General features: G+C 72.6%; 53 protein-coding genes, 1 pseudogene and 1 riboswitch (1 of these 55 running past the window's edge). Of the genes and pseudogenes, 28 read left to right on the forward strand and 26 right to left on the reverse strand.

What is annotated here, in order from left to right; translation table 11 throughout:
- Window positions 1-212: 212 nt before the first annotated feature.
- A complete protein-coding gene (locus tag IEZ07_RS01270) occupies window positions 213-800 on the forward strand; it encodes a hypothetical protein (protein WP_191893093.1) in 588 nt (195 codons plus the stop codon).
- A gap of 442 nt (window positions 801-1,242) precedes the next feature.
- Window positions 1,243-1,422 (forward strand): annotated as a pseudogene (locus IEZ07_RS01275) (tyrosine-type recombinase/integrase); the annotation flags it as partial.
- 95 nt (window positions 1,423-1,517) lie between these two features.
- Here the strand turns inward: IEZ07_RS01275 and glnA are convergent.
- Together glnA and IEZ07_RS01285 are read right to left on the reverse strand one after the other, a co-directional pair.
- A complete protein-coding gene (glnA, locus tag IEZ07_RS01280) occupies window positions 1,518-2,942 on the reverse strand; it encodes a type I glutamate--ammonia ligase (protein WP_189234784.1) in 1,425 nt (474 codons plus the stop codon).
- Window positions 2,943-3,102: 160 nt separating this feature from the next.
- On the reverse strand, window positions 3,103-4,131 hold the full coding sequence (locus tag IEZ07_RS01285; RefSeq protein ID WP_191893094.1) for a hypothetical protein: 1,029 nt from the start codon (window positions 4,129-4,131) through the stop codon (window positions 3,103-3,105).
- Window positions 4,132-4,267: 136 nt separating this feature from the next.
- Here IEZ07_RS01285 and IEZ07_RS01290 point away from each other — a divergent pair, with 136 nt between their 5' ends.
- Window positions 4,268-4,732 (forward strand): RDD family protein, encoded by a 465-nt coding sequence (locus tag IEZ07_RS01290; protein WP_068894289.1) that lies wholly within the window; start codon window positions 4,268-4,270, stop codon window positions 4,730-4,732.
- Window positions 4,733-4,883: 151 nt separating this feature from the next.
- Here the strand turns inward: IEZ07_RS01290 and IEZ07_RS01295 are convergent, their stop codons facing one another.
- From IEZ07_RS01295 to IEZ07_RS01335, 9 genes are all read right to left on the reverse strand, one after another.
- The gene (locus IEZ07_RS01295; protein ID WP_191893095.1) at window positions 4,884-5,753 is read right to left on the reverse strand and encodes a class I SAM-dependent methyltransferase; all 870 of its coding nucleotides are present in this window, start codon (window positions 5,751-5,753) and stop codon (window positions 4,884-4,886) included.
- Complete coding sequence (locus IEZ07_RS01300) at window positions 5,753-6,430, reverse strand: DUF4191 domain-containing protein (protein ID WP_068894287.1); 678 nt, start codon at window positions 6,428-6,430, stop codon at window positions 5,753-5,755. The genes IEZ07_RS01295 and IEZ07_RS01300 overlap by 1 nt, the downstream gene beginning before the upstream one ends.
- A 252-nt stretch (window positions 6,431-6,682) precedes the next feature.
- The gene (gene lipA, locus IEZ07_RS01305) at window positions 6,683-7,612 is read right to left on the reverse strand and encodes a lipoyl synthase (RefSeq protein WP_068894286.1); all 930 of its coding nucleotides are present in this window, start codon (window positions 7,610-7,612) and stop codon (window positions 6,683-6,685) included.
- Between the two features lie 180 nt (window positions 7,613-7,792).
- Window positions 7,793-8,470 carry a lipoyl(octanoyl) transferase LipB gene (gene lipB, locus IEZ07_RS01310; protein ID WP_191893096.1) on the reverse strand — a complete coding sequence of 226 codons (678 nt, stop codon included), beginning with the start codon at window positions 8,468-8,470 and terminating at the stop codon, window positions 7,793-7,795.
- A gap of 28 nt (window positions 8,471-8,498) precedes the next feature.
- Entirely contained in the window at window positions 8,499-9,236 is a 738-nt protein-coding gene (locus IEZ07_RS01315) for a Type 1 glutamine amidotransferase-like domain-containing protein (RefSeq protein ID WP_191893097.1), read from the reverse strand.
- Between the two features lie 40 nt (window positions 9,237-9,276).
- Window positions 9,277-10,170, reverse strand: coding sequence for a TIGR01777 family oxidoreductase (locus IEZ07_RS01320; RefSeq protein WP_191893098.1), 894 nt, complete (start codon window positions 10,168-10,170; stop codon window positions 9,277-9,279).
- 215 nt (window positions 10,171-10,385) lie between these two features.
- Window positions 10,386-11,873 (reverse strand): 2-oxoglutarate dehydrogenase, E2 component, dihydrolipoamide succinyltransferase, encoded by a 1,488-nt coding sequence (gene sucB / locus IEZ07_RS01325; RefSeq protein ID WP_191893099.1) that lies wholly within the window; start codon window positions 11,871-11,873, stop codon window positions 10,386-10,388.
- Window positions 11,874-11,908: 35 nt separating this feature from the next.
- Entirely contained in the window at window positions 11,909-13,288 is a 1,380-nt protein-coding gene (gene lpdA, locus IEZ07_RS01330; protein ID WP_068894281.1) for a dihydrolipoyl dehydrogenase, read from the reverse strand.
- A gap of 117 nt (window positions 13,289-13,405) precedes the next feature.
- Entirely contained in the window at window positions 13,406-14,929 is a 1,524-nt protein-coding gene (locus tag IEZ07_RS01335) for a leucyl aminopeptidase (protein ID WP_068894280.1), read from the reverse strand.
- 91 nt (window positions 14,930-15,020) lie between these two features.
- Here IEZ07_RS01335 and IEZ07_RS01340 point away from each other — a divergent pair, with 91 nt between their 5' ends.
- From IEZ07_RS01340 to IEZ07_RS01350, 3 genes are all read left to right on the forward strand, one after another.
- On the forward strand, window positions 15,021-15,368 hold the full coding sequence (locus IEZ07_RS01340; RefSeq protein WP_191893100.1) for a GntR family transcriptional regulator: 348 nt from the start codon (window positions 15,021-15,023) through the stop codon (window positions 15,366-15,368).
- Window positions 15,365-16,411, forward strand: a complete 1,047-nt coding sequence (locus IEZ07_RS01345; protein ID WP_191893101.1) for a DUF1648 domain-containing protein — start codon at window positions 15,365-15,367, stop codon at window positions 16,409-16,411. The genes IEZ07_RS01340 and IEZ07_RS01345 overlap by 4 nt, the downstream gene beginning before the upstream one ends.
- Before the next feature lie 130 nt (window positions 16,412-16,541).
- On the forward strand, window positions 16,542-17,477 hold the full coding sequence (locus IEZ07_RS01350) for a CPBP family intramembrane glutamic endopeptidase (protein ID WP_191893102.1): 936 nt from the start codon (window positions 16,542-16,544) through the stop codon (window positions 17,475-17,477).
- Between the two features lie 140 nt (window positions 17,478-17,617).
- On the opposite strand, the gene IEZ07_RS01355 is transcribed toward IEZ07_RS01350, so the two are convergent.
- Both IEZ07_RS01355 and IEZ07_RS01360 read right to left on the reverse strand, forming a co-directional pair.
- Window positions 17,618-18,601 carry an adenosylcobinamide-GDP ribazoletransferase gene (locus tag IEZ07_RS01355; RefSeq protein ID WP_239319300.1) on the reverse strand — a complete coding sequence of 328 codons (984 nt, stop codon included), beginning with the start codon at window positions 18,599-18,601 and terminating at the stop codon, window positions 17,618-17,620.
- Window positions 18,602-18,859: 258 nt separating this feature from the next.
- On the reverse strand, window positions 18,860-19,834 hold the full coding sequence (locus tag IEZ07_RS01360) for a bifunctional adenosylcobinamide kinase/adenosylcobinamide-phosphate guanylyltransferase (protein WP_191893103.1): 975 nt from the start codon (window positions 19,832-19,834) through the stop codon (window positions 18,860-18,862).
- A 124-nt stretch (window positions 19,835-19,958) separates the two neighbouring features.
- On the opposite strand from IEZ07_RS01360, the gene IEZ07_RS01365 reads away from it, so the two are divergent.
- Window positions 19,959-20,165, forward strand: a complete 207-nt coding sequence (locus IEZ07_RS01365; RefSeq protein ID WP_191893104.1) for a hypothetical protein — start codon at window positions 19,959-19,961, stop codon at window positions 20,163-20,165.
- 49 nt (window positions 20,166-20,214) lie between these two features.
- On the opposite strand, the gene IEZ07_RS01370 is transcribed toward IEZ07_RS01365, so the two are convergent.
- A complete protein-coding gene (locus IEZ07_RS01370) occupies window positions 20,215-21,213 on the reverse strand; it encodes an aldo/keto reductase family protein (protein WP_191893105.1) in 999 nt (332 codons plus the stop codon).
- A gap of 56 nt (window positions 21,214-21,269) precedes the next feature.
- Between IEZ07_RS01370 and IEZ07_RS01375 the strand changes: the two genes are divergently transcribed.
- Window positions 21,270-22,625 carry an SMI1/KNR4 family protein gene (locus IEZ07_RS01375; RefSeq protein ID WP_191893106.1) on the forward strand — a complete coding sequence of 452 codons (1,356 nt, stop codon included), beginning with the start codon at window positions 21,270-21,272 and terminating at the stop codon, window positions 22,623-22,625.
- Between the two features lie 174 nt (window positions 22,626-22,799).
- Here IEZ07_RS01375 and IEZ07_RS01380 read toward each other — a convergent pair whose 3' ends face one another.
- Complete coding sequence (locus IEZ07_RS01380; RefSeq protein WP_191893107.1) at window positions 22,800-23,405, reverse strand: DUF3043 domain-containing protein; 606 nt, start codon at window positions 23,403-23,405, stop codon at window positions 22,800-22,802.
- A gap of 146 nt (window positions 23,406-23,551) precedes the next feature.
- Here IEZ07_RS01380 and IEZ07_RS01385 point away from each other — a divergent pair, with 146 nt between their 5' ends.
- The 3 genes from IEZ07_RS01385 (at window position 23,552) to IEZ07_RS01395 (ending at window position 27,323) form a co-directional block, all read left to right on the forward strand.
- Window positions 23,552-24,406, forward strand: coding sequence for a PspA/IM30 family protein (locus IEZ07_RS01385; protein ID WP_189234804.1), 855 nt, complete (start codon window positions 23,552-23,554; stop codon window positions 24,404-24,406).
- Window positions 24,403-24,681: a PspA-associated protein PspAA gene (gene pspAA / locus IEZ07_RS01390; RefSeq protein ID WP_068894272.1), complete on the forward strand. Its 279-nt coding sequence runs from the start codon at window positions 24,403-24,405 to the stop codon at window positions 24,679-24,681. Before IEZ07_RS01385 ends, pspAA begins: the two co-directional genes overlap by 4 nt.
- Window positions 24,682-24,848: 167 nt before the next feature.
- Window positions 24,849-27,323, forward strand: coding sequence for a protein kinase domain-containing protein (locus IEZ07_RS01395; RefSeq protein WP_191893108.1), 2,475 nt, complete (start codon window positions 24,849-24,851; stop codon window positions 27,321-27,323).
- A 170-nt stretch (window positions 27,324-27,493) separates the two neighbouring features.
- On the opposite strand, the gene nadA is transcribed toward IEZ07_RS01395, so the two are convergent.
- Window positions 27,494-28,648: a quinolinate synthase NadA gene (nadA, locus tag IEZ07_RS01400; RefSeq protein WP_068894479.1), complete on the reverse strand. Its 1,155-nt coding sequence runs from the start codon at window positions 28,646-28,648 to the stop codon at window positions 27,494-27,496.
- Window positions 28,649-28,829: 181 nt separating this feature from the next.
- Between nadA and erpA the strand changes: the two genes are divergently transcribed.
- Window positions 28,830-29,183 carry an iron-sulfur cluster insertion protein ErpA gene (gene erpA, locus IEZ07_RS01405; protein WP_068894270.1) on the forward strand — a complete coding sequence of 118 codons (354 nt, stop codon included), beginning with the start codon at window positions 28,830-28,832 and terminating at the stop codon, window positions 29,181-29,183.
- 140 nt (window positions 29,184-29,323) lie between these two features.
- The gene (locus IEZ07_RS01410; protein WP_191893109.1) at window positions 29,324-30,310 is read left to right on the forward strand and encodes a carbohydrate kinase family protein; all 987 of its coding nucleotides are present in this window, start codon (window positions 29,324-29,326) and stop codon (window positions 30,308-30,310) included.
- Window positions 30,311-30,366: 56 nt separating this feature from the next.
- Here IEZ07_RS01410 and IEZ07_RS01415 read toward each other — a convergent pair whose 3' ends face one another.
- The 3 genes from IEZ07_RS01415 to IEZ07_RS01425 all read right to left on the reverse strand — a co-directional run bounded on the left by IEZ07_RS01415 (window position 30,367) and on the right by IEZ07_RS01425 (window position 32,286).
- On the reverse strand, window positions 30,367-30,789 hold the full coding sequence (locus IEZ07_RS01415) for a CBS domain-containing protein (protein ID WP_068894268.1): 423 nt from the start codon (window positions 30,787-30,789) through the stop codon (window positions 30,367-30,369).
- A gap of 64 nt (window positions 30,790-30,853) precedes the next feature.
- Complete coding sequence (locus IEZ07_RS01420; protein WP_068894267.1) at window positions 30,854-31,123, reverse strand: sulfurtransferase TusA family protein; 270 nt, start codon at window positions 31,121-31,123, stop codon at window positions 30,854-30,856.
- A gap of 26 nt (window positions 31,124-31,149) precedes the next feature.
- On the reverse strand, window positions 31,150-32,286 hold the full coding sequence (locus IEZ07_RS01425; protein ID WP_191893110.1) for a cysteine desulfurase family protein: 1,137 nt from the start codon (window positions 32,284-32,286) through the stop codon (window positions 31,150-31,152).
- A 215-nt stretch (window positions 32,287-32,501) separates the two neighbouring features.
- On the opposite strand from IEZ07_RS01425, the gene ctaC reads away from it, so the two are divergent.
- The 4 genes from ctaC (at window position 32,502) to IEZ07_RS01445 (ending at window position 36,839) form a co-directional block, all read left to right on the forward strand.
- On the forward strand, window positions 32,502-33,254 hold the full coding sequence (gene ctaC, locus IEZ07_RS01430) for an aa3-type cytochrome oxidase subunit II (RefSeq protein WP_307729001.1): 753 nt from the start codon (window positions 32,502-32,504) through the stop codon (window positions 33,252-33,254).
- Window positions 33,251-34,912 (forward strand): aa3-type cytochrome oxidase subunit I, encoded by a 1,662-nt coding sequence (gene ctaD / locus IEZ07_RS01435; RefSeq protein ID WP_068894264.1) that lies wholly within the window; start codon window positions 33,251-33,253, stop codon window positions 34,910-34,912. Before ctaC ends, ctaD begins: the two co-directional genes overlap by 4 nt.
- Entirely contained in the window at window positions 34,909-35,304 is a 396-nt protein-coding gene (locus IEZ07_RS01440) for a cytochrome c oxidase subunit 4 (RefSeq protein WP_191893112.1), read from the forward strand. The genes ctaD and IEZ07_RS01440 overlap by 4 nt, the downstream gene beginning before the upstream one ends.
- 257 nt (window positions 35,305-35,561) lie before the next feature.
- A complete protein-coding gene (locus tag IEZ07_RS01445) occupies window positions 35,562-36,839 on the forward strand; it encodes a L,D-transpeptidase (RefSeq protein ID WP_191893113.1) in 1,278 nt (425 codons plus the stop codon).
- A gap of 173 nt (window positions 36,840-37,012) precedes the next feature.
- On the opposite strand, the gene qcrB is transcribed toward IEZ07_RS01445, so the two are convergent.
- From qcrB to ctaE, 4 genes are read right to left on the reverse strand one after another with little or no spacing between them, the layout of a single operon-like run.
- Window positions 37,013-38,668, reverse strand: coding sequence for a cytochrome bc1 complex cytochrome b subunit (gene qcrB, locus IEZ07_RS01450; protein ID WP_191893114.1), 1,656 nt, complete (start codon window positions 38,666-38,668; stop codon window positions 37,013-37,015).
- On the reverse strand, window positions 38,665-39,777 hold the full coding sequence (gene qcrA / locus IEZ07_RS01455) for a cytochrome bc1 complex Rieske iron-sulfur subunit (protein WP_191893115.1): 1,113 nt from the start codon (window positions 39,775-39,777) through the stop codon (window positions 38,665-38,667). Before qcrA ends, qcrB begins: the two co-directional genes overlap by 4 nt.
- A complete protein-coding gene (qcrC, locus tag IEZ07_RS01460) occupies window positions 39,774-40,616 on the reverse strand; it encodes a cytochrome bc1 complex diheme cytochrome c subunit (RefSeq protein WP_444980667.1) in 843 nt (280 codons plus the stop codon). The genes qcrA and qcrC overlap by 4 nt, the downstream gene beginning before the upstream one ends.
- The gene (gene ctaE, locus IEZ07_RS01465) at window positions 40,603-41,220 is read right to left on the reverse strand and encodes an aa3-type cytochrome oxidase subunit III (protein WP_191893117.1); all 618 of its coding nucleotides are present in this window, start codon (window positions 41,218-41,220) and stop codon (window positions 40,603-40,605) included. The genes qcrC and ctaE overlap by 14 nt, the downstream gene beginning before the upstream one ends.
- Window positions 41,221-41,415: 195 nt before the next feature.
- Between ctaE and IEZ07_RS01470 the strand changes: the two genes are divergently transcribed.
- From IEZ07_RS01470 to IEZ07_RS01480, 3 genes are all read left to right on the forward strand, one after another.
- Window positions 41,416-41,814 (forward strand): DNA-binding transcriptional response regulator, encoded by a 399-nt coding sequence (locus IEZ07_RS01470; RefSeq protein WP_068894476.1) that lies wholly within the window; start codon window positions 41,416-41,418, stop codon window positions 41,812-41,814.
- A 157-nt stretch (window positions 41,815-41,971) separates the two neighbouring features.
- Entirely contained in the window at window positions 41,972-43,021 is a 1,050-nt protein-coding gene (trpD, locus tag IEZ07_RS01475) for an anthranilate phosphoribosyltransferase (RefSeq protein ID WP_191893118.1), read from the forward strand.
- A gap of 186 nt (window positions 43,022-43,207) precedes the next feature.
- Window positions 43,208-44,041 (forward strand): sensor histidine kinase, encoded by an 834-nt coding sequence (locus IEZ07_RS01480; RefSeq protein WP_191893119.1) that lies wholly within the window; start codon window positions 43,208-43,210, stop codon window positions 44,039-44,041.
- On the opposite strand, the gene IEZ07_RS01485 is transcribed toward IEZ07_RS01480, so the two are convergent.
- Window positions 44,025-44,312, reverse strand: a complete 288-nt coding sequence (locus tag IEZ07_RS01485; protein ID WP_068894257.1) for an Lrp/AsnC family transcriptional regulator — start codon at window positions 44,310-44,312, stop codon at window positions 44,025-44,027. The genes IEZ07_RS01480 and IEZ07_RS01485 overlap by 17 nt on opposite strands.
- A 44-nt stretch (window positions 44,313-44,356) precedes the next feature.
- Complete coding sequence (locus tag IEZ07_RS01490; protein WP_373868838.1) at window positions 44,357-46,288, reverse strand: DEDD exonuclease domain-containing protein; 1,932 nt, start codon at window positions 46,286-46,288, stop codon at window positions 44,357-44,359.
- 163 nt (window positions 46,289-46,451) lie between these two features.
- Here IEZ07_RS01490 and IEZ07_RS01495 point away from each other — a divergent pair, with 163 nt between their 5' ends.
- The 8 genes from IEZ07_RS01495 to IEZ07_RS01530 all read left to right on the forward strand — a co-directional run bounded on the left by IEZ07_RS01495 (window position 46,452) and on the right by IEZ07_RS01530 (window position 55,780).
- Window positions 46,452-47,711, forward strand: a complete 1,260-nt coding sequence (locus tag IEZ07_RS01495; RefSeq protein WP_239319270.1) for a sensor histidine kinase — start codon at window positions 46,452-46,454, stop codon at window positions 47,709-47,711.
- A gap of 258 nt (window positions 47,712-47,969) precedes the next feature.
- A complete protein-coding gene (locus tag IEZ07_RS01500) occupies window positions 47,970-48,623 on the forward strand; it encodes a response regulator transcription factor (RefSeq protein ID WP_068894474.1) in 654 nt (217 codons plus the stop codon).
- A gap of 131 nt (window positions 48,624-48,754) precedes the next feature.
- Complete coding sequence (locus IEZ07_RS01505) at window positions 48,755-50,077, forward strand: NYN domain-containing protein (protein ID WP_191893120.1); 1,323 nt, start codon at window positions 48,755-48,757, stop codon at window positions 50,075-50,077.
- 156 nt (window positions 50,078-50,233) lie between these two features.
- A complete protein-coding gene (locus IEZ07_RS01510) occupies window positions 50,234-51,220 on the forward strand; it encodes a C40 family peptidase (protein ID WP_239319272.1) in 987 nt (328 codons plus the stop codon).
- A 428-nt stretch (window positions 51,221-51,648) separates the two neighbouring features.
- Window positions 51,649-51,807, forward strand: a riboswitch (cyclic di-AMP (ydaO/yuaA leader).
- Window positions 51,808-51,916: 109 nt separating this feature from the next.
- The gene (locus tag IEZ07_RS01515; protein WP_191893122.1) at window positions 51,917-52,423 is read left to right on the forward strand and encodes a C40 family peptidase; all 507 of its coding nucleotides are present in this window, start codon (window positions 51,917-51,919) and stop codon (window positions 52,421-52,423) included.
- 161 nt (window positions 52,424-52,584) lie between these two features.
- Complete coding sequence (locus IEZ07_RS01520) at window positions 52,585-53,364, forward strand: hypothetical protein (protein WP_191893123.1); 780 nt, start codon at window positions 52,585-52,587, stop codon at window positions 53,362-53,364.
- Window positions 53,361-54,653: a M48 family metallopeptidase gene (locus IEZ07_RS01525; protein WP_191893124.1), complete on the forward strand. Its 1,293-nt coding sequence runs from the start codon at window positions 53,361-53,363 to the stop codon at window positions 54,651-54,653. The genes IEZ07_RS01520 and IEZ07_RS01525 overlap by 4 nt, the downstream gene beginning before the upstream one ends.
- A complete protein-coding gene (locus IEZ07_RS01530; protein WP_191893125.1) occupies window positions 54,650-55,780 on the forward strand; it encodes a glycosyltransferase family 4 protein in 1,131 nt (376 codons plus the stop codon). The genes IEZ07_RS01525 and IEZ07_RS01530 overlap by 4 nt, the downstream gene beginning before the upstream one ends.
- Before the next feature lie 113 nt (window positions 55,781-55,893).
- Here IEZ07_RS01530 and IEZ07_RS01535 read toward each other — a convergent pair whose 3' ends face one another.
- A protein-coding gene (locus IEZ07_RS01535; RefSeq protein WP_191893126.1) for an AMP-dependent synthetase/ligase crosses the window boundary here: on the reverse strand, window positions 55,894-55,964 show its end. Its footprint extends 1,735 nt past the window's final position; only the last 71 of its 1,806 coding nucleotides appear in the window; its start codon lies beyond the right edge, outside the window; the stop codon is at window positions 55,894-55,896.

Consider the following 55,964-nt stretch of genomic DNA (forward strand, 5'->3'; position numbering starts at 1 on the left):
ATCGGCGCGCGGAGGCGTCCCACTCCCGTGCGGCCCATGGATCGTTACCGACTCGGAGCCACTTCCACCCGGGCCGCGCGGCCGAGGTCCCATGCTCCCGAACCTACGACGGGCGAAACAGGACGCCGGCGGGGAACCGGTCATTGCCGGGCCATCATAGTCTCGTCGACCATGACGATCTCCACAACGATCACGCCGACGATGGGAACGACATGATCCGAGACGATCTGTTGACCGGTCCACCCGGCGAGACCGCCGGTGCCGCCCTCGCCCGGCTGAATGAGTTCAATAACGCGCTGCACGGTTCGGACTGGATTTACCAGGTCGAGTACCGGCCGGTGGGGGCCCACGCCCTCGTCGAGGCGGAGCACTACCTCAAGACGACCCTGCCTCCGAGCTACGTCCGCTTGCTGTCGGCCTATGGTCTGCCCCTGCTGCGGTATGGCAAGGACGGTAGGCCCGGTCCTCTGTTGCTGGAGCCCGGCGAGCTGCGCCGGGGAGACTTCTATCTGTGGGAGGAGGACTACCTCGACCACGTGCCGGTGGAGGAGCGCGACGCGGTCATGGACCGGCTCCGGAACTCGGTGTCGTTTCGCCGCCCGGACGAGGGTGCCGATAACTACGACATGTTCCGTACGGACATGGTCAACGCCGACGGCGAAATGCCGGTCACCAGCTATCAGCACGACATGGTTTACGTCGATCCCGAGAGATTCGCCACGTTCGACCGGTACATCGCCGCACTCGTCGATAAGTACAACCGGAAACAGGCGGCGGCCGGACCCGACTACTTCCAATGACCGAGGCTTTGGGCGGCACCGTTGTCGGGTTCTGACCCATTTTTGATGACGGGGTAACTCTGTGCGAGGTGGTCGGCCTGCGCAACACCACAAAGCCGGCTCCGGCTCTCAAGGAGTCGCGCCCCCTGAGCCACCGCCACTGAGCGTTTTTCATCCTGTCGGTGCTGCCACCTGATCGGTAGGGTCTGGCACGCCACCTGCTCGCCTGATTAACTGGCGCTGTGCTGACCTCCCGGAACTCAACCCGGTCCTCTGGGCGAGCCTTAGTGAAACTGATCGTAGTAACGCCGCTGATGGGCGTCGTGCTCGCCCTGGGCATGTGGTGGTTGCTGGCAGGGGGGTGGGACGCCCTGCTGGATGCTCTGCCGATATGGCTGCCGCATACCCGTCAGTAGCCACGGACCCCGATGCATGAGGCGCTTTTCATCTTGAGTGGCGGGCCCGTGGCAAGGTGCGGGACCTTCCCACGGGCTTCCGTTTCCACGGCCTGCGGCACTGCCTCGCGTCGCCGCTGATCGCCTCGGGCGCGGACGTCGAGGTCGTCCAGGCCCGCCTGCGGCACGCGAGCGCCAAGACGACGCCCGGCACCTACGGCCGCGTGCGCCGGACTCCGACGGGCTGACACGGGCCGCGATCGACGCCGCGTTCGCCGCCCGGACGGAGCCGAAGCAGACGGGAGCCGCGCGATGAACGTGCAGCTCACCGCGCGGTGACCGGTCAGACGTCGTAGTAGAGCTCGAACTCGTGCGGGTGCGGGCGCAGGCGGATCGGGTCGACCTCGTTCTCACGCTTGTAGGAGATCCAGGTCTCGATCAGGTCCTGGGTGAAGACGCCGCCCTCCAGGAGGTACTCGTGGTCGGCCTCCAGTGCGGCCAGCACCTCCGGCAGCGAACCGGGCACCTGCGGGATGTTGCGGGCCTCCTCCGGCGGGAGCTCGTAGAGGTCCTTGTCGACCGGCTCGACCGGCTCGATCTTGTTGCGGATGCCGTCGATGCCGGCCATCAACTGGGCGGCGAAGGCGAAGTACGGGTTGCAGGAGGGGTCCGGCACGCGGAACTCGATGCGCTTGGCCTTCGGGTTGGAGCCCGTGATCGGGATGCGGATGCACGCCGAGCGGTTGCGCTGGGAGTAGACCAGGTTGACCGGGGCCTCGTAGCCGGGGACCAGGCGGTGGTAGGAGTTCACCGTCGGGTTGGTGAAGGCCAGCAGCGAGGGGGCGTGCTTGAGCAGGCCGCCGATGTAGTAGCGGGCGGTGTCGGACAGGCCCGCGTAGCCGACCTCGTCGTAGAAGAGCGGCTCGCCGTCCTTCCAGAGCGACTGGTGGCAGTGCATGCCCGAGCCGTTGTCACCGAAGATCGGCTTGGGCATGAAGGTGACGGTGTGGCCGTGCTCCAGGGCCGTGCTCTTGACGATGTACTTGTACAGCATCAGGGTGTCGGCGGCCTTGAGCAGCGTGTTGAACCGGAAGTCGATCTCGGCCTGGCCGGCGGTGCCCACCTCGTGGTGCTGCATCTCCACGTCGATGCCCGCGTCGATGAGGCGGCGGACCATCTCCGAGCGCAGGTCGGTGAAGTGGTCCATCGGCGGCACCGGGAAGTATCCGCCCTTGTAGCGCGGCTTGTAGCCGAGGTTGCCGCCCTCCTGGGCCTTGCCGGTGTTCCAGGCGCCCTCGATGGAGTCGATGTGGTAGTAGCTGGCGTGCGCGCTGGTCTCGAAGCGCACGTCGTCGAAGATGTAGAACTCCGCCTCGGGACCGAAGTAGACCGTGTCGGCGATGCCGGTGCCGCGGAGGTACTCCTCGGCCTTGCGGGCCACGTTGCGCGGGTCGCGGCTGTAGGCCTCGCCCGTCAGCGGGTCGTGCACGAAGAAGTTGAGGTTCAGGGTCTTGTGCTGCCGGAACGGGTCCAGCACCGCCGTCGACGGGTCGGGCAGCAGCAGCATGTCCGACTCGTGGATCGCCTGGAAGCCGCGGATCGACGATCCGTCGAACATCAGGCCGTCGGTGAAGACGCTGGAGCCGAAGTTCTCCGTGGGGAAGGTGAAGTGGTGCGTCGTCCCGGGCAGGTCGGTGAACCTGACATCGACGAACTGCACTCCTTCGTCCTTGATGAACTTCAGGACGTCGTCGGCGGAGTTGAACACGCGAACCTCCCAAGGGGCACGGGCTATCGGACCGAAAGTAGGCCTGTGCCGTTACCGCCCCGTGTCTCGTTTGTTTCACCCGTGTTAAGCGGAGCCCCCTCCACGGTAGCCTGGAGGGCGGGTGTCATCGAGTGGGAGCAACGCCTCCTTTGCCCGGTTTTCAGGTTCTGGACGCGAGCCAGCAGTCCCCGTCGGAGCGGTCCGCCAGGTCGTACGGATCCACCGGGGCGCCGGTGGCCCTGGTGGCCTCCTCGTCCTCGGGGGAGTCCTCGTAGGACGGATGCACGAAGGCGTCGTCGACGTCGCACCGGACGCCCGTGACGCCGCCGGAGCGCCAGTCGCGGATCCAGATCACCGGTTCGCCGTCCTCCCGGTACATCCCGACCTCGCCCAGCCTGCGGGCGATGACCCGCCTGGTGGTGTACGGCAGGCCCGGGCGGTGCACGGCGTAGACGAACAGGTAGTCCACCTTGACCAGGGCGCCGGAGGCCCCGTCCTCCCGGAAGGAGGAGAGCTTCGCCGTCCCGTGGACCTTGATCACATCGGTGGCGAGGCTGGCGCTCCCCGGGGCGAAGCTGGTCAGCCAGTACCGGGTGTCGACGTGCTCGCCCCGCCGCTTCTTCTTCCCGTCGACGTTCTGCAGGAACCACGCGCGGTCCCTGGCGGGCAGCAGCCTGGCGAAGGGCACGGGATCGCCCTCGAGCAGGGTGCGGTGGTCCAGGTTGGAGGCCTCGAGCAGGGCGCGGGTCCGGCCGAGCAGCCTGGCGACGTCCTTCTTTCCCAGCCCGCCGACCGCCCTGGCGGGCGGCATCACCAGGCCCTCGGCCCCGTCGGCGTAGTCGGCGGCCGGAGAGCCGTCGAAGGGGGAGGGCACCATCGGTTCCGCCCCCGGTGCCGCCGTCTCCTCCGGGGCCGGGACGGGACTCTCCTCGAAGACGGGAAGCCGCTCGGCCAGGACGGTGCGTGCGGAGTCCAGGAGCTCCGGCCGGTAGGTGACGAGCACCCCCGCCGCGGCCACCAGGACCGCGGTGACCGCGGCCGCGGACGCCGCGATGATCCGCCGCCGGCGGCGGCGCCTGAACCGGGGCAGGTGCGCCCATTCCCGCTCGACGGCCCGGCTCCGCTTCCGGCGCTCCTCATCGTCGATCTGGGCGGTGAGCTCCTGGAAGCGCCGGTCGATGTCGTCCATGTCTGACACTGGGGGGTGCTCCGGCGGCAAGTGGTGAGTGAGAAGACTGGCGACCATAATGGACGCTTTTGTCCCGTCTGGGAAATCGGCCCCGCCGGGTTCGGGGGCGGACCCGGCGGCGGATACCGTTGAGGGCATGAGCAGCAGGCAGCAGCCCCGGTGGACCCAGACGTGGCTCGGCGGGGTCAGATCCGCCGGAATCGACCTGGGCTATCCCGGGGAGCGGCTCGGGCTGCCCGAGGAGGGCAGCGGCGCGGTAGCCGGATTCGGCCGCCGGCTCGGTGCCATCGTGATCGACTGGCTCATCTGCACCTGGGCCATCGCCCAGGGCTTCCTCGGCGTCGACCCCGTCGAGCGGGGATGGGTCCCGCTCGCGATCTTCGCGGGCACGACCCTGCTCCTGGTGGGCACCATGGGGATGACCTTCGGCATGCGCCTGCTCGGCATCCGCGTGGCCGCGCTCGACGGCGGCCGTCCCGGTCCGGTGGCCGTCGCGGTCCGCACGCTGCTGCTCTGCCTGGCCGTACCCGCGCTGATCTGGGACCGCGACCAGCGGGGCCTGCACGACCGCGCGGCGAACACGGTGGTCGTGCGGATGTGACCCGTACGGCGGGCGGCCGGCGGATGTGACGGCCGCCCGCAGGCGACCGGTCGGTGCGCGACCGGCCCGCGCGGTCCATCGGCGAGACCGACGCCGAAGGGAACAGCACCGGCGGGAGCAGCGCCGGACCGGGCGGAAACCGGGCCGCCTCTCAGCGCGGCCGGACGCAGGTGAAGATCGCGGTGCCGGGCAGGTGGCGGCCGCGCAGCGGACTCCACCCGCCCCAGACCCGGTCGTGGCCCGGCGGCCACTCCGGCTCCGTCAGCGCCGCCAGTACCAGCCCCGCCGCCGTGACGCAGCCGACCCAGTCGGCCATCGTCCGGTGGTGCTCCACGTAGCTCGGCTCCCCGTCGGGGCCGACCTCCACGTACGGCGAGCGGTCGAAGTAGGAGCGGTCGGCGGTCAGCCCGCGGGGCCCGGGATCGTCGGGGAAGGCCCAGCGGACCGGGTGGCTGACCGAGAAGACGAAACGGCCGCCGGGCCGCAGCACCCGCCGGGTCTCGGCGAGCACGGCCGTCGCGTCCGCCACGAACGGCAGCGCCCCGTACGCCGAGCAGGCCAGGTCGAACGACTCGTCGGCGAAGGGCAGCGCCCCGGCGTCGGCCTGCACCACCGGCAGGGCCCGGCCGCCGGGACCGCCACTGCGACCACCGCGGTGACCATGACCGTGACCACCGCCGGGACCGTCCTCGGCCGCGTGGTCGAGGTCGATCCGGCGGGAGTGCTGGAGCTGGCGGAACGACAGGTCGAAGGCGGCCACCCGGGCGCCCTGCCCGGCCAGCCACCTCCCGCACTGGCCCGCGCCGCAGCCGATCTCCAGGACGTCCCTGCCCGCCACGTCGCCCAGCAGGCGGGCGTCGGCCTCGTCGAGGCCCTCGGGGCACCAGACGAAACCGGCGTCCCGCAGGAAGGGGCCGTGCTCCGCCTGGTAGTCGTCCGCGGCGCCGTCCCACCAGCCGCGGTTGGCCCGCGAGGTGGCGACGGCGTCCACCGGACGGCGCTCGACCCCTTCCGGGGACATCAGCGCATCTTCGGGCGGGGCATCTTCGCGCCGCGCGGCAGCGGGCCCTTGGGCATCGGCAGCGTCTGGGGCAGCGCCTTGAGCCGGTTGTTGATCTCGTAGACCGCGGGCTTCTTGAGGTTGCGGGGCAGCTTCATCAGGTGCCGCTGGAGCTTGCCGATCGGGATCTGGCCCTCGCCGTCACCGGACTGGACGTCGTAGACCGGCACGTCGAGCGCGACCCGCTGGACCCGCTTCTTCTCGGCGACGAGCATCTTCTGCACGCGGCTGCCCGGCCCCTCGGAGACCAGGATGATGCCCGGGTAGCCGACGACGCGGTGCACGATGTCCTGGTCGCGGTTGACCGCGACGGCCGGGGTGACCTCCCAGTTGCCGCGCATGCCCTGCAGGATCGCCGCGGCGGCGCCGGGCTGGCCGTGGAGCATGGAGTACTGCGCCTTCTGGGCGAGCTGGCCGAACACGACCAGGCCGACGGTGAGGGCCAGCATCACGCCGATGACGTAGAGCGGCCACCAGCCCGTGACCAGGCCGATCACCACGCACAGGACGAGCGTGCCGAGCGCCGACGCGTAGACGATCGGCATGCCCTTCGGGTCGGCCTGCTTGATGATCTTGGCGATCATGCGGAGCTGCTTGACGCGCCCCGGGGTCTCTGGGACTTCGGGCTTCTTGGCCATGCTCAGAAGGATACAAATCCCGGGGTCAAGAAATGAAAATGTGACCTTCCCGCGCCGCTCCGCGGAGGGTGTCCGGAAAGGGCCGCGGCAGGCGGGCAGGCAGGCGGTGGAGAATCCGCGGTGGACCGGAGCGGTACGGCGGGCGGCGGGCCCCGCGCCGGCCGGAGCGGGGCGGGGAGAGCGGAAAGGCCCCGCGCCGGGCGCGGAGCCTTTCGGAGACGGAGAAGGCCGGAGCCCCGGGAAGCGGAGCCGTCAGGCGTTCTGACGGGCTTCGACGGCCTGCTTGTAGAGGCGCCCGGCCCGGTAGGAGGAGCGGACCAGCGGTCCGGACATGACCCCGGCGAAGCCGATGGCCTCGGCGTCCTTCTGGAACTGCACGAACTCCTCGGGCTTGACCCAGCGCTCCACCGGGTGGTGGCGCGGGGTGGGCCGGAGGTACTGGGTGACGGTGAGCAGGTCGCACCCGGCCTCGTGCAGGTCGCGCATGGCCTCCAGCACCTCCTCCGGCTCCTCGCCCATGCCCAGGATCAGGTTGGACTTGGTCACCAGCCCGGCCCGGCGGGCCTTGGTGATCACTTCCAGGGAGCGCTCGTAGCGGAAGCCGGGGCGGATGCGCTTGAAGATCCGCGGCACGGTCTCGATGTTGTGCGCGAACACCTCGGGACGGGCGGAGAAGACCTCCTCCAGCTGGCCCTGGTCGCCGTTGAAGTCGGGGACCAGCAGCTCGACGCCGCAGCCGGGGAGCAGCGCGTGGATCTGCCGGGCGGTCTCGGCGTACAGCCAGGCGCCGCCGTCGGGCAGGTCGTCGCGGGCGACGCCGGTCACGGTCGCGTAGTTGAGGCCCATCTGGCGGACCGACTCGGCGACGCGGCGCGGCTCGTCGGTGTCGTACTCCTTGGGCTTGCCGGTGTCGATCTGGCAGAAGTCGCACCGCCGGGTGCACTGGTCGCCGCCGATGAGGAAGGTCGCCTCGCGGTCCTCCCAGCACTCCGAGATGTTGGGACATCCGGCTTCCTGGCAGACGGTGTGCAGACCCTCGCGTGCGACCAGCGCCCGCAGCTCGGTGTGGTTGGGCCCGGTCCGGAACCGGGTCTTGATCCACTCGGGCTTCTTCTCGATGGGGGTCTCGGCGTTGCGAACCTCCAGGCGGAGGAGCTTTCGGCCTTCTGGAGCTACGGTCACGCCTCTCACCTTACGTCCCCCCGCGCCGGGAAGCGGACCCGGGGCGGCGGGGCGGCGGGCGGGGCGGTCGAGGACCGCCGCGGGAACGGCAGGGGAACGCCGGGGGAGCGGCAGGGGGCCGCCGCGGGAACGCCGTGGGCGCCGCAGAGACCGGGTCCCCGCGCCGGAGAGCGCCCACCCCTACCGCCTGAAGAGGTCCTCCTCGGGCAGGTCGCGGCTCTCCGCGCCGAGGGCCTCGGCCAGGTGCTTCTCGGCGTACGGCATGACGTCGTCGACCACGATCCGGCGCCCGGTCTCGGCCGACAGCGAGGAAACGCCGGCGTCGGCGAACCCGCAGGGGACGATGCGGTTGTACCAGCTCGGGTCGTTGGAGCAGTTGAGCGCGTAGCCGTGCATCGTGACGCCGCCGGCCACCCGGATGCCGACCGCGCCGACCTGCCGGTCCGGCAGGCCGTGGGAGGGGTCGCCGGGGACCCAGACGCCGCTGCGCCCGGCCACCCGGCCGGCCTGCACCCCGAAGTCGGCGCAGACCTTGATGAGCGACTCCTCCAGCAGGCCGATGTAGGTGACCACGTCCAGGCGCTCGTGCAGCCGGACGATCGGGTAGCAGACGAGCTGGCCCGGACCGTGCCAGGTGATCCGGCCTCCGCGGTCGACGTCGATGACGGGCGTGCCGTCACCGGGCCGCTCGTGCGGGGCGGTGCGCCGCCCGGCGGTGTAGACCGGGGCGTGCTCGAGCATCAGGCAGGTGTCGGGCGCCTCCCCGGCCACCCGCCGGGCGTGGATCCGCCGCTGGAGATCCCAGGCCTGCTCGTAGGGGACATCGACGCCGAGACGGACGACTGCCAGCTCACTCACGGTTCAAGAGTAGTTGACCGGTCCGACATCAGGACGTGAGGAGGCGGGGCTCGATGCGGAACTCCTTGACCCCGTCCGCGCCGTCGTGCTCGACCCGGTAGGCGCAGGCGCCCTGCCGTACGCTGACGGCCTGGATGAACTCGGTGCCGACGTAGTGGAGCCCGACGCCCTCGTCGGCGGCGTAGCCGTCGGGCAGCTCGCCGGAGGCCACCGACGCGTGCAGCAGCTCGTGCCGCTGCGGGTCGGAGTCGTAGTGCACGCCGCACGAGTAGGGCAGCAGCGCCAGACCGTCGGACCACGGCCGCAGGGCGGGGCCGAAGGAGTCGGTGTTGCCGCCGACGTGCCAGCAGAGCGCGCCCGCGCTCTGCCCGGACAGCACCACGCCCGCGTGCCAGGCCTCCTCGAAGGCCTCGTCCAGGCCGTGCAGCCGCCACAGCGCCGCCAGGTTGGCCACGCTGCCGCCGCTGACGTAGATCATGTCCTGGCTCAGGATCCACTCGCGAGGGTCCTCGACGTTGGGCATCGGGAAGACCGTCAGGTGGCTGAGCTCGACGTCCCACTCGCGGAACGCCCCGTACATCTTCAGCAGCCACTCCGCGTCGTCGCCCGTCGCGGTGGCCAGCAGGCCCAGCCTGGGCCGGTCCTGGCCGGTCAGGTCGAGGCCGTAGCGCAGGAGCCCGCTCGCCTCGACGAAGCCGTAGCGGGCGGAGGGGCGGAACGAGCCGCCGCCGATGGCGAGGATGTGCGACTGGCCGGATCTGCTCATGATGTCGATCTCCCCGGTGACTCCAGTGGGAACAGGGACCCTAGAGTACGGCGGAGAGTGCCTCGTTGAGGTGGATATGCCGGAACGCGTAGCCCGAGTCGAGCAGCCGCCGGGGGAGCACCCGCTGCCCGGTCAGCACGCCCTCCTGCGCGAACCCGCCGAGCGCGGCGCGCAGCACGGGGGCGGGCACGGGCAGCGGCATCGCCGGTCGGCGCACCGCCCGCGCCAGCGCCGCGGTGAACGCGGCGTTGGTCACCGGCTCCGGCGCGGTCAGGTTCACCGGCCCCTGGACGGCCCGCTCGCCCATGACGTGCCGTACGGCGCGCACCCAGTCGTCCACGGAGATCCACGACCAGTACTGGCGCCCGGAGCCGAGCGGCGCGCCCAGGCCCAGCTTGAAGATCGGCAGGACGCGGCGGAGCATGCCGCCCTCGCCGCTGAGCACCAGCCCGGTCCGGAGCGTCGCCGTCCTGATCCCCGCGGCGGCGGCCGGCTCGGCCTCGGCCTCCCAGGCCCGGACCACCTCCGCGAGGAAGCCCTCACCGGAGGGGGCGGACTCGTCCACCTCGCGGTCGCCGGTGTCCCCGTAGTAGCCGACCGCGGACCCCGACAGCAGCACCGCGGGCGGGGCCGAGAGCCGGGTCAGCGCCGTCACCAGCGTGCGGGTGCCCTCCACCCGGCTGCGCAGGACCTCGCGCCTGTGCTCCTCGGTCCAGCGGCGGTCGCCGATCCCCGCGCCGGCGAGGTGGACCACCGCCTCGGCCCCCTCCAGGGCCGCCGGGTCGATGAGGCCCTTGCCCGGGTTCCAGAACGACTCGTCGGCGCTCTGCGGCGCCCGCCGCACCAGCCGGACCACCCGGACGCCGTCGGCCCGCAGGGATCTGATCAGCGCCGAGCCGAGCAACCCGGAGGAACCCGTCACGATGGTCGTCATGCGGCCAATCTAACCGGCCGTTCCCGGGATCCCCCGGAGGCGGGTCCCGGGAGAGGGTGCGGAGCACGCCCCCCGGGCGGCGGGACCCGGGCGGCGGGACATGGACGCGGGGACACCGCCTCGCCGGGATCCACCGGGAGAACCGGGATCCGCCGGCAGAAAAGGACCGGGCCGGTCCGCGCGAGGCGGACCGGCCCGGCCGGGGAGAACGGGGACTAGGCGTTGAGGCCCAGCTGGTTCTCGAAGCGGCCCTCCTCGAGACGGCGCTTGACCGTCGTCAGGAAGCGGGCCGCGTCGGCGCCGTCGACCAGGCGGTGGTCGTAGCTGAGCGCGAGGTAGACCATGGAGCGGACGGCGATGACCTCGCCGTCGGGGGTGTCCACCACGACCGGGCGCTTGACGACCGAGCCGGTGCCCAGCATGCCGACCTGCGGCTGGTTGAGGATCGGCGTGTCGAACAGCGCGCCGCGGCTGCCGGTGTTGGTCAGCGTGAACGTGCCGCCGGTGATCTCGTCCGGGCTCACCTTGTTGGTGCGGGTGCGCTCGGCCAGGTCGGCGATCTTGCGGGCCAGCCCGGCGATGTTGAGGTCGCCGGCGTTCTTGATCACCGGGACGAGCAGACCGCGCTCGGTGTCCGTCGCGAAGCCGAGGTGCTCGACGTCGAAGTAGGTCACCTCGTTGGTCTCGCTGTTGATCGTGGCGTTCAGCTTGGGGTGCTGCTTGAGCGCCTCGATCGTCGCCAGGGCGAAGAACGGCATGAAGGAGAGCTTGACGCCCTCACGCCGCTGGAACTCGCCCTTGGCCTGGTCGCGCAGGCGCGCGATCCTGGTGACGTCGACCTCGACCACCGTGGTGAGCTGCGCCGAGACCTGCAGCGACTCGACCATGCGCTTGGCGATGGTCTGACGCAGGCGCGACATCTTCTCGGTGCGGCCGCGCAGGGTCGTGTCCACCGAGACCGGCTCGGGAGCCGGGGCGGCGGCCTGCGGGGCGGCCTGCGCCGGGGCGGCGGCCTGCGGGGCGGGCGCGGCGGCCGGCGCCTGGGCGGGGGTCCGCTCGCGCTGGGCGCGCGCGGCCTCCAGCACGTCCTGCTTGCGGATGCGGCCGCCGACGCCGGTGCCGTTCAGGCTGTCGAGGTCCACGTTGTGCTCGCCGGCGAGCTTGCGGACCAGCGGCGTGACGTAGGGGCTCTCGGCGGACGGCTGGGGAGCCGCGGCCGGGGCCTGCGGCGCCGGGGCGGGGGCCTGCGGCGCGGGCGGGGCCTGGGGAGCCGGAGCCGGAGCGGCGGCCTGCGGGGCCGGCGCGGGCGCCGGGGGAGCGGGCGGGGCCGCCTGGGGGGCGGGGGCCTGCGGGGCGGGCTGCGGGATCGAGGAGATCGGCGCCTGCGGGGCGGGCTCCGGCTCGGGGGCCGGCTCCGGCTCCGGGGCCGCCGGGGCCTCGGCGGGGGCGGCGGCGCCCTCGGTGGCGTTCTCGTCGATGAGGGCGAGCTCGGTGCCGACCTCGACGGTCTCGTCCTCAGCGACGATGATCTTGGTGAGGATTCCGGCCGCGGGCGACGGGATCTCGGTGTCCACCTTGTCGGTGGACACCTCGAGGAGCGGCTCGTCGGCCTCGACGCGCTCGCCCTCCTTCTTCAGCCAGCGGGTGACGGTGCCCTCGGTGACGCTCTCGCCGAGCTGGGGCATCTGTACGGACTTCGGCATGGTGTCTTCTCTCGCGTTCCGAGTGAGGGCTTCGACTAGTTGTGGACGTGCAGCGGCTTGCCGGCCAGGGCGAGCATCGCCTCGCCGACGGCCTCCGACTGGGTCGGGTGGGCGTGGATGAGCTGGGCGACCTCGGAGGGCAGGGCCTCCCAGTTGTAGATCAGCTGGCCCTCGGTGACGAGCTCGCCGATGCGGCGGCCCACCATGTGGATGCCGAGCACCGGGCCGTCCTTCTGCGCGATGACCTTCACCGCGCCCTGGGTGCCCAGGATCTGGCTCTTGGGGTTGCCCGCGAGGTCGTAGGTCATCTCCACGATCTCGTGGCCCTTCTCCCGGGCCTGGGCCGAGGTGATGCCGATCGAGGCGACCTCGGGGTCGGAGTAGGTGATGCGGGGCACGCCGTCGTAGTCGATCGCGGGCGGGTTGAGCCCGGCGATGTGCTCGGCGACCATGATCCCCTCGGCGAAGCCGGCGTGGGCGAGCTGCAGGGTCGGGATCAGGTCGCCGACCGCGTAGACGCCCGGCACGCTGGTCTGGCAGTGCTCGTCGACGACGACGGTGCCGCGCTCGATGGCGATGCCGTTCTCCTCGAAGCCCATGCCGGCGGTGACGGCGCCGCGGCCGACGGCCACCAGCAGCAGCTCGGCCTCCAGGGTCTTGCCGTTGGCCAGGCTGACGACCACGCCGGTGTCGGTGGTCTTGACGCCCTCGAAGAAGACGCCCAGCTCCTGCTTGATGCCGCGGCGGCGGAAGGCGCGCTCCAGCAGCTTGGAGCTGGACTCCTCCTCCAGCGGGAGCAGGTGCGGCAGGCCCTCGACGATCGTCACCTCGGCGCCGAAGGAGCGCCAGACGCTGGCGAACTCCACGCCGATGACGCCGCCGCCGAGGACGACCACCGAGGCCGGCACGCGGTCGAGCTTGAGCGCGTGCTCGCTGGTGATGATCCGCTCGCCGTCGATCTCCAGGCCGGGCAGCGACCTGGGCGCCGAGCCCGTGGCCAGCACGATGTTGCGGCCCTCGTAGACGTCGTCGCCCACGGCGATGCGGTTGGGGCCGACCAGGCGGCCCTCGCCCTCGACGATCGTGATGCCCTTGCTCTTCAGCAGGCCCTGCACGCCCTTCCAGGCGCGGGTGACGATCTTGTCCTTGAACGCGTGGACCGCGGGGACGTCGATGCCCTCGAAACGGGCCTTGACGCCGTAGCTCTCACTCTCGCGCGTCTCGTCGGCCACCTCCGCGGAGTGGAGGAGGGCCTTGGTGGGGATGCATCCCCGGTGCAGGCACGTGCCGCCGATCTTGTCCTTCTCGATCAGCACGACCGTCTTGCCCAGCTCGGCCGCCCGCAGAGCGCAGGCATACCCACCGCTACCGCCACCCAGGACGACGATGTCGTAGGGGCCGCTGCCATCAGCCACAGGAATGCTCCTTGTCGGATCGTTATGCCGCCGGGGGCCGGCTTCTGACCGGGCCCCGGCAAGCGCATCTTTTCACTTGTCCACGCCGCGTGTTCCCTGCTCGCGCAGGGTTTGACCTCAGCGCGAGTACTGTTCGGCGAGGCCGACGAGGGTCCGGGTGATCGCCCCGGTCCCGCCCTTCGGCGTGTAGCCGTGCGGTTCGCCCTTGTTGAAGGCGGGACCGGCCATGTCGATGTGCGCCCACCGCACGCCCTCCGGCACGAACTCCCGCAGGAAGATGGCCGCGGTCAGCATGCCCCCGAAGCGCTCGGGGTGCAGGTTGGCGATGTCGGCGACGGGGGAGTCGAGCCCCTTGCGGAGCTCGTCGGGCAGGGGCATGCCCCAGGTGCTCTCGCCCTGCTCGGCGGCGATCCGGACGACCTCCTCGCGGAGCTCGTCGTCGTTGGCCATGACGCCGGCCGTACGCCAGCCGAGCGCGACGATCTGCGCGCCGGTGAGCGTGGCGACGTCCACGATCAGGTCGGGGGAGTCCTCGCCCGCGCGGGCGATGCCGTCGATCAGGACCAGGCGGCCCTCGGCGTCGGTGTCGAGCACCTCCACGGTCTTGCCCGCGTAGCTGGTGAACACGTCCGACGGGCGCTGGGCGGTGCCGCTGGGCATGTTCTCGGCCAGGCACAGGTAGCCGACCGCGTTGACCTTCAGGCCGAGCCGGGCGATCGCGACGAGCGCGCCGAAGACCGCGCCCGCGCCGCCCATGTCGGACTTCATCCAGTCCATCGAGGCGGTCGGCTTGAGCGACAGGCCGCCGGAGTCGAAGGTGATGCCCTTGCCGACGAACGCGACCGTCTTGGCGGCCTCCGGGTGACTGTAGGCGAGCCGGACCAGGCGGGGCGGGTTGACCGAGCCCTGGCCGACGGCGACGATGCCGCCGTAGCCGCCCTCCTTGAGGGCCTTCTCGTCCAGGACCTCCACCGACAGGCCGGCCTCGGCGCCGGTCTGCTCGGCGATCTCGGCGAAGCGGGCCGGCCACAGGTCCGAGGGCGGGGTGTTGACCAGGTCGCGGACCAGGGAGACGGAGGCGGCGACGGTGGCGGCGCGCCCGACGGCGGCCTCGGCCCCCTCGGCGCGGCTGAGCACGGTGATCTCGTCGACCGGGGCGGTCTGCTCCCCGCCGGTGCGGTATCTGGTGAAGGAGTAGGCGCCGAGCAGCCCGCCCAGGGCCAGCGCGGCGGTCCGCTCCGCGTCCGCGGCGGGCAGGGCGAGGGCGACGCGGCCGGTCCCGGCCAGGGCGCGGGTCGCGGTGCCCGCAGCGCGGCGCAGGACCTCGGGGTCGTAGTCCCCCTCGGGGGCGTCGCCGAGGCCGACGGCGACGAGGAGCGGGGCGGTCAGCGCGCCGAAGGTCGGAACCTTGGCGATCTCACCCGGCTTGCCCTTGACGCCCATGGCGCCGAGGGTGGCGGCGAGCCTGCCGCCGAGCGCCTCGTCGAGCCCTTCGGCCCCGGGGGCGGCGCGCAGGCCGTCCGGACCGGTGTGGACTCCGACGACCAGCGCTTCGGTATCGAAAGAGACGACGTTGTCACTTGAGTTCAGCCGCACAGTGGTCACGTAGGCCGATGCTAGTCCTGCCGGGGCCGTACGCATAAACGAGGGGTCGTCCTACCAATCGGTAAACCTTGAATGGTGCTATTAGGAGTAGCTTAATCGCATATCTGGTGCTACTGTCGATAGCACCATGTTGCTCACTCTGGATCTGAACGACCCCCGGCCGCTGCACGAACAGGTCGCCGGGACGATCCGCCGCGCCATCGCCGACGGGTCCTACACCCCCGGTGACCGGCTGCCGCCCGCCCGCGACCTGGCGGACGCGCTCGGCATCAACGCCAACACCGTCCTGCGCGCGCTGCGCGAGCTGCGGGACGAGGGCCTGCTGGAGTTCCGCCGCGGCCGGGGCGTCAGCGTGCTGAACCGCCCGGACGCCCGCGGGGCGCTGGCGGAGGCCGTGCGCGAACTGCTCGCCGAGGCCGACCGGTACGGCTACGGCCCCGAAGAAGTCATCCACATCATCAGGGAGCTCTCATGACCGACTCCGCCCGCCGGCCGTCCACGTCCGCCCCGCCGGGCGGCCGCGCCTCCTCCCGGGGGTTCGCCGTCGCCGTCGCCGCCGTCTGGGGCGCGCTCGTCACCGCGGCCCTGGTCGCCGTGACGCTCGCGCTCCGCGACCGCCTGCCCGAGCCGATGGCGGTCCACTGGAGCGGCGGCTCCGTCCCGGACCGGAGCATGCCCTTCGCCGGCGACCTGGCCACCGGTCTGGCCCTGTGGGGCGTGGCCTGGCTGTTCCTGCTCGGTGCCGCGCTGCACGGCGCGGCCCTGCGCGGGCGGCCGACGCGCGTGCAGTGGTGGGGCTTCCTGTTCGGCTGGGCGGTGTTCGCGCTGGGTGTCCAGGGCGCCACGCTCCTGGCCAACCTCGACGCGGGCGACTGGCGGCGGGCCCTGCTGCCCGGCTGGACGGTCCTCGCCGTCCTGGGCGCCGCCGTCGCGGTGGGCGTGCTCGCGGGATGGCTCGCCAGGGGCGGGCCGGACCGGGCCCCGGACCCCGAGGCGAAGGCGCCGAGCCTGCGGCTCCGCCCCGGCCGGCGCGCGGTCTGGGTGAGCCGCACCTCCAACCCGTGGCTGCTCGCCCTCTCGGGGGTGGCGCTGACCGGCTCGGCCGGAGCGGTCGTGCTGGCCGTCATGGGGGTCCTGGACGGCCCCGCCGCCTGGACCACCGCCGCGGCCACCGCTCTCACCGCGCTGCTCGGGCTCGCCACCGCCACGATCCAGGTCAGGGTCGACGCGGGCGGGCTGCGGATCGGCTTCGGGCCGCTGGCCCGGCCCGCCTACCGGGTGCCCGCCGGTGCCATCGAGTCGGCCCGGGCGGAGCGGGCGACCCCCGGTCAGGTCGGGGGATGGGGACTGCGGGGCGTGCCCGGCACCGGCCGGACGACCCTCATGCTCCGCGGCGGCGAGCACCTGGTGGTCCGCCGCACCACGGGCGGTGAGTTCGCCGTCTCCGCCGACGACGCCGAGCGCGGCGCCGCCCTCCTCAACGCCTACGCCGCCGAGAGCGACGCACTCCGCCCATGACCGGACCCCGCCGCCACGAGCCCTACCGCCCGGCCGATCCGCACGCCGGAGCAGAGCCCTCACCACGTTCCCCTCCGGCCCGCCCCCTCCGTCCGCGGGCGGGCCGGTCCCGCCTGTGAAAGGTGACGCCATGCCCCGCCGACCCACCGACCTGTGGGTGTTCCTGTCCGTCGCGTTCGGCCTGTCCTGGCTGATCGCCTCCCCCCTCTGGCTCGGGGGCGTCGCACTCGGCTCCCCGGCCGCCCTGGCGATCAGCCTGGCGATGATGTCCACCCCCGCCCTCGGCGTCCTGGCCGTCCGGCTGCACGGCGGCCGCAGCGGAGCGCCCGGGGCATCCCGGCGCGAGTGGGCCGCGGGCACCGGCCTGACCCTCGGGGAGCGCCGGGGCCGCACGGTGGCGTTCGTCGTGCTGGCCTGGCTCGGCACCCCGCTGCTGGTCGCCGCGGCGACCGCGGCCAGCGCCGCCCTCGGCCTGCTCAGCCTCGACCTCGACGGCCTCAGCCTGTTCCGGCGCAGCCTCGCCGGGGCCGCTCCCGGCCAGACCCCCGTCGCCGACCCGCATGTCCTGCTCGCCGCCCAGCTCGCGGTGGCGGTGCTGGTCGGGCCGCTGGCCAACACGGTCGCGGCGCTCGGCGAGGAGTGGGGCTGGCGCGGCTGGCTGCTGCCCCGGCTGATGCCGCTGGGCACCGCGCGGGCGCTGCTGCTGTCCGGGGTCATCTGGGGGGCCTGGCACGCCCCGCTCACCCTGCTCGGCTACAACTACCCGGCGCTCGGCGCCTGGGCGGCGCCCTTCTTCGTCGTCTTCTGCGTGCCGTACGGAGCCCTGCTCGGCTGGCTCCGGCTGTACTCCGGCAGCGTCTGGCCCGCGGCCGTCGGCCACGGCGCGCTCAACGCCACGGCGGGCGTCCCGCTGCTCCTGGGCGACGCCGCCGCCCCGCCGGACCTCGTCGTCGCCGGGATCACCGGCCTGGTCGGCTCGGCGCTGCTGGCGGCGGTCTCCGCCGTGCTGTTCAGGCGCTGGCCGGTACGGCGGCCCGCCGTGTCACGGTCCGAAGCCGCCGTCTGAGCACGCCCTCCGAAAGCGTCGCCCGCAGGCCACCGCCCACCGCCCACCGGCCGAGGTCGTGGTCCGGGTCCTCGGCGGGGGGCGTCTTCCGCCCCGTCGCGCCCGGATGGTCCGGCAGGGCTGACCACAGGGCTCAGGGCTCACCACAGGGCCACGCAGGCCAGCAGTGCGGCGGCCGCGGCGGTCTCGGCGAGCGCGCCGAGCACGTCCCCGGTGATCCCGCCCAGCCGCCGCACCGCCCGGCGCCGCAGCACCGACGCGGCGAGCAGCCCGGCCGCCACCGCCGGAAGGCCGAGGAACAGGACGAGCGGCGACCAGCTCGCGGGCAGATCGGCAGCTGGGGCGAGGGACACGCCCACCACGTCCGAGCGGACCGGATCCGCCTCCGTCCCCTCGAGCTGCGCGTAGGAACCGATGCCCGTGCCCTCCACGGAGGTGTACTCCTCGTAGCGGCGGCCGAAGGCGTCGTCCGGGGGGAGCAGGCGAAGGGCCCCCAGGCAGTAAGCGGACGTCAGCACCGCCAGGCCGGCGAGGGACAGGGCGGTCGCGGCCAGGGCGGGGCCGCGCCGTACGGTGCCCGCGACCGTCGCGCCGAGCCCGCCCGGCCGGGCCGCCGGGACGCCCTCCCGGCAGGCCCAGGTGATCGCCAGCCGCCCCGTGACGCAGGCGGCGACCAGCGCGACGGGCCCGTACCCGGCGGCGGAGGCCTCCGCCAGCGCCGCGACCTGGACGCCCAGCACCAGGACCAGCGTCACCACGCCGAAGGGGCCGATGTCGGAGCGCTTCATGATGTCCAGGGCCTGCTCGGCGGGCCTGCCGCTGCCCAGCCCGTCGGCGAGGTCGGCCAGCCCGTCCAGGTGCAGGGCCCGGGTGAGCAGCGCGAGCGTGCCGACCGCCAGGACCGAGGCGAGCAGCGGCGAGACCCCCAGCCAGAGCGCGGCCGAGAGCACGACCGCGGCGACCCCGCCGAGCAGCGCGCCGACCAGCGGGGCGAGCGCCATCGCCCGTCCGCCCGCCCGGCGGTCCACGGTCCCCGGCCGCACCGGGAACACGCTCAGCGTGCCGACCGCCAGCCGGAGCCCGTCACCGAACGCGGACGGGCGCCCGGAGCGGCCCGGGCTCAGGGAGCCGTCCGGATCCCCGGCCTCCGCCGAGCCCCCGGAGTCCTGTGAGTCTTCGCGAGGGTCAGGTCCGCCGGAATCTCCGGCGCCCTCGGAATCTCCGGGGACCCCGGGACCGCCGGAAGCCCCGGGCCCGCCGGGCCCGCCGGTGTTCTCGGGGGTGCCGGTGCCCTCCGGGGGCGGTTCTCCAGACATGACCGACGATCGTAGTGCCGGGTCGTCCCCCCGCCGGGACGGGACGGTCCGGCCGGGAGCGGACCGTCAGACGGGCAGCGGGAGCAGGCGCCCGGCGACGACGAGGGCCACCTCCTCCGACTCGGCGGCCAGGCGCTGGTTGAGGCGGCCCAGCACGTCGCGGAAGAGCCGCCCGCCGGAGGTGGCGGGGACCACACCGAGGCCGACCTCGTCGGAGACGGCGACGACGCGCGCCCGCGTCCGCCGCCACGCCGCCACCAGTTCGTCGCAGCGCGCCTCCACCCGGGCGAGCGCCTCCGGGGCCCGGTCCCAGGCGCCGCACCCGTCGAGGACGGCGGTGACCCAGGTGCCCAGCCCGTCGACCAGCAGGGGGGACCGCGCCTCCGCCAGCAGCCCGGCCAGGTCCGTGGTCTCGGCCGTGCTCCAGTGGGCGGGACGCCGCTCCCGGTGGGCCCGGATCCGGCCGAGCCACTCCGGGTCGCCGTCCCCGGACGGCCCCGTCGCCGCGTAGACGACCTCGGGCTCGGCCAGCAGCCGCAGCTCGGCCTCGGCCGACTTGCCCGACCGCGACCCGCCCAGCAGCAGGGTCCGGCGCGGCGGCTCCGGCCGGGCGGGCGCGGGTCCGCGGGCGTCGAGGAGCGTCCCGTCGGGTACGGCCCGCACCCCCCACAGCGCGAGCCGCCGCTCCAGCTCGGCCTCGCTCGGCACCCGGTGGTCGATCCCGACGGCGACGACGTGGGTGCGGCCGGTCACCAGGCCCAGGCGCCGCAGCAGGCCCAGCCGCTCCGGCCGGTCCAGCACGTCGAGGAGCACGACGTCGTAGGGACCGTCCGCGGGGCCCGGGACGAAGCCGGGGGCCGCGTGCAGCAGGCGGCCGCCGTCCGCGGCGACCACGGTGAAACCGTCCTGCGGCAGCGGGCGGCCGTCGACGAGGACCCGGGTGGGGCGGCGGGGGGCGGGCAGGCGGCCGCAGGAGGCGCAGGGGCAGCCGGGAACGGGCCGGCCGAGCGGCCCCGCCGTACCCTCGAACAGGACTTCCACTCGGAAAGGGTCGCACGGCGCGGCGGATGTCCGGTGCGCCGGACTTCGAGATCACGTAGGCTCGCGGAGCCGCCGGGAGACCAGTCGGGGCCGGCGGCGGCACCGGCGAGAGGGAGCGTGTGGCATGGCGTGGCGCTGGCGTTACGAGGACGCGAACGGCGGAGAGGTGACCGAGGGCGTCATGCCGGTCGACGAGTTCACCAGTCAGGCCGACGCGGAGTCCTGGCTCGGCGAGAACTGGCGCGAGCTGCTCGCCGCCAGCGTGGAGAAGGTCACCCTCCTGGAGGACGACCGGGTCGAGTACGCCGGGATGTCACTGCGCGAGGAGTAGGAGCGGCCCCCGCTCCCCGCACCGGGGAACGGGGGCGTCGCCGTCGCGGCTACGGGCGCTTGGGCGGGCTGACGGTCTTGGCCGGGTCCCGCTCGACGATCGGGTCCAGCACGTCGTCGATCTTCTTCAGCACCTCGGCGTCCAGCTTCACCCCGGCGGCCTTGACGTTGTCCCGGACCTGCTCGGGCCTGGTCGCGCCGACGATGGCGGAGGAGACGTTCGGGTTCTGCAGCACCCACGCCACCGCGAGCTGGGCCATGCTCAGGCCGAGGTCGGCGGCGATCGGCTTCAGCTCCTGGACGCGGGTGAGCACGTCGTCGGAGAGCATCCGGGAGATGAAGTTGCCCCCGGTCGGGTCGGTGGCCCGCGAGCCGGCGGGCGGCGGCTGTCCCGGGAGATACTTGCCGGTGAGCACGCCCTGGGCGATCGGGGACCAGACGACCTGGCCGAGGCCCTCCTTCTGGCACAGCGGCACGACCTCGGCCTCGATGACCCGCCACAGCATGGAGTACTGCGGCTGGTTGGAGACCAGGCGGTCGAAGCCCATCTCGTCGGCGATCTTCAGCGCCGCGGCGATCTGCTCGGCGTTCCACTCGCTGACGCCGACGTAGAGGACCTTGCCCTGGCGGACCAGGTCGTCGAAGGTCTTGAGGGTCTCCTCGAGGGGCGTCTCGTGGTCGAACCGGTGCGCCTGGTACAGGTCGACGTAGTCGGTCTGCAGGCGGCGCAGCGAGCCGTGGATCGACTCGGTGATGTGCTTGCGGGACAGCCCGCGGTCGTTGGGGCCGGGGCCCGTCGGCCAGTAGACCTTGGTGAAGATCTCCAGAGACTCCCGGCGCACGCCCTTGAGCGCGCGGCCGAGCACTTCCTCCGCCTTGGTCCCGGCGTAGACGTCGGCGGTGTCGAAGGTGGTGATCCCCTCGTCGAGCGCCGCCTTCACACATTCCTTGGCGGCGTCCTCCTCGACCTGGGAGCCGTGCGTGATCCAATTGCCGTAGCTGATCTCACTGACCATGAGACCGCTGCGGCCGAGGTGACGGAATTCCATGTCTTCGACCCTAGTAGGCGCCGGCTGAAGATCTGATCCGGGATACTCTGCCCGGCGTGCGGCATTCGGTCACTTATCGATGGGTACGGCTTGCGCTCGCGACGGCGGTGGTCGTCGCGGCGGTCGCCGCGGCCGTGCGTCTGCGCCGCCGCCCGGCTCCCTCCGGCGCGCAGCCGGCGCCGGGGGAGGGGGCAGTCCGCGGGATGCGGGTTCCCGGCGGGCGGGAGGACCCGCCGCGGGGGTCCGCGCCGGACTCCCCGCCGGACTCCGCACCCGGCTCCCCGGCATGGCCGCCTGTCCCGGTCCTCGGTGCTCCGACGGCCGCCGACCTGGCGCGTCTCGCCCGCGAGCCGTACGAGCCGAAGCCTCTGCCGCCGCCGAGGCCGCCGCTGGACGAGGCGACCCGCAGGAGGGTGGTGCGCTGGGGCTCCGCGGTGATCGCCCTGTGCGTGCTGGTCTTCGCCGCCCAGGCGCTGGAGACGGCGGTCTTCTCCGAGGAACCCGCCACCGAGGTCACGGCCGAGGCCGTCGTGACGATGTGCGATCCGCCGGAGGCGGCCGGAGGCCGCGAGGGCATGGAGCCGGGCCTCATCGACTGTGGGAAGGACGGTCTCGGGGACGGCTGGACCGGGGACGGGGCGTGGATCGCCGGTGCGGGCGGGGGCACCGGCTTCACGGAGCCGGCCCCGACCCCCGCCCCGGCCTCCTCCGGAGGCCCGGAGAGCACCGGCGGCACCGGCGGCACCGGTGCCGCCGAGGCGGAGCCGACCGGGACCGTCCCCGACCGGGACTGCTCCCCGGCCGTGCGCGCGCCGGTGGTGCGCGCCGCGGACCCGAGGGTGGTCCGGGCGGTGAACCGGCAGTGGCGGCGGATCGAGCGGTGGCTGAAGGCCAACGCGCCGGAGACCCACCGGAGGCTCCCCGGCCCCGCCCGCGCGCGGACGATCGCGGTCGCCGAGGCGCAGATGGGCCTGCGCTTCCCCGACGACCTGAAGGCCTCCCTGCTCCGGCACGGCGGCTCCGCCGGCGGCGACCCGGAGAGCTGGGGGTTCCCCTTCTTCCTGCACTCGAGCATGGACGTGCGGGGGATCCGCGACACGTGGCGGCGCCTCTGCGGGATCGACGCCGAGGATCTCACCGACCCCCGCACGGAGTGGTGGGACGGCAGGATGATCCCGGTCGGCGAGGACGGGCTCGGCAACCACCTGGTGGTCGACTCGGTCCGGCGCGACGTCGGGGAGACGGACCACGAGGGGGACATGGACTTCGCCCCGGGGGGTGTGCCGATCCGCTCCCACCACGCGCTGCTGCGGATGACCGCCGACGCACTGGAGAGCGGCGGCTCCATCGGCTACTGGAGGCCGGTGGCGAGCGGGGGAACGCTCGACTGGAGGATCGAGGACGAGGACTGACGGCCACGGGGGCCACGCCCGGTACGGCTCACCGGGATCGCGCCCGGTACGGCGGGGCGCGGCCGCACCGGGAGGGCGGCCGGGCGCACCGGGAGGGCGGCAGGCTGCTGCGGGAGGGCGGCAGGCGAGAGCCCCGCCCCTCCGCGCGGAGGAACGGGGCTCGGGGGGCGGGTCCTACTTCTTCGGCGGGACCGGCTTGCCGCCGGGGAGGAACTGCGGCGGCGGGAAGCGCAGCTTGCGGATCTGCAGCGCGCGCATCGCCGCGTAGAAGCCGACGCCCCGCAGGCTCTCGCCGGGGAACTTCTCGGCGGCGAGCTTCTTGACCTTCCAGGACACCCAGATCGAGGTGAACAGGACGCCGAGCATCATGATCGGCCAGCCGATCCCGATCACGGCCGCGGTGACCTGCCCGCGGACGGCGACTGGGGGGATCCAGGTGAGCAGCAGGATGGCCAGGGAGAACGGCAGGAAGTACTGGCTGACCAGGCGGCGGGAGTCGACCCAGTCACGGGCGAATTTGCGGACCGGCCCCCGGTCGCGGGCCGGGAAGTAGCGCTCGTCGCCGCGCATCATGCCCTCGCGGGCCTTGGCGCGGTCGGCGGCCTGGCGCTCGCGGAGGTTCTTGTAGGCCTCTTTGCGGTTCTTGGGAGCGGTCACCGGCTGGCGGCGACGGCCTTCGGCGTCCCGGCGCTTGGGTGTGGGACGCCCCTTGCCCGCAGGCTTAGGATCGGTGGCGGAGACGGGGGAATCGTCCGCGGTGGTCTGGGTACGTCGGAACACAAGGTCAGCCTACCGGGACTGCAACTTAGTGACGCCCCCGTGCGTTATGCGTAGGGTGAACCCTATGTGGCTCCGCCGCTCTTGCCGGGGGCCGGAATCACTGGGGTGGCCTGAAGCGCATTTGAAGAAGGGGACGGCCGACGCGCATGAGCGTGATGAAGAGACTTTCCATGATCTTCAAGTCCAAGGCCAACGAGGCCCTGGACAAGATGGAGGATCCGCGCCAGACCTTGGACTACTCCTATCAGCGGCAGCTGGAGCTGCTGCAGAAGGTGCGCCGGGGCGTGGCCGACGTCGCAACCTCGCGCAAGAGGGTCGAGCTGCAGATCAACCAGATCGAGGCGCAGGCGCGCAAGCTGGAGGAGCAGGGGCGCAAGGCGCTCAGCGTGGGCCGTGAGGACCTCGCCCGCGAGGCGCTGACCCGCCGCAATGGCCTGCAGACCCAGATCGCCGACCTGAAGGTGCAGCACGACAACCTGCAGGCGGAGGAGGAGAAGCTCACCCACGCCTCGCACCGCCTCCAGGCCAAGGTCGACGCCTTCCGCACGCGCAAGGAGACGATCAAGGCCACCTACACCGCGGCCGAGGCGCAGACGCGGATCAACGAGGCCTTCTCCGGCATCTCCGAGGAGATGGGCGACGTCGGCCTGGCGATCCAGCGCGCAGAGGACAAGACCGCGCAGATGCAGGCGCGGGCCGGGGCCATCGACGAGCTGCTCGCCAGCGGCGCGCTGGACGACTTCAGCGGGTCGCGCGGCGACGACATCCAGGCGGAGCTGGACCGGATGGGCGGCGGCACCGACGTCGAGCTGGAGATCGCCCGGATGAAGGCCGAGCTGGGCCAGGCGCCCGCGCCGAAGAGCGCGATCGAGCAGGGGCAGCCGCAGCAGCAGCCGGCCCCGCAGCAGCAGCAGTACCAGCAGCAGCCGCCGCAGGCCGAGCCGTACGGCCAGCCGCAGCAGCCGACCCAGCAGTACCGCCAGCCGGGGGAGGGCCAGTGATCGTTCGCATCATGGGCGAGGGGCAGGTCGAGATCGCGGCCGACGACCTCGCCGCGCTCAACAAGCTGGACGGCGAGCTGGAGGCGGCCATCCAGGCGGGGGACGAGGAGACCTTCCGGGGCCGGCTGCACGCCCTGCTGGACAAGGTCCGCGAGGTCGGCCGGGAGCTGCCGGACGAGAGCCTGGAGCCGTCGGAGCTGATCCTGCCGCCGGCCGACGCCTCGATGGAGGAGGTCAGGGAGATGCTGGGGGACGAGGGCCTGATCCCCGGATAGCGCGCCTTCCTCCACGGATGCCCGGAGCGGAGCGGATCCGCCCCGGGCCGGGCCCTCCCGGCATCGGGTGGGCCTTTTCTGTGTCCCTACCCCGGGGTTGATGTGCAGGTTACGGAGATTTGCCCTCACAATGGGACAGAAAAAGCCCAGTGAGAGAGGGTGTCGCTATGCCGGACCTTGCGCCCTTGCGCCCCGGGGACCCCGAGCGGGTGCGCGAGTACCGGCTCACCGCGCGCCTCGGCGAGGGGGGCCAGGGAACGGTCTACCTCGGTGAGTCCGAGTCGGGAGCGCGCGTCGCGGTCAAGCTGCTCCGTGCCGACCTCGCACAGGACGAGGAGGCTTTGGAACGTTTCGTTCGCGAGGTCAGCACGACCCAGCGGGTCTCGCCGTTCTGCACCGCCGCGGTGCTGGACACCGGAGTGGACCAGCACCGGCCGTACATCGTCAGCGAGTACATCGACGGCCCGACGCTCGACGCGGTCGTGGCCGCCGAGGGCCCGCGCTCGGGCTCGGCGCTGCACCGCCTCGCGATCGGCACGGTCACCGCGCTCGTCGCGATCCACCAGGCGGGGATCGTGCACCGCGACTTCAAGCCGTCCAACGTGCTGCTCGCGCCCGACGGCCCCCGCGTCATCGACTTCGGCATCGCCAAGGCCCTCGACCGGACCTCGACGCTGACCGCGATGGCGATCGGCACCCCCTCCTACATGACCCCCGAGCAGCTCGCGGGGGAGGCGGCCGGCTCGGCCGCCGACATGTTCGCCTGGGGCTGCACCATGGTCTTCGCCGCCACCGGGGCGCCGCCGTTCGGCACCGACAGCCTGCCGGCGATCTTCAACCGCATCATGAACGCCGAGCCGGACCTGTCGGCCATCGGCGACGCCGCCCTGCGCGAGCTGGTGGGCGACTGCCTGGCCAAGGACGCCAAGCTCCGCCCGACGGCGAGCGAGGCGCTGATGCGCCTGCTCGGCCACAGCGGCGCGGGCACGACGGGCGGTGCGCCCCCGGTCCCGCCCCAGGGCATCCTCGCCGAGGGCTCGGCCGCGGCCGCCCAGCAGACCGGCCCGGGTCCGGACGGCTTCCCCCACCCGCAGGGCGCCCAGGGCCACCCGCCGCACCGGACCGGACCCGGAGGCTTCGCCCACCAGGCCGGACCGGGCGGGTTCGCCCACCCGGCCGGCCCCGGCGGCCACCCCCACCCGGCCGGCCCCGGCGGCCACCCCCAGCAGACCGGCCCGGGCGGCTTACCGCAGCAGGCGGGACCGGGCGGCTACCCGCCGCACCAGACCGGCCCCGGCGGGTTCGGGCAGACCACGTACGGCGTCCCGCCGCAGGGCGGCGCGCCCTACCCCGGTCCCGAGGGGCACCCGGGCGGCGTGTTCGCGCAGCCCACGGCCCCCGGCGGGCAGGCGCCGCACCCGGGCCCCGGCGGGTACGGCCAGCAGCCTCCGTACGGCGCGCCGCAGGGCGCCGCGCCGTACGGCGGCCCAGGCGGGCGGGGCGGTGGCCACGGCGGACCCGGGGGGCAGGGCGCCGGGGCGCGCGGGACCGGGCGGGTGCGCCGGGTCTGGATCGCGGTCGGCGCGGGGCTCGCGGTGGCGCTCGTCGCCGGCGGCGGCGTCACGCTGGCGCTGCGGGACGGCGGGTCCGAGGTGACGCCGTCCCCCTCGGCGGCCGCCAGCGCGCCCGCGACGCAGGACGCCACGCCCAGCCCGGCCGCCGCCCGGGTGCCGGAGGCCGACCGGGAGATCAAGCTCCCGGGCAGCTCCACCACGATCCACGAGAGCGACGAGGACCCGATCCGGCTGACCTCCTACAGCCTGGAGACGGCCGGGAAGTTCCACGTCTACGCCCGCGAGCACGGCGCGAACGACTTCGCCGCCGCCGACCAGTACATCGACTACACGGTGAACCCCGAGGGGACCGGGGCGCTGGCCACCGACCTGAAGTACGACACGGAAAGCTACGCCCTGGTCTCGATCATCGACCGGGCCGGCGGCGCGGTGAACAAGGTCAGGCTCACCAAGGCGCCGGTCTACCCGTCTCTGCCGCAGTGGTCGCCGGACGGGAGCAAGGGACTGGTCACGCTGTACCGGGCGGACACCGACGCGACCAAGCCCAGCCACCCGTACGGCTACGCGATCATCGACATCGCCACCCGGAAGGCGAAGATCGTCAAGGTGAAGGAGAAGGACGCCGGGACGTGGAGCTACTTCTGGCGGGGTGACGGCCGCGCGGTCGGCACCTGGGCGATCGACGGCGACACCCACCGCATCCGCTTCTACGACCTGCAGGGCACGATCCTGCAGACCCTGCTCGACGTGGGCAAGCCGCTCACCGTCGAGGGGGAGGACGTCAACCCGTCCGGGTCGCTGATCATGACGTACTGCAAGGGGACCGAGCAGGAGATCTGCGTCTGGTCCACCGCCGCCGACGGGGAGCCGCAGGCCCGCATCCCCTTCGTGACGGAGCGGGTCGTCGGCTGGTACGACGACCAGCACATCGCGGCCTGGCGGGCGAGGGGCTCCGGCTTCGAGGCGGTCGTGATCGACCTGAAGGGCGAGGTCAAGCGGGTGCTCGCGGAGACCGCGGACGCCAAGGAGTACGAGAAGCAGTTCATGCGCTACACCCGGGTGAGCTGACCCGCCGTACTCCGCCCGGGCCCGGGCGGAGTACGGCGGTCCGGGCGTGCTCCGGCCACCGGGACACGGCCTCTGCGAGGGTACGGCGAAGGCCCCGGCGCACGGCCGGGGCCTTCAGGGTGCCACGGGGGTCCGCGGCGGCCCGGTCCCGCGACAGGCGGGACCGGGGGTCACGGCAGGGCGAGCATCCGGTCCAGGGCGACCTTGGCCCAGTGGGTGGTGTCGGGGTCCACGGTGATCCGGTTGACGACCTGGCCGGCGGCCAGGGACTCCAGCGCCCAGACCAGGTGCGGCAGGTCGATCCGGTTCATCGTCGAGCAGTAGCAGACGGTCCGGTCCAGGAACGACACGTTCTTGTCGGGGAACATCGCCCCGAGCCGCTTGACCAGGTTGAGCTCGGTGCCGATGGCCCAGGAGGAGCCGGCCGGGGCCTCGGTGAGCTTCTTGATGATGTGCTCGGTCGAGCCGACGTGGTCGGCCTTGACGACCACCTCGTGCCGGCACTCGGGGTGGACCAGCACGTTGACGCCGGGGATGCGCGCCCGGACGTCGTCCACGCTCTCCGCGGTGAACCGGCCGTGCACCGAGCAGTGCCCCCGCCACAGGATCATCTTGGCGTCGCGGAGCTGCTGCTCGGTCAGGCCGCCGTTCGGCCGGTGCGGGTTGTAGACGACGCAGTCGTCCAGGGACAGGCCCATCTCCAGCACGGCCGTGTTGCGGCCCAGGTGCTGGTCGGGCAGGAACAGCACCTTCTCGCCGCGGGAGAAGGCCCAGTCCAGGGCCCGGCGCGCGTTGGAGGAGGTGCACACGGCGCCGCCGTTGCGCCCGCAGAACGCCTTGATGTCGGCGCTGGAGTTCATGTAGGTGATCGGCACCGTGACGTCGGCGATGCCGGCGTCGGCGAGCGCGTCCCAGCACTCCTCGACCTGGTCGAAGGTGGCCATGTCGGCCATGGAGCACCCGGCCGCCATGTCCGGGAGCACGACCTTCTGGGAGTCGCCGGTCAGGATGTCGGCCGACTCGGCCATGAAGTGCACGCCGCAGAAGACGATGTACTCGGCCTCGGGACGGGCCGCGGCCTGCTGGGCGAGCTTGAACGAGTCGCCGGTCACGTCGGCGAACCGGATGACCTCGTCGCGCTGGTAGTGGTGGCCGAGCACGAAGACCCGGTCGCCGAGCGCCGCCTTGGCCCGCTCCGCGCGCTCCACGAGCGCCGGATCGGAGGCCGGCGGCAGCTCACCCGGGCAGTCCACCCCGCGCTCACTGTGCGGGTCGGCCTGGCGGCCGAGGACGAAGAGCGGAAGCCCGGTCTCGGTGGTCGTCACGACCACACCCCCTTATCGTCTAAGTGACGACTAATCATGACACACGGTCCGGGGGATTTATTCCGAGGGGGCGGGGGATCGGAATGCATGGCATCCCGCGGGTGTTGGTAGCGTCTGAGAAGGACGTCAGAAACAGACAGCCGTTCAGACGGGCGGTTGACGTAGACGCGGGAGTCACCACATGTCGGTTGAGAGCAGCGAGACCACGGCGCAGGGCCTGATCCTGAGCGACGCGGCCGCGGCCAAGGTCAAGAGCCTGCTGGAGCAGCAGGGCGAGGAGGGCCTCCAGCTGCGTGTGGCCGTGCAGCCCGGCGGCTGCTCCGGCCTGCGCTACCAGCTCTTCTTCGACGACCGTTCGATGGACGGCGACGTCGTCACGGACTTCAACGGTGTCAGCGTGGTCACCGACCGGATGAGCGCGCCGTACCTCGTGGGCGCCACGGTCGACTTCGTCGACACGATCGAGAAGCAGGGCTTCACGATCGACAACCCGAACGCCACGGGCTCCTGCGCCTGCGGCGACTCGTTCAACTGAGCCGGCCGTACGGCCGACACGCCTGAAAAGCCCTGCCGGGTGAGACGTTCCTCACCCGGCAGGGCTTTCACGTGCCATGACTTGGCGTATTCTTGCGTGGCTCACCGCCCGAAGATGCTGACAACGAGGAGAAGGATCCCGTGCGCATCGCCGTCACCGGCTCAATCGCGACCGACCATCTGATGACCTTCCCGGGCAGGTTCGGTGATCAGCTGATCGCCGACCAGCTCGACCGGGTCTCCCTGTCGTTCCTCGTAGACGACCTGCAAGTCCGCCGTGGCGGCTGCGCGGCCAACATCGCCTTCGGCATGGGCTGTCTGGGCCTGTCGCCGATCCTGGTCGGCGCGGTCGGCGCCGACTTCGCCGACTACCGCTCCTGGCTGGAGCGCCACGGCGTCGACTGCGGCTCGGTGCACATCTCCGAGACGTACCACACGGCCCGCTTCCTGTGCACCACCGACGAGGAGCACAACCAGATCGCGTCGTTCTACACCGGCGCGATGGCCGACGCCCGGCTGATCGAGCTGCAGCCGATCGCCGACCGGGTGGGCGGCCTCGACCTGGTGCTGGTCAGCCCCAACGACCCCGACGCGATGCTCCGGCACACCGACGAGGCCCGCCAGCGCGGGATCCCGTTCGCCGCCGACCCCTCCCAGCAGCTGGCCCGCATGTCCGGCGAGGACATCCGCCTGCTGATCGACGGCGCCGCCTACCTGTTCAGCAACGACTACGAGAAGGGCCTGATCGAGCAGAAGACGGGCTGGTCCGACGAGGAGGTCCTCGACCGGGTCGGCGTCCGCATCACCACGCTCGGTCCCAAGGGCGCCGTGATCGACCGCAAGGGCGAGCCGTCGCTGCACGTCTCCCCGGCCCCCGAGCTCGGCAAGGCCGACCCCACCGGCGTCGGCGACGCCTTCCGTGCGGGCTTCCTGGCGGGTCTGGCCTGGGGCCTGTCCCCGGAGCGCTGCGGCCAGATCGGCAACCTCACCGCCACGCACGTCCTGGAGCGCGTCGGCTGCCAGGAGTACGAGCTCGGCCAGAAGGTCTTCCTGGAGCGCTTCACCGACGCCTACGGCGCCGAGGCCGCCGCCGAGGTGGCCGGGTTCGTGCGCTGCCACCACGCCTGACCCCGCCGGGCCCCGGGACCGGTCTCCACGGACCGGCCCCGGACCTCGCCGGGGTCTCAGGCCCTGGCGTAGACGCGGTGGACGAAGTCCGCGAGCTTGTCGTCCGGCAGGTTCTTGGCCAGGTCGGCCTCACTGATCATGCCGACGATCCGGCCGTTCTCGATCACCGGGAGCCGCTTGATCTGGTTCTGCTCCATCTTGGTGAGGGCTTCTTCGACGCTGGCCTCGGCCGGCACCCAGACCAGCCCGGTGGCGAGCTCTCCGGCGGTGGTCCGCGCCGGGTCCTTGCCCTCGGCGATGCACTTCACGATGATGTCGCGATCGGTGATGATCCCCTTGAGCCGGTCGTCGCTGCCGCAGATGGGCAGCGCCCCGACGTTCATCTCCCGCATGAGCTGCGCGGCGCGGTCGAGCGTCTCCTCGGCCTGGATGCACTGGCAGCCGGCGCTCATCAGATCCTTGGCGGTCTCCCCGCTCATGGTGTCTCCCCCCGAGAACGTATGAACAGTACTTCGGGGGGAGCCGTACCCGTTTTCGGGCGAATCAGTAATTGCGCCGCACGTGGATCGCCCAGCCGCCCTCGGGGAGCTCATGGCTGGCCACGTGGCGGTGGGACTTCAGCCGGCACCAGGCGGGCACGTCCGTGAAGGCCGCGGGGTCGTCGGCGAGGACGGAGACGACCGCGTTCAGCGGGACCTCGTTGATCCGCTCGGCGAGCATGATGATCGGGATCGGGCACTTCTTGCCCAGCGCGTCGATGGTCAGCGCCGGCGGCTGCACGGCCTCCTCCGCAGGGGCCTGTCTGGACGACATCACGCTCTCACTCCCCGACTTCTTCCTCACGACCTGACCCCGGCCTCCTCGCGGATCCTGCGCACCGTCTCCGGCAGCAGGGCGAGGAAGCGGTCGACGTCCGCGGCGGACGCGCCCCGGGGCAGCGATACCCGGACATTCCCATGCGTAAGCACGCCCATGGCTTCCAGGACGTGCGATGGACGAAGCGTACTCGCCGTGCAGGAACTTCCGGAGGACACGGCGAAACCGGCCCGGTCCAGCTCGGTCAGCAGCGCCTCGCCCTCCACGTAGAGGCAGGAGAAGGTGACGATGTGCGGCACCCGTGCGACGGGATCGCCGATCACCTCGACGTCGGGGACGAGCCGGGGCACCTCGGACCTGATCCGGTCGACCAGCGCCGACAGGCGCTCGCCCTCGCGGGCCGACTCGGCCGCCATGGCCCGCAGCGCGGCGGCCGCCGCGACCACCGCGGGCACGTTCTCGAACCCCGGGACCCGGCGGCGCTCCCGGTCGTCCTCCGGCAGCGGGCTGCGCCACCGGGTGCCCTTGCGGACCGCCAGCACGCCGACGCCGGCGGGCCCGCCCCACTTGTGCGCGCTGGCGGTCAGCACCGACCACCCGGCGGGCACCGGCAGGCGGCCCGCCGTCTGCGCGGCGTCCACCAGCAGCGGCACCCCGGCCGCGGCGCACGCCTCCGCGGCCTCGGCCACCGGCTGGACCGTGCCGACCTCGTGGTTGGCGCTCTGCAGGCAGGCCAGCGCCGTGCCCTCGGCGGCGACGGCGGCGCCGAACTCGGCCGGATCGACCATGCCGGTACGGCCGACGCCCACCGGGGCCACCTCGCCGCCGTCGCGCTCGTGCACGCCCGCGGCGTGCAGCACGCTGGAGTGCTCCACCGCCGAGACGACCAGGCGGCGGCCCGCGCGGCGCCGCCCCGCCAGGGCGCCCAGCACGCCCAGATGGACCGCCTGGGTGCCGGACGCGGTGAAGGAGACCTCGTCCGGCCGGGCGCCGAGCACCTCGGCGATCTCCTCCCGCGCCTGTTCCAGTAACATCCTTGCCCGGCGGGCCGGACCGTACAGCCGTGCGGGGTCGGCCCAGCCGGCGTCGAGCGCCGCCACCAGCGCCTCGCGTGCCCGGGGATGCAGCGGCTCGGTGGAGGCCGCGTCGAAGTACGCCACGCCCCAATCGTCGCATCCCGCACGCCACAACCGGGGGCGGGCGGGGGACCGGGGGCGGTCCGCGCTAATGTGTCCCCCAGCGTGAAGCTGTGAACTGCATGCTGTGAACCTGAATAAACGACCGCCCAGGAGCGACTCTTGGGCTTCATCTGTGGGGTAGGCGATCCGTGAGTCCGACCCGCCGTTCTGCACGGCGTCCGTTGGCCCGCCGCCGGGTGCCACGCACTGCCGCTCTGGCGCTGCTGCTGGTGTCCGCGACGGCGTGCAGTGCCGAAGAGTGGTCCCGAGGCGGCATGCCGAAGGGCATCACCAAGCAGGCCGAGGCCGTCCAGAGTCTGTGGAACGGATCCTGGATCGCGGCGCTCGCCACCGGCGCGGTCGTGTGGGGCCTGATCCTGTGGTCCGCCGCGTTCCACCGCAAGCGGAAGAACTCCGCGGAGCTGCCGCCGCAGGTGCGCTACAACCTGCCGATCGAGATGCTCTACACGATCGTGCCGCTGATCATGGTCAGCGTGCTGTTCTACTTCACCGCCCGGGACCAGAACTACATCAACGAGATGTCGGCCACCCCGGACGTGAAGGTCAAGGTGGAGGGCTTCCAGTGGAGCTGGCGCTTCACCACCGAGGCGGGCGGCAAGCAGGCCCAGGTCATCGGCAGGCCCGCGGACAGCTACAAGGCCGCCGAGGCCCCGGAGCTGGTGCTCCCGGTGAAGAAGCGGATCGAGTTCGACCTGGTCTCGCCGGACGTCATCCACTCCTTCTGGGTGCCGGCCTTCCAGTTCAAGCGCGACGTGATTCCGGGCGTGCAGAACAAGTTCCAGGTCGAGACGCTGGATGAGCCCGGCGTCTACGCCGGTCGCTGCGCCGAGCTGTGCGGTGTGGACCACAGCCGGATGCTCTTCCGCGTGAAGCTCGTCTCCCAGGCCGAATTCGACCAGTACATCGCTAGCCAGGCGGGTGCCCAGTGACCGCAGAAAACCAGCCCGGCGCCCCCGCGCCGGTGCCGACCCGCAAGGGTTCGATCATCGCGAAGTGGGCGTCGTCCACCGACCACAAGGTGATCGGCAACCTCTACTTCATCACCTCGTTCGTGTTCTTCCTGATCGGCGGCGTGATGGCGCTGGTCATGCGGGCGGAGCTGGCCCAGCCGGGCCTGCAGTTCACCAGCAACGAGCAGTTCAACCAGCTGTTCACCATGCACGGCACGGTCATGCTGCTGATGTTCGCCACCCCGCTGTTCGCCGGCTTCGCCAACGCGATCATGCCGCTGCAGATCGGCGCGCCCGACGTGGCGTTCCCCCGCCTGAACATGGTCAGCTACTGGCTCTTCCTGTTCGGCAGCACCATCGCCCTGTCGGGCTTCTTCACCCCGAACGGCGCGGCCAGCTTCGGCTGGTTCGCCTACACCCCGCTGTCGAACGCGATCAGCTCGCCGGGCATCGGCGGCGACCTGTGGATCGCCGGCCTGACCATCAGCGGTCTGGGCACGATCCTCGGCTCGGTCAACTTCATCACCACGATCGTCTGCATGCGCGCGCCGGGACTGACCATGTTCCGGATGTCGATCTTCACCTGGAACATCCTGCTCACCTCGATCCTGGTGCTGATGGCCTTCCCGGTGCTGGCCGCCGCGCTGCTCGCGCTGTACTCCGACCGCAAGCTCGGCACCCACATCTTCGACCCGGCCACCGGCGGCGCGCTGCTCTGGCAGCACCTGTTCTGGTTCTTCGGCCACCCCGAGGTGTACATCATCGCGCTGCCGTTCTTCGGCATCGTGACGGAGATCCTGCCGGTCTTCAGCCGCAAGCCGCTCTTCGGCTACATCGGCCTGGTCGGCGCGACCATCGCCATCGCCGGTCTGTCGATCACCGTGTGGGCGCACCACATGTTCCCGACCGGCCAGGTGCTGCTGCCGTTCTTCTCGTTCATGACGTTCCTCATCGCGGTCCCGACCGGCGTGAAGTTCTTCAACTGGATCGGCACCATGTGGCGGGGCCACCTGTCGTTCGAGTCGCCGATGCTGTTCTCGGTCGGCTTCCTGGTCACCTTCCTGTTCGGCGGCCTGACCGGCGTCATCCTGGCCTCCCCGCCGCTGGACTTCCAGGTGACGGACTCCTACTTCGTGGTGGCGCACTTCCACTACGTCGTCTTCGGCACCGTGGTCTTCGCGATGTTCGCCGGCTTCTACTTCTGGTGGCCGAAGCTCACCGGCAAGATGCTCAACGACGCGCTCGGCAAGTTCCACTTCTGGACGCTGTTCGTCGGCTTCCACGCCACCTTCCTGGTCCAGCACTGGCTGGGCGCGCAGGGCTTCCCGCGCCGCTACGCCGACTACAGCCCGATCGACGGCTTCACCGACCTGAACATGGTCTCCTCGGTGGGCGCGTTCCTGCTGGGTGCCTCCACGCTGCCGTTCCTCTACAACGTGTGGAAGACGGCCAAGAGCGCGCCCAAGGTCACCGTGGACGACCCGTGGGGCTACGGCAACTCCCTGGAGTGGGCCACCTCCTGCCCGCCGCCGCGGCACAACTTCACCTCGCTGCCGCGCATCCGGTCCGAGCGTCCCGCGTTCGACCTCAAGCACCCGTACGCCCCGGCCAAGCGTGAGCTGGAGGAGGTCCGATGAAGGTTCAGGGCTGGCTGTTCATCCTCTGCGGCATCTTCTTCGCCGCGGTGGACGTCGTCTACTGGTTCTGGTCCAAGGAGCCGGTCGGCACGACGGCGATGGCGATCTCGGTCGGCTTCGCGCTCATGATCGGTTACTACCTGATGTACACCGCCCGGCGGATCGGCGACCAGCCGTCGGACGACAAGCAGGGCGAGATCAGCGACGACGCGGGCGAGCTGGGCTTCTTCAGCCCGCACAGCTGGTGGCCGCTCTTCGTCTGCCTGGCCGTCGCGCTCGCCACCGTGGGCCTGGTCATCGGCTGGTGGCTGTTCATCATCGGCGTCTTCGCGATCATCATGGCCATGATCGGTTTCGTCTTCGAGTACTACCGGGGCAACTTCTCGCACTGAGCTCACTGAGCTCACTGAGCTCACTGAGCTCACTGAGTTCAGTGAGCGCACTGGGTGCGCCGAGCGGGCCGAGAGGCAGCGAGGGCGTCACCGGGACGCCCTCCGGACACCGGAAGCGGGCCGTGGAATTCCTTCCACGGCCCGCTTTTTGGATTTGTTTGAGGTTTGTTGATCACTCGCGTATCTCTGCGGCGTGCTCGCCCGCTTACTCCGGGTAATAACGAAATCTGGAGACAGTCCGGGAAGAGGGAGTGCACGTGCGGCAGGCGATCCGTGGTTCGACCTATGGGCCGGGGCTGCTCGCCCTGATGCTGGCGGTGTCATGCCCGGCGGCCGCCGCCGCGGGCGCCGAGGGCGAGACGGAGCCGTCCGCGCGGGCCGGCGCGGCCGCGCCGCAGGCGGTGCGCGAGAAGCCCGCCGTGATGGTGATGCCCTCCGACGGCAGCCAGGGGGTGCCGACCGACACGACCGTCCTGGTCGGCGTCCGGGGAGGGACCCTGGAGAAGGTCACCGTACGGGCCGTGAAGGGCTCCAAGGGCTCTGCCGGGGCGGCGCTGCCGGGCGTGCTGAGCGCCGACGGCACCCAGTGGCGGAGCCGGGGGACGGCGGCCCCCGGGACCACCTACGAGGTCACCGTGCTGGCGGCCGATCCGGAGGGCGGCACGATGGAGTCCACCAGCTCCTTCACCACGGTCCGGGCCGCCGAGGGCTTCGCCGTGCAGAGCCTCCTGCCGCACAGGGATTACACCGGCCTCACCGTGGGCGTCGGCATGCCCATCATGATCACATTCGATCGGGACGTCACCGACCGGCTCTCCGTCGAGCGCAACCTGCTGCTGCGCACCTCCAAGCCGGTCCACGGCGCCTGGCACTGGTTCGACGACCGGAACGTGCACTTCCGGCCGAAGCGGTTCTGGCCCGCCCACACCCGGGTCCGCCTGGAGGCGCGGCTGTCGGGGGTGCGCGGCGGCGAGGGCCTGTACGGCAGGCGCGACCACGTCCTCGACTTCCGGATCGGCAGGTCCCAGATCACCTCGGGCAGCGTCCACGCCCACCGCCTGACGGTCCGGCGCGACGGCGAGGAGATCAGGGAGATCCCGATGAGCGCGGGGCAGGGCGGCGTCTGGAAGTACCACACGACCAGCGGTATCCACCTGGCCATGTCCCGCGAGCCGGTGACCATCATGATCTCGCCCGGCATCGGTCCCGGTCAGCCCGGTTACTACCGCAAGACCGTCTACAACACCGTCCGGATCTCCAACAGCGGCGAGTACGTCCACAGCGCCCCGTGGTCGGTCGGCTCGCAGGGCCGCGCCAACGTGAGCCACGGCTGCGTCAACGTCAGCCCGGCCAACGCGCGCTGGTTCATCGACAACACCCTGATCGGCGACCCCATCATCATCACCGGCTCGCCCCGCGAGCTCGAACCCACCAACGGCTGGGGCCACTGGCAGGAGGACTGGGCGCAGTGGACCAGGTGGAGCACGCTCAAGGGCTTCACCACCGAGGGGATCGGGTCCTCCGCCGGCCAGTGACGGCGGGGCGGACCGGCCCCGGGTCCTCCGCCGACCGGTGAAGGCAGGACGGACCGTCCGCCGGATGCGCCGGATGCGCCTGACGGGATGGAACCCGGGCAGGGGCGGGAACGACGGAGGGCCCGGGCGGATGATCCGCCCGGGCCCTCTTCTTCCGCCGTGCCGCCGGTCCGTCAGTGGACGGCGGGCTTGTCGTCCCCGCCGGCGCCGACGGCCGCGTGGTCGTCGTGGCCGTGGCCGTCACCGTGGCCGTCGTCCAGCGGGATCTTCTCGCCGCCGTAGGCGGCGCTCATCTTGGCCCGGAGCCTGCCGATCGGGCCGCGCAGGGCCTTCGGCGGGACGCCGTCGGAGCCGTTCCCGGCGCCCGGAAGGGTCGGGACGGCCTCCTTGCCGCGCATGTGGGCCTCGATGTCCTGCGCCGGGGGCACGTGGACCTCGATGTACTCGCCGTGGGGCAGGCGCTTGATGACGCCCGACTCCACGCCGTGCCCGATGATCGCCGCGTCCTTGCGCTGCAGGCCGAGGCAGATGCGGTAGGTGACCACGTAGGCGATCACCGGGGCCACGAAGACCAGGACCCGGCCCACGTAGGTGGTCCAGTTCAGCGAGACGTGCAGGACCCAGGAGAGCTCGTCGTTCGCGCCCAGCAGCCAGAGCACGCCGTAGAACGTCATCGCGGAGATGCCGATCGCGGTGCGGTGCGGGTTGTTGCGGGGACGGTCCACGACGTGGTGCTCGCGGTTGTCGCCGGTGATCCAGCGTTCGGCGAACGGGTACACCGCCAGGCCCGTCATGATGATGCCCATCGGGACGAGTGCCGGGATCAGCACGCTCAGCGGGAGCGTGCCGCCGCCCTGCCCGAACAGGTTGACCTCCCACGAGGGCATCAGGCGCAGCGCGCCCTCCAGGAAGCCCATGTAGAAGTCGGGCTGCGAACCCGCCGAAATGTCCGCCGGCGTGTAGGGGCCGAACAGCCAGATCGGGTTGATCTGGGCGAAGGTCCCCAGCAGAGCGATGACGCCGAAGGTGAACATGAAGTAGGCGCCGGCCTTGGCCATGAAGGCCGGGTAGAACGGCGCGCCCACCACGTTCTTGTTCGTCCGGCCCTTGCCCGGCATCTGGGTGTGCTTCTGCACCCACATGAGGATCATGTGGGCGGAGATCAGGCCCAGCAGGATGCCCGGGATGAGCAGGATGTGCAGCGAGTAGAACCGGGAGATGACATCCTCACCCGGATATTCGCCGCCGAACAGGAAGAACGTGATCCAGGTGCCGACCAGCGGCAGCGAGATGGCCACGCCTTCGGTGATCCGCAGACCGGCGCCGGAGAGCAGGTCGTCGGGGAGGGAGTAGCCGGTCAGGCCCTCCAGCAGGGCCAGGGTCAGCAGGCCGACGCCGATCAGCCAGTTCAGCTCGCGCGGCTTGCGGTAGGCCCCGGTGAAGAACACGCGGAGCATGTGGACCATCATGCCGGCCACGAACAGCAGCGCCGCCCAGTGGTGCATCTGCCGCATCAGCAGGCCGCCGCGGACGTCGAAGCTGATCTCCAGCGTCGAGGCGTACGCCGCCGACATGCCGATGCCCTGGAGCGGGGCGTAGGAGCCCTCGTAGATCACGTGCTCCATGCTGGGCTTGAAGAAGAACGTCAGGAACGTGCCGGTCAGCAGCAGGACGATGAACGAGTAGAGCGCGATCTCACCCAGCAGGAACGACCAGTGGTCCGGGAACACCTTGCGGAGGTTGCGCCGCATGAAGTTCCCGGCGCCCAGCCGGTCGTCGAGGAACGAGCTGGTGCCGGCGATGGGCTTCGGGACGGTTCCGGTGCTCACGACTGGCCTCCCTTCTCACGGGCTTCGGCCTCGGCGTCGCCGCGTTCCCAGAAGCTGGGCCCCGGCGGGACCGGGAAGTCGGCGGTGGCCACGAGGTAGCCCTCGCCGTCCACCGCGATGGGCAGCTGGGGCAGCGGCCGGGCGGCCGGGCCGAAGACGACCTTGGCGCCGTCGGCTGCGTCGAAGGTCGACTGGTGGCACGGGCACAGGATGTGGTGCGTGGTCTGCTCGTACAGTGCAGCGGGGCAGCCGACGTGCGTGCAGATTTTAGAGTATGCGACGATCCCGTCCGGTGCCCAGTTGCGGTTGGTGCCGGACTTGAGCTCCTCGGGGCGGAACTTGATCAGGATGAGCGTGGACTTGGCCAGCTCGTTCAGATCGTGCTCGTAGCCCTCGGGGACCACCGACAGGATGCCGCCGGGGGAGTTGAAGTCCGCCGCGCGGATCGGCGCGCCGGTGCCCTCGACGACGAGCCTGCGCTGCTTGCCCTCCTTGGTCTTCTCACCCCAGACGGTGTGCCGCAGCTTCTTCGGGAAGTCGGCGTACTCGTGCGGGCCGAGGTCCTTCAGCAGCACCAGCGGCGCCAGGCCGAGCGGAGCCGCGGCGGCCAGCAGCGTACGGCGCAGCAGCGGCCGCTTGGTGATGCCGCTCTCGGCCGCGCCCTGCAGGAAGGTCTCGCCGACGTACGCCCGGGTCTCGCCGTCGGAGGCCATCTCGTGGCGCTCCTGGACGAGCTTGTACTTGGGCATGACCATGCGGACCCAGACCACGATGCCCGAGGCCAGGGCCAGCAGCGCCACCGTGAGCGAGCTGCCCAGGGCCAGGTTCGAGGTCGCCGCGCTGTCCAGGTCGCCGACCTGGAAGGCCACGTAGGAGACGATGAACGCGATGCCCGCCAGGAACGTGAGGAGGAAGCAGAAGGCGGCGATCCGCTCGCCCTTCTTCGCCGTCGCCTCGTCCTGCAGGTCCACGCCGGGGACCTCGGCCGGGCCGGTGCGCTCCTCGGCGCCGAGCAGCGGCGTGCCGGTGGCGGCGTGCGAGGGAGTGCCGATGACGCGCTTGGGAACGCGCTCACCCGGCTGCTCGATGTCGTGATTGTTGTCTGTCATTGGGCCTGTCGCCTCTTCGCGGTGATCCAGATAGCGGCCAGCGAGAGAAGGCTGAGACCCACGATCCAGGCGACCAGGCCCTCGGTGACGGGGCCGATGCGGCCGAGGTCGGCGCCACCCGGGTCCTTCTGCTCGCGCACGCCCACGATGTAGGCGATCATGTCCCGCTTCTGCTCGGGGGTGATGATGCTGTCGTTGAACACCGGCATGGCCTGCGGACCGGTGATCATGGCCTCGTAGATCTGCCTCTCGCTGGCCGGGTAGAGCGGAGGCGCGTACTTGCCCTGGGTCAGCGCGCCGCCCTCGCCGGTGAAGTTGTGGCACTGGATGCAGTTGGCGCGGAAGAGCTCACCGCCCTTGGCCTTGTCGCCCTTGGAGGCGTCGACCTGCTCGGCCGTCGGGATGGTCGGGCCGCCGCCGAGCGACTGGATGTACGCCGCGAGCTGCCGGACGGTGTCGTCGTTCACCCACGGTGCGGGCTGCTTGCGCGGGGCCTGCGCTCCGGGGTTGGACAGGGGCATGCGGCCGCTGCTGACCTGGAAGTCCACGGAGGCGGCGCCCACGCCCACGAGGCCGGGACCGCGGTCCTCGACGCCCTCGGCGTTGAGGCCGTGGCAGCTGGAGCAGCTCTGCTCGAAGAGCTTCTTGCCCTCCGCCACGTCGTCGGCCTTGCCGGAGGCGATGGCCGCGTCGGCCCGCTCACTCGTCGGGGCCGCCAGGGTGTAGGTGAACCCCAGCAGCCCCAAGGCCAGAAGCAGGACGGCGTATCTCGCGAGGGGATGCCGCCGCCCAGCGGTGATCCTATTCACAGAGATCCCCGATTCCTTAATGGATGCCATAGATGGTCACGAAAAGGCCGATCCAGACCACGTCGACGAAGTGCCAGTAGTAGGACACGACGATCGCGCTGGTCGCCTGCTCACGGGTGAAGCGCTTCGCGGCGTACGTGCGTCCCAGCATGAACAGGAACGCGATCAGTCCACCGGTCACGTGGAGGCCGTGGAAGCCCGTGGTCAGGTAGAACACCGAGTCGTACGGACCGTGCGACAGGGTGTGCCCCTCGTGGACCAGCTGGCTGTACTCGTACAGCTGACCGGCGACGAAGACGGCGCCCATCAGGAAGCTGACGATGTACCAGAAGCGCAGCTTGGCGACCTGGCCCTTCTCGGCGGCCCACACGCCCAGCTGGCAGGTCACACTCGACAGGACCAGGATGATCGTGTTGGCCAACGCGAACGGGACGTTGAGGTGGGCCTCGGGCCAGGGCTGGCCCTGGCCGAGGCTCACCGACCGGATGGTGAAGTACATCGCGAACAGCGCCGCGAAGAACATGAGCTCGGAGGACAGCCAGACGATCGTCCCGACGCTGACCAGGTCAGGTCTGTTGGACGAGTGTGCTGTCGTCGTCGTTGAGATTGCGGATGCTGTCGCCACGGGCAGCATTATTGCGGCTCCCCTGGTCGGGTCGCCGCACGGCCCCCCGGTAGGAGGGGTAAACGTCCCTTTAATCGGGACGTAAGGGGCAATCCGCGCCCTGTTGTCTCCGGTCTGGGTCTCCGGGCGGGCCGACCGGTAGCATCCCAGGTGACCATACATCGACAAGGGATAGTGAGCGCGACCTTGAGCACCGACGACAAGATGAGGGTCCTCGTCTACAGCGACGACGCCAGCACCCGGCAGAGGGTGCGCGAGGCGATCGGCCGCCGCCCCGCCGCCGACGTGCCCCTCGTGGAGATCGTGGAGTGCGCCACCCACGCGAAGGTCGTCCAGCACTTCGACTCGGGCGTCATCGACGTCGCGGTGCTCGACGGCGAGGCCAAGCCGGCCGGTGGCATGGGCGTCGCCCGGCAGGCCAAGGACGAGGTCCACGACTGCCCGCCGATCTGCCTGCTGATCGCCCGCCGCGACGACCGCTGGCTGGCCGAGTGGTCGCGCGCCGAGGCCGTCGTGCCCCAGCCGATCGACCCCGTGGTGCTGGCCGACACCGTCGCCGACCTGATGCGCCGCCGGCTCTCCACCCGCCTGCCCGCGCACTAGGAGACAGCCGGGCCAGGAGAGACCCGGGCGACGCCCGGGAGACACGGAGAGGCCGCCACGGCCGCCCCTGACCGGGCCGGCCCGGTCAGGCCGGCCCCGTTCTCCGCCGCAACCCCGACCGCCGTTGCACGACCGGTAGACCACTCTGGAGACCCTCATGGACGCGCGCACCACCTGGCCCGCGCTGCTGTCGGCCCTGCTCGCGGGTGAGCACCTGACGGCGGACGAGACCGCCTGGGCGATGAAAGAGATCATGTCCGGTTCGGCGACCCCCGCGCAGATCGCCGGTTTCGCCGTGGCGCTGCGCGCCAAGGGCGAGACGGTCTCGGAGGTGACCGGCATGGCCCGCACGATGCTGGAGCTGGCCGCCCCGCTCTCGGTCGAGGGCCCGGTCGTGGACATCGTGGGCACCGGCGGGGACCAGGCGCACACGGTGAACGTCTCCACCATGGCGGCGATCGTGGCCGCCGCGGCCGGCGCCCGGGTGGTCAAGCACGGCAACCGGGCGGCCTCCTCCTCCTGCGGAGCCGCCGACGTGCTGGAGCACCTCGGCGTCGTGCTCGACCTGGCCCCGGCGGACACCGCCAGGGTCGCCGCCGAGGCGGGCATCGCCTTCTGCTTCGCGCCGGTCTACCACCCCGCGTTCCGTTTCACCGGCCCGCCGCGCAAGGAGCTGGGCGTGCCGACGGTCTTCAACTTCCTCGGCCCGCTGACCAACCCGGCCCGCCCGGCCGCCCAGGCGATCGGGGTCTACGACGCCCGCATGCTCCCGGTCGTGGCCGGGGTCTTCGCCGAGCGGGGCGTGTCCGCCCTGGTCTTCCGGGGCGACGACGGACTCGACGAGCTCACCATCGCCACCACCTCCACGGTCTGGATCGTCCGGGACGGCGTCGCAACGCAGACCGTCTTCGACCCGGCCGTGCTCGGCATCCCCCGGGCCGGGGCGGACGCGCTGCGCGGCGGGGACGTGGCCTTCAACGCGCAGGCCGTGCACGACCTCCTCGGCGGCAGGACCGGGCCGGTGCGCGACGCGGTGCTGCTCAACGCCGCCGCCGCGCTGGTCGCACTGGACGGCGCGGGCGACGACCTGGACGCCGCGATGGCCGCGGCCCACACCCGGGCCGCCGAGGCCGTGGACTCCGGAGCGGCCGCCGCCGCCCTCGCCCGCTGGATCGAGGTCAGCGGGTCCCTGCGGCCGGGCCGGTGACGGCGGAGCCGCGGCCCTGACGGGAGCCGGAGGGCACTCACCTCGGGGGAGGACGGGGCATCCGTCTGCGAGGGGACGCGGGGCCTCCGGCGGAGGCCGTACATTGCCCGTCATGCTCCGTGCCGACCTGCCGATCTCCGTCTCCCCGTGGTCCGTGCCCGGGATCTCCGCGCCCGGGGGGACCCGGTGAGCGGGCTCCTGCCCCTGTCCCTGTCCGCGGTGGCCGTCCTCGCCGCGGCGGCGGCGTGGCTCGCCCGCGACCGCCGGCGTCTGGCCCGGCGGCTCCGGGACGAGCAGGCCGAGCGGGCCGGGCAGCGGGACGCCCTGGCCCGCGCCGCGCTGACCCGGGAGCGGGCGCGCATCGCCCACGAACTGCACGACGTGGTCGCCCACGGGGTCAGCATGATGACGCTCGGCGTCGGCGCGGGACGAATGATCATGGACAAGGACCCGGTCCGGGCCCGGGAGACGCTCTGGGCGGCCGAGGAGTCCGGCCGCCAGGCGCTCACCGAGCTGCAGCGCGCGCTGGGACTGCTGAGCGCCGAGGGCGCCGAGGGCGGGGCGCGGACCAGGGCGCCCCAGCCCCGGCTGGCCGACCTCGCCGACCTGCTGGCCCGGGTGCGCACCGAGGGGCTCTCGGTGGACGTGGTCGAGGACGGCAGGCCCGTCGAGATCGGCCCGGCCCTGGAGCTGTCGGCCTACCGGATCGTCCAGGAGGCGCTGGGCAACACGCTGCGGCACACCGGGGCCCGGTCGGCCTGCGTGACGCTGCGCTGGCGGCCGGGCTTCCTGGACCTCCTGGTCCGCGACGACGGGCGGGCCGGCCCCGGGGCGGGCACGGGGACCGCGGACACCGCGGGGCCGGCCCTGGTCGGGATCAGGGAGCGCGTCACGCTGTTCGGCGGGACGCTGGAGACCGTGCCCCTGGAGGAGGGCGGGTCCGAGCTCCGGGCCCGGCTGCCCACGGCGGACGCCCGGGCGACCTACCCGCCCTGGGAGGCGGTCAGTCCGCCTCGTTGAGGCCGATGGAGAAGGCCGCCTCGAGGTCGTGCCGGGAGTAGGCGCGGAAGGCGATGTGCGTCTCGGTGTGCAGCACCCCGTCCACCTTGTTGATCCGGCCGGGGACGACCTCGGCGATCTCCTCGTAGGCCGCGACGCGGACCATGACCAGCAGGTCGTATTCGCCGGTGATGGAGTAGACCTCGCTCACCCCGTCGATCTCGGCGATCGTCTGGGCGACCTCGGGGATCCGGTCCACCTCGGCGTTGATGTGCACGATCGCGGTGACCACGAGCTTCCTCCTCGTTGAGTACGGCTTGTCTGGTGCCGAAGTTATCAGCGCAGCGGTCGGCCCTCGCGCCGCCGGTGCGCTTCCCCCTGCCCCGGCCCGGCCCGGTAGGCCCGCTCGAGCCGCGCCATCAGGCGGGCCGACCCGGTGATCGGCAGGCTCCACCCGGCACCGGTCCCGCTCGCGGTTCCAGCCCGGTCGCTCGCGGTTCCAGCCCGGTCGCTCGCCGCCCGGTCCCGGTCGCCCCCCGTCTCCTTGCCGTCGCCCCCCGTCCCGCTCTCCGCTCCGTCCGCTCCGCTCTCCGCCGGCTCCCCCGCGGGGTCTCCGGCTCCGCCCTCGATCCGGACCAGCCGCACGCCCGGTCCCTCCAGCCAGCGCAGCACGCACTCGGTCTCCTCCGCGCCGGCCGCGGGGGTGGGCCCGGGACCGGGCACGACGGTCTCGGCGGTGGCCGTCAGCGCGTCCACGAACGGCGCCGGATGGGCGCCCGCGGGCATCACCCCGGCCGAGGCCAGGCGGCCGTACCGGACGACGTGGATCTCCCAGCGGCCGTCCGCGGCGGGGGCGGCGGCCACCAGCTGCGGGATCGAGGTCAGCGACCGGAGCCGCTGCATGCGGGCCGAGGCGCGGACGTAAGCGGCGAGCCGGTCGCGGTCGGCGGCGGCCTCCTCGTAGCGCTCCTCCAGGGCCAGCCGGGCCATCCTCGCCTCGACCGCGGCGAAGACCGGGGCGGCGTCCACCTCCATGGCCCGGCGGGCGGCCGCGGCGTGCCGGCCGTACTCCTCGGGGCTCTGCCGGCCCTCGCACGGCGCGCCGCACCTGCCGATCCCGGCCAGCGCGCACGCGGGACGGCCCCTGCGCGGGGAGAGCCGCTCGGTGCACTGGCGCAGCGGCACCGCCTCGTGCAGCGCGGTGCGGGCGTCGTCGGCGGCGCGGACGCTGGTGAACGGGCCCAGGTAGGCGGCCCGGTCGTCCTTGACCTCCCGGACGATCGACAGGCGGGGGAAGGGCTCGTCGGTGAGCTTGAGCCAGACGACCTTCTCCGGGAAGCGGGACCTGCGGTTGTAGCGGGGCTTGGCCGCGCCGATCAGCCGCAGCTCCCGCACCTCGGCCTCCAGCGGGGTCGCGCAGACGATCGGCCGGACCCGTGCGGCGATGCCGACCATCTCCCGGATCCGGGGGCGGGTCTCGCTCGCGGTGAAGTAGCTCCGCACCCGGGTGCGGAGGTTGACGCTCTTGCCGACGTAGAGCGCGTCGCCGCGCTCGTCCTCGAAGACGTAGACGCCCGGCGCGGCGGGGACCGCCTCGGCCAGGTGCCGTTTGCGGCGCTGCTCCGGCGTGGGCGCGCGAGTGAAGCCCTTGAGCTCCTCCAGGGTGTGCACGCCGAAGGAGCCCGCCCGCTCGATGAGCGCGTGCAGCACGTCCACCGTGGCGCGGGCGTCGGAGAGGGCGCGGTGGCAGGGCTCGGTCGAGCTGAAGAGCCGGGCCAGCGTGGCCAGCTTGCAGTTGGGCGCCTCGTCGCGGGTCAGCAGTCTGCGGGCGAGGGTGACGGTGTCGACGACGGGATGGGCGGGCGGGGGGTATCCGAAGGCGGCGCAGGCGGCCTTGACGAATCCGACGTCGAAGCCCGCGTTGTGCGCCACCAGGGTGGAGCCCGCGGCGAACTCCAGGAAGGAGGGGAGCACGGACTCGATCCGGGGGGCCTGCGCGACCATGGCGTCGGTGATGCCGGTCAGCACCGAGATGAACGGCGGGATCGGCGTCCCGGGGTGGACCAGGGTGGCGAACTCGCCCAGCACCTGCCCGCCCCGGACCTTGACGGCGCCGATCTCGGTGATCGCGTGCTCACCCGCCGAGACGCCCGTGGTCTCCAGGTCGAAGACCACGAAGGTGATCTGGCTGAGCGGGGTGCCCAGCTCGTCCAGCGTTCCCTGCACGGCATGTTCCACGGTCACGACCATAGGAGCCGCGACCGACATTCGGCGCCGGCGGTCCCGGCCGGAGAGCGGACCCGGTGGCTCGGAGAGCGGACCCCGCCCGGAGAGCGGTCCCGGTGGCCCGTCCGGAGAGCGGCCGGAAGCGGGCACGGCATCGACTTTGGTCGGTTCCGGGACGCCTCCTCTGGTCGTAATGTCATGACATGTGACCGAACGCGCGCTGGAGTACCGGTGGCTGCTGCCCGCGACCCTGCAGGACGCCCCGGAGGGGAGGCGGCCGGCGGTCCGGCGCTCGACCCGCGACTGGATCGTGGACATCGCCGTCTTCCTGCTCTCCGCCGGGCTGGGGCTGATCACGGCGGACGAGGTGCACGGCCTGGTCGGCGCCACCGAACCGATCCGCGCGATCGACCAGTTGGTGGGCGCGCTCGCGTGCGTCGCCGTATGGCTGCGCCGGCGCTGGCCGGTGGGGCTCGCCCTCGTGCTCACCCTCGTCTCGACCGTCTCCAACATGGCGAGCGTGCCCGCCCTGGTGGCGCTGTTCACGGTGGTGGTGCACCGGCCGTTCCGCCCCATGGCGCTGGTGGTGGGGGCGAACCTGCTGACGCTCCCGGTCTACCTGCAGCTGTGGCCCGACCCAACGATGCCCTACGCCATGGAGGCGCTGGTGTCGGTGCTGGTCCTGCTGGTCGTGGTGGGCTGGGGGATGTTCGTGCGGGCGCGCCGGCAGCTCGTGCTCTCCCTGCGCGACCGGGCGGAGCGGGCCGAGGTGGAGGCGGAGTTCCAGGTGACGCGGGCCAGGCGGCTGGAGCGCGAGAGGATCGCCCGCGAGATGCACGACGTGCTCGCCCACCGGCTCTCCCTGCTCAGCGTGCACGCGGGTGCGCTGGAGTACCGGCCGGACATGCCGCCGCGGGACGTGGCCAGGGCGGCGGAGGTGATCCGCTCGGGCGCGCACCAGGCGCTCCAGGACCTGCGCGAGGTCATCGGCGTGCTCCGGCTCGGCTCCGGGGACCCGGAGGACGGCGGCGGCTCCGCGACCGCCGGGGAGGCCGTGTCCGACCGGCCGGACCGGCCCCAGCCGACCCTGGCGACCCTGGAGGACCTGGTGGAGGAGTCCCGGCTGGCGGGCACGGAGGTGGAGTTCGACCTGCGGGTCGGCGACCCGTCCGGGGTCCCCGCGGGGCTCGGCCGCAACGCCTACCGGATCGTGCAGGAGGGGCTGACCAACGCGCGCAAGCACGCCGCCGACGCGCCGGTGGAGCTCGCCGTGGCGGGCGGGCCCGGCGAGGGGCTCACCGTCGAGGTCGTCAATCCCGTGACGGGCGGCCGGTCCGTGCCGGGCAGCGGCACCGGGCTGATCGGGCTCACCGAGCGGGCCGAACTCATGGGAGGCCGTCTGGAGTACGGCCCGGCGCCCGACGGCCGGTTCCGGCTCGGCGCGTGGCTGCCGTGGCCGGAATGAGCGGGGCGGGCGGTGTGGAACAGCATGGACGATGCGGGTGATATGAGCGGTACGGATGAGGCGGGTGCCCCCGGTGGCACGGATGGCACGGACGGTTCCCGCGGTGCTGGCGGTGTCAGGAGCGGTGCGGGCGGTACGGACGGGAGCGGTGTGGGCGGTGCTGAGGGTGTCAGGAGCGGTGCGGGCGGTACGGGCGGCGGCCCGGTCGGCCTGGCCGGCCCGGGGGATGTGACCGGTGGGGAGGCGTCGCCGCGCCCGGTGATCCGGGTGCTGATCGTGGACGACGACGCCCTCGTCCGGGCGGGGCTCGCGATGATCCTCGGCGGTTCCGGTGACATCGCCGTCGTGGGGGAGGGGGCGGACGGGGACGAGGTGCCGGGCCTGGTGGCCCGGCACCGGCCCGACGTGGTGCTGATGGACATCCGCATGCCCAGGGTGGACGGCCTGACCGCGACCGAGCGGCTGCGCGCCGCCGCTCCGGCGCCCGAGGTGGTCGTCCTGACGACGTTCCACGCCGACGCCCAGGTGCTGCGGGCGCTGCGGGCCGGAGCGGCCGGGTTCCTGCTCAAGGACATCCCGCCCGCGGACCTGGTGGCCGCGATCCGCCGGGTCGGGGCGGGCGAACCCATCCTCTCGCCTGCGGTGACCCGCCAGCTCATCGCGCACGTCGCCGACGACGGCGCCGGCGCGCGCCGTGAGCGGGCGCTGGGGCTGCTGTCCGGTCTCAGCGACCGGGAGCGGGAGGTCGCGCTCGCGGTCGGCAGGGGGAGGTCGAACGCGGAGATCGCCGCCGAGCTGTACATGAGCGTGGCGACGGTCAAGGCCCACGTCTCCCGGATCCTGGCCAAGCTGGGGCTGAACAACCGCGTCCAGATCGCGCTGACCGTCCAGGACGCCGGGCACCTCGGCTAGCCGGCCCCCGCCGTGCCGTACGGCGGGGGCCCCTCGCCGTACGGAGGCCGCGGCCGGTGTCCCACCGTGTCGGGGGCGGGGTGGGAGGGCCGTACCCTTGACGGATAGACCGATCCGAGTAGGGGCCGTTGATGAGTTCAGCCGGAGAGGGCCTGTCTCGTCCGCTGCCCGAGCAGGTCCGCTCACACGTCGTGGACCTGGCGTCCCAGGTCCTGGGATCCATGCCCGCCGCCGCCGTGCCGCCGCCGCTGCGCAACATCGCCAGGTTCGAGCCGCGCAAGCGCGCCCGGCTGGGCAGCACGCCGATCGCGGCGCAGCTGGAGACGGACAAGGAGTTCCGGGAGGCCGTCGCCGAGGTCCTGACGGCGAGCCTGCCCGAGCTGGTCGCCGGGCTGGCGGAGGGTGCCGTCCCCCCGGCCGCCGAGCCCGTCCTGGTCGCCGCCGCGGCCTATCTGACCAGGCCGCCCGGCTGGGTGGAGATGGTGGAGACCGCCCGCGCCGATCTGGAGCGCTCGGCGGCCGTCGCGGAGGGTTCGGCGCAGGAGCAGGCGGTCACCCGGCTGCGCGAGCAGCTGGCCGCGCAGAAGACCGCGGCCAGGGAGGAGTCCGAGCGGCTGCGCGAGCAGCTCAAGGCCGCCCGGGCGGAGGTCTCCGATCTGCGCCACAAGCTGCACGCGGCCCGGGAGCGGGCCAGGGCGGCCGAGGCGCACGCCGCCGCGATGGAGGAGGCCGCGCAGGAGGCCAGGGCCGCCGCCGCGTCGGCGGGCAGTGCGGGGGAGAGCGAGCTGCGCCGCCTGCGGGAGCGCCTGTCCGACTCCGAGCGGCAGCTGGAGGCCGCCCGCCGGGCCGCTCGCGAAGGCCGCAGCGAGGAGGACACCAAGGTCCGCGTGCTGCTCGACGCGCTCGCGGACGCCGCGGCCGGGCTGCGCAGGGAGCTGGCGCTGCCCTCGGGCATCAACCGGCCGGCCGACTCGGTCGCCTCGGTCGCCCCCGGCAGGCCGGGGGTCCGGGCGGTGCCCGCCCGGGCGCTCGCCGACGACGACCCCGCCCTGCTCGACCAGCTGCTCGCGCTGCCGCAGATCCATCTGATCGTGGACGGCTACAACGTGACCAAGACCGGTTACGGCACCCTCACCCTGGCCGACCAGCGCAACCGTCTGCTGACCGGGCTCGGCGCGCTGTACGCGCAGACCCGCACCGAGCTGACCTGCGTCTTCGACGGCGCCGAGCTGGACGGGCCGGTCCCGGTGTCGGCGCCGCGAGGGGTCCGGGTGCTGTTCAGCGCGCCGGGGCAGATCGCCGACGACCTGATCCGCCAGCTGGTCCGCGCCGAGCCCGTCGGGCGGGCGCTCGCGGTGGTCTCCTCCGACCGCGAGGTGGCCGAGTCGGTCCGCCGCATGGGGGCGCGTCCGGTGCCCGCCGCACTGCTCCTGAAGCGTCTCGGACGCGCCTGAGTCCTCCGCGGCCGCTCGTCGTCTCCGCCGGGCCGCGTGCCCGGTGAGAGCGGGAAGGCGGGGAAGCGGGCGAAAAGGTGAGCTGGACCTTACTGGTTCTGTACTATTCGCCCCAGGTCTTTACGGCGGGAGGGCGTAGTAGTGGCCGTGGCGGGTATGCCGAAGTGTTATGGGCGGGTGCCCGTGGCGGCCGGACTGGCTCTCGTGGCGCTCCTGCTGCCGGCGTTGCCGGCCGGTGACGCGCTCGCCGAGCCGAAGCCGACGATCGCCGAGGCCAAGAAGAAGCTGGAGAAGCTCAACGACCAGGCCGACAAGATCGTCGAGAAGTACAACCAGGCCGGCGAGAAGTGGAAGAAGGCCCGCACGCGCTACCGGACGCTCAACGGCGCCCTGGAGAAGCAGAGCGCGAAGGTCGCCGGGCTGCGCCGGGAACTGGTCGCGATGGCCGTCAGCGGCTACCAGGCGGGCACGGTGACCGGCTGGGAGAGCCTGATCACCCGGCCCGACCCGAGTGACCTGCTGAGCGGCCTGGCCGCGGTGGACCAGATGTCGGCCCTGCGCGCCCAGTCCCTCAACGCCTTCGACGAGGCCACCAAGACCCTGCGGACCGACCGGGACGAGGCCAAGGCCGCCCTGTCCGAGGCCGACGAGTACCGCGACGAGCTGGCCGAGCAGAAGGCCAAGGCCGACAAGATGGTCAAGGCCCAGATCAAGCTCCTGCGCGAGCTCGGCGCCTACCGGGCGGGCAACCCGAACAGCCCCGGCATCACCTACACCGGCTCCGCCTCGGGGAGCGCCCGCAAGGCGCTCCAGTTCGCCTTCGCCCAGGTCGGCAAGCCGTACCAGTACGGTGGCACGGGACCCGGCGGCTGGGACTGCTCCGGCCTGCTCCAGGCCGCCTGGCGCGCCGGGGGCGTCAGCCTCCCGCGGACGACCTGGGAGCAGTGGAGCTGGGGTGCGAGCCGCAGGGTCTCCCTGGACGACCTCCAGCCCGGGGACCTCATCTTCAGCGAGGGCCTGGGACACGTGAGCATGTACGTCGGCGGCGGCCAGATCGTCCACGCCCCGCAGACCGGCGACGTCGTGAAGGTCGTCGACCTGTCGGCGTACGGCCGCCGCCTGGTGGGCGCGGTCCGTCCCTGACGCCGCCCCGCTCCCGTCCCGGAAGCCGCCCCCGCCCCGTCCTGCCCCGTCCCCGCCCCCGCCCCGTCCTGCCCCGTCCCCGTCCCCGTCTGTGCTGCCCGAGCCCGCGAGCCCCGCGCTCGCGGGCTCTTCCGTGTCCGGCCAAGATCATTACTCCTGTTACTGGAGTTACGGGAGTGACAACGTTCAGGCAGCGGATCTCCAAATGTGACGAGGGTCATATCGCGGTGGTGGACTCGCCGTTATCCAGCGGTTATGAAAAGAGGGAAGAGGCTCCCCGATCTTCGGACGGGGCAGCGTCTTTGCCGATGTTTGGGGATCGGGGTAACTTCTGGCGTCGCGACGAGCAAGCCATGCCGTCGCAGTGCACCGGCCTCTCAGGCTGTGTCCAGATGAATAATCCAAGCGGTCACGCGAAGCACCTACACCGTCGTGACCTGCCGAATCCATGCAGCCATGAGGCATGGAACCGGGGAACCAAAGGCATGCTCCCATTGCCAGGGGTGAATCGGCACGCCGTTGTGCCATAGGGCGTCTTCCCTGCCCGAATCCGTCAGCTAACCCGGTAGGCATCAGTGGAAGTCCCAAGGAGAAATCCTGTCTACCACCCTGCAGAACCCCTGTTCGTCGCGCCTTTTTCGCCTTTCCGTGGGCGGTTTCGCGCTCACTCTGACCGCGTCGGCCGGTGCGGTCGGAATGAATTCCGCGCAGGCGCGGGCGGCGGCGAACGGCGCGACCGTGGTACAGGCCGGAACCGTCGCGGTCACCCGGATGAGCGGTGCCCCCCTCACCGGGGCGAGCACCAAGGCGGTCACCAGGCTGAGCAAGGCCGCGCGGCAGAAGGCGAAGGCGGCGAAGGCCGTCTCGGTGGCCAAGCGGCAGGTCGGCGCCCCCTACCGCTGGGGCGGGACCGGTCCCCGTGCGTTCGACTGCTCGGGCCTGGCGCAGTACTCCTGGCGCAAGGCGGGGGTACGGCTCCCGCGGATCACGCACAGCCAGTACCGCGCCGTCAGGAAGAAGGTATCGTGGCGCAGCCTGCGCCCCGGTGACCTGCTCTTCTTCTATGGCAAGGGCCACGTCGGCATCTACGTCGGCAAGGGGAGGATGGTCCACGCGCCGAGCAGCGGCAGGACGGTCCGGATCGTGAAGCTGAAGCACTACTACCGTTCCTCCTTCGCCGGAGCGGTCCGCCCCGGCGGCTGACCGGGCCGTCCGGCGGCGGGCGTGCCGCCGGACGGCGCAGGTGCCGAGCGGCCCCGCCCGTCCCCGCGACGGACGGGGCCGCTCCGCGTCCGGTACGGGGACCGCTCCGTGCCCGGCGCCCGGGCGGATCCGCCGACCCGCGTCGCGTAGCATCGGCGCACATGTCCGTCCCCCAGGGGCGCCGCGCCGTACTCGCCGGGATGCTGGCGCTCACGGGCGCCGCGCTGGCCGCGTCCGCGCCGCTCCCGGCCGTCCCGTGGCCGGGAGCCGTCGTGGTCCGCGGGGAGGGCTCGGTCGTCGTCGGGGACCGCGCCGTCGCCGGTCTGCTGGCGGACCTCGCCGCCCGGGCCGACCGCGCCCGCCGCAGGATCGCCGCGATCTGGGGGCCCGTCCGCCCGGTGGTCCTGTTCCCGGAGACCGACGCGCAGGCCGCGGTGCTCGCGGGCGCCTCCGGGGTCGCGGCCACGCGCGGGCTGGCCGCGCTGGCCACCGCGGACCGGGTGGTCGTCCTGCCGGGCGGCTACGCGCGGCTCAGCGAGGTCGGCAGGGACGTGGTCCTCACCCACGAGCTCGTCCACGTGGCCACCGGCGCGACCCGGGGCGGCCGGGTGCCGATGTGGCTGTCGGAGGGGTTCGCCGACTACGTCGGCTACGCGGGCACGGGGCTGGACGTCCGCCGGGTCGCCGCGGAGCTGGCCCGGGAGGTGCGGGCGGGCGTGCTGCCGGACCGGCTGCCCGGTCCGGGGGACTTCGCCCCCGGCGGGGCGCGGCTCCCGCAGGTCTACGAGGAGGCCTGGCTCGCCTGCCGCTACGTCGCCGCACGTTTCGGCGAGCGGGCCCTCGTGAGGCTCTACGGTAGCGATGTCGGGACCACGCTCGGCCTGACCGCGGCGGAGTTCACCGCGGGCTGGCGCGACCACCTCCGGAAGGAACTCGCATGACGTCGAGCACCGCGCGGGCGCCCGGCGCCCGGCCCGGGAGCCCGCGGGCGGCGGGGTGGGCGCTGGCCGCCCTCGGCGCGGTCACCCTGGCGGTCGTGGCGCTCAGCACGCCGTGGCGGGCGCTGCCCGCGGCGGCGCCGCGGGTGGAGCCGGACCCGGCCCGCGACTTCACCGCCGGGCAGATCGCCCGGTCCCAGGCGTTCGACGCCGTGGTGGGCCCGCCCGCCTACCTGTCGCTCGGCCTGACCCTGGTGGTGGCCGGGCTGCTGGTGGCCACCCCGCTGGGCGCGCGGCTGCTGGAACGGCTTCCGGGGGGACGGTGGTGGCTGCGGGTGCTGCTCGGCGTGCTCGCCGTCACGGTGGCGGTGGAGCTCGTGCGCTGGCCGCTCGGGATGTGGCAGGAGGTCCACCTGCGGGACTACGGCCTGTCCACGCAGGACTGGCCGTCGTGGACCGCCGACCGGCTCAAGAACATCGGGATCAGGACCGCGCTCACCGCGGTCATGGTGCTGGCCGTCGTCGCGCTGGCCCGGCGCTTCGCGCGCTGGTGGATCCCCGCCGCGCTGGGCGCCTTCACACTGACCGTGACCGTCTCCTTCGCCTATCCGGTGCTGGTGGAGCCGGTCTTCAACGACTTCTCGCCGATGGCCGCCGGGCCGCTCCGCGACGACCTGCTCGCCATGGCCGAGCGCGACGGCGTGCCGGTCGAGGACGTGCTCGTCGCCGACGCCTCCCGCCGGACCACCGCGCTCAACGCCTACGTCTCCGGATTCGGCGCGACCCGCAGGATCGTGGTCTACGACACGCTGCTGCGGGCACCGGCCGAGGAGGTCGAGCTGGTCGTGGCGCACGAGCTGGGCCACGCCGCCAGCGGGGACGTGCTGTACGGCACGCTGGTCGGCGCGCTGGGCGCGGCCTGCGGGGCGTGCCTGCTGTACCTCGTCGCCTCGTCGGGCCCGGTGCGCCGGCGCAGCGGGGGCGCCTCGCCGGCCGACCCGCGGGCCGCCGGTCTGGTCATGGGGCTGCTGAGCCTGGCCACCGTGCTCTCCGGGCCGGTGCAGAACGCGGTCAGCAGGCAGATCGAGGCCCGGGCCGACGTGCACGCGCTGAACCTGACGCGGGACCCGGTCACGTTCGCGGCCATGCAGAAGCGGCTGGCCGTGGCCAATATTTCTGATTTATCACCAGATGTCGTTGAATATGTTCTTTATGCCTCCCACCCCGCCATCCCGGAGCGGATCGCCGCGGCGCGCTCCTGGGCCGCGCTGAACGGCCTGCCGGAGCCGTGAAGCGCACGCTGATCGTCACCAACGACTTCCCGCCCCGCCCCGGCGGCATCCAGTCGTTCGTGCACGGGCTCGCCGTCCGCATGCCCCCGGGCTCGGTGGTCGTCTACGCCCCCCGCTGGGCCGGGTGCGAGGCGTTCGACGCGCGCCAGCCGTACCCCGTCGTGCGCCACCCCACCTCGCTGATGCTCCCCACCCCGCCGGTGGCCCGCCGGGCCGCCGGCCTGCTCGCCGAGCACAAGTGCGACACGGTGGTGTTCGGGGCGGCGGCCCCGCTCGGCCTGCTCGCGCCGCGGCTCCGGGCGGCGGGGGCGGAGCGCGTCGTGATGCTGACCCACGGCCACGAGGCGTCCTGGGCCCGCGTCCCGGCGGCCCGGCGGCTGCTGGCCGCGATCGGCGGCCATGCCGACGCGGTCACCTACCTGGGTGAGTACACCCGGCGGCTGCTCGCCGCGGTGATCCCGGAGGAGAAGCTGGTACGGCTCGCGCCGGGGGTGGACACCGGCGTGTTCTCCCCGGGGGCGAAGCCGTCCGGGAAGGGCTCCGCGCTCCGGTCGTGGTGCGCCGCCGGGCCGGTGGTGGTCTGCGTCTCCCGGCTGGTGCCGCGCAAGGGCCAGGACACGCTGCTCCGCGCCTGGCCCCGGGTGCTGCGGGCAGTGCCGGACGCCCGGCTGCTGCTGGTCGGCGGCGGGCCGTACCGGGGGAGCCTGGAACGGCTGGCCGGCCGCCTGGGCCTGCGCGACTCGGTCCGGCTGACCGGGTCCGTGACCGCCGAGGACCTGCCCGGCTACTTCGCCCTGGGGGACGTGTTCGCGATGCCCTGCCGCACCCGGCTGGGCGGCATCGACGTCGAGGGGCTCGGCATTGTCTACCTGGAGGCGTCGGCCAGCGGGCTGCCGGTGCTGGCGGGCTCCTCGGGCGGGGCGCCCGACGCGGTGCTGCACGGTGAGACCGGCCTCGTCGTGGACGGCGGCTCGGCCGGGGCGGTGGCGGCCGCGCTGGTGGAGCTGCTCGGCGATCCGGCCCGCGCCCGGGCGATGGGGGAGCGCGGGCGCGAGTGGGCCGGCCGGGAGTGGAGCTGGGACCTGGTGGCGTCCCGGTTCCTCCGGATCCTGGACCCGGACCTCTGAAGGACGCGGCCGGAACCGGGTGCCCGGAGCAGGCGCGGTCCCGGAGCAGGCGCGGTCCCGGAGCGGGCGGGGCGGGCGGAGCGCGGCCGCCCCGGGACCGCGGCTCCGCGGGCTCAGCCGTACAGCTCGTCGACCTGCTTGGCGAAGTCGCGCATCACGACGTTGCGCTTGATCGACTGCTTCG

The sequence above is a fragment of the Planomonospora parontospora genome (genome assembly GCA_014647935.1).
GTDB classification, from domain to species: Bacteria; Actinomycetota; Actinomycetes; order Streptosporangiales; family Streptosporangiaceae; genus Planomonospora; species Planomonospora parontospora.

Coding starts and splice junctions, on each gene's coding strand:
- IEZ07_RS01515 (WP_191893122.1), top strand. CDS start 51,917: ATGAATTCCGCGCAGGCGCGGGCGGCGGCGAACGGCGCGACCGTGGTA.
- IEZ07_RS01510 (WP_239319272.1), top strand. CDS start 50,234: ATGCCGAAGTGTTATGGGCGGGTGCCCGTGGCGGCCGGACTGGCTCTC.
- IEZ07_RS01320 (WP_191893098.1), bottom strand. CDS start 10,170: ATGACGACCATCGTGACGGGTTCCTCCGGGTTGCTCGGCTCGGCGCTG.
- qcrC (WP_444980667.1), bottom strand. CDS start 40,616: ATGGCATCCATTAAGGAATCGGGGATCTCTGTGAATAGGATCACCGCT.
- sucB (WP_191893099.1), bottom strand. CDS start 11,873: ATGCCGAAGTCCGTACAGATGCCCCAGCTCGGCGAGAGCGTCACCGAG.
- IEZ07_RS01290 (WP_068894289.1), top strand. CDS start 4,268: ATGAGCAGCAGGCAGCAGCCCCGGTGGACCCAGACGTGGCTCGGCGGG.
- IEZ07_RS01525 (WP_191893124.1), top strand. CDS start 53,361: ATGACGTCGAGCACCGCGCGGGCGCCCGGCGCCCGGCCCGGGAGCCCG.
- IEZ07_RS01315 (WP_191893097.1), bottom strand. CDS start 9,236: ATGAGCAGATCCGGCCAGTCGCACATCCTCGCCATCGGCGGCGGCTCG.
- IEZ07_RS01420 (WP_068894267.1), bottom strand. CDS start 31,123: ATGTCGTCCAGACAGGCCCCTGCGGAGGAGGCCGTGCAGCCGCCGGCG.
- IEZ07_RS01300 (WP_068894287.1), bottom strand. CDS start 6,430: ATGGCCAAGAAGCCCGAAGTCCCAGAGACCCCGGGGCGCGTCAAGCAG.
- IEZ07_RS01395 (WP_191893108.1), top strand. CDS start 24,849: ATGCCGGACCTTGCGCCCTTGCGCCCCGGGGACCCCGAGCGGGTGCGC.
- IEZ07_RS01285 (WP_191893094.1), bottom strand. CDS start 4,131: ATGGACGACATCGACCGGCGCTTCCAGGAGCTCACCGCCCAGATCGAC.
- IEZ07_RS01385 (WP_189234804.1), top strand. CDS start 23,552: ATGAGCGTGATGAAGAGACTTTCCATGATCTTCAAGTCCAAGGCCAAC.
- trpD (WP_191893118.1), top strand. CDS start 41,972: ATGGACGCGCGCACCACCTGGCCCGCGCTGCTGTCGGCCCTGCTCGCG.
- IEZ07_RS01270 (WP_191893093.1), top strand. CDS start 213: ATGATCCGAGACGATCTGTTGACCGGTCCACCCGGCGAGACCGCCGGT.
- IEZ07_RS01520 (WP_191893123.1), top strand. CDS start 52,585: ATGTCCGTCCCCCAGGGGCGCCGCGCCGTACTCGCCGGGATGCTGGCG.
- IEZ07_RS01415 (WP_068894268.1), bottom strand. CDS start 30,789: ATGAGCGGGGAGACCGCCAAGGATCTGATGAGCGCCGGCTGCCAGTGC.
- IEZ07_RS01295 (WP_191893095.1), bottom strand. CDS start 5,753: ATGTCCCCGGAAGGGGTCGAGCGCCGTCCGGTGGACGCCGTCGCCACC.
- qcrA (WP_191893115.1), bottom strand. CDS start 39,777: ATGACAGACAACAATCACGACATCGAGCAGCCGGGTGAGCGCGTTCCC.
- IEZ07_RS01350 (WP_191893102.1), top strand. CDS start 16,542: ATGCCCCGCCGACCCACCGACCTGTGGGTGTTCCTGTCCGTCGCGTTC.
- IEZ07_RS01490 (WP_373868838.1), bottom strand. CDS start 46,288: ATGTCGGTCGCGGCTCCTATGGTCGTGACCGTGGAACATGCCGTGCAG.
- ctaE (WP_191893117.1), bottom strand. CDS start 41,220: ATGCTGCCCGTGGCGACAGCATCCGCAATCTCAACGACGACGACAGCA.
- IEZ07_RS01370 (WP_191893105.1), bottom strand. CDS start 21,213: ATGGAATTCCGTCACCTCGGCCGCAGCGGTCTCATGGTCAGTGAGATC.
- IEZ07_RS01505 (WP_191893120.1), top strand. CDS start 48,755: ATGAGTTCAGCCGGAGAGGGCCTGTCTCGTCCGCTGCCCGAGCAGGTC.
- erpA (WP_068894270.1), top strand. CDS start 28,830: ATGTCGGTTGAGAGCAGCGAGACCACGGCGCAGGGCCTGATCCTGAGC.
- IEZ07_RS01470 (WP_068894476.1), top strand. CDS start 41,416: ATGAGGGTCCTCGTCTACAGCGACGACGCCAGCACCCGGCAGAGGGTG.
- IEZ07_RS01340 (WP_191893100.1), top strand. CDS start 15,021: ATGTTGCTCACTCTGGATCTGAACGACCCCCGGCCGCTGCACGAACAG.
- IEZ07_RS01440 (WP_191893112.1), top strand. CDS start 34,909: ATGAAGGTTCAGGGCTGGCTGTTCATCCTCTGCGGCATCTTCTTCGCC.
- IEZ07_RS01335 (WP_068894280.1), bottom strand. CDS start 14,929: ATGCGTACGGCCCCGGCAGGACTAGCATCGGCCTACGTGACCACTGTG.
- IEZ07_RS01345 (WP_191893101.1), top strand. CDS start 15,365: ATGACCGACTCCGCCCGCCGGCCGTCCACGTCCGCCCCGCCGGGCGGC.
- IEZ07_RS01365 (WP_191893104.1), top strand. CDS start 19,959: ATGGCGTGGCGCTGGCGTTACGAGGACGCGAACGGCGGAGAGGTGACC.